Raw genomic sequence first — 57,671 nt, 5'->3', positions numbered from 1 at the left:
GCTGAAAGATCAGCTTTATCATCAACTTCACGGAATTCTAACGTTGCTGTCGCACCAAGAATCTCTTTCGCACGAGCTGTGTCTTGAACACCTGGAAGCTCAACAACAATACGGCTTGCGCCTTGACGTTGAACCAGTGGCTCAGCCACACCCAGTTCATTTACACGATTACGTAAAATAGTGATGTTTTGCTCAACAGCATAGTTACGAATTTCAGTTAAACGAGCTTCATTAAACGTAGCAACTAGAGCAAATCGACCATTGCTTTCTGAATCAGAAAAGGTCATATCACGGTGTTTGTCAGCAAGCAGTCGTTTTGCACTTGCTAGCTGTTCTGCATCACGTAAAAGCACTTCCACTGAATCGCTCCCAGAAGGGCGAATTGAGCGGTAGCGAATACGTTCTTCACGCAGTTCACTACGGAATGCTTCTTCTTGTTGACCAACAAGCGTTTTCATTGCTGCGTCCATATCCACTTCCATTAAGAAGTGAACACCACCACGCAAATCAAGACCAAGCTTCATTGGTGCAGCACCAATTGACTCAAGCCAGTTTGGTGTAGCAGGCGCTAGGTTAAGGGCAACAATTTTGTCTTTACCGAGGGCTTCATTGACGATATCACGAGCCGTTAGCTGAGTATCTGTGTCATTGAAACGAACAAGTATTTGTCCATTCTCTAGAGCAATAGACTTATGGGAGAGACCCTGTTTTTCAAGGGCATTGGTGACGGAATCCAGCGTTGACAGATCAACAGAGGCGCCGCGCGCCCCTGTAACTTGAATAGCTGGATCTTCACCGTAAAGGTTTGGAAGCGCGTATAACGCGGCTGTAGCGATGGCAAAAATAACCATCAAATACTTCCATAACGGGTAACGGTTTAGCACAGCAAGATTCCTTTAGCTGTTTTATAGAGACTTCAGTGTACCCTTAGGTAACACAGCAGTAACGAAATCCTTCTTGATTACAACTTCATTGTTCGCGTTAAGCTCAATTGAGATGTAGTCGTTGTCTTCAGCGATTTTAGTGATTTTACCCACAAGACCACCGCTAGTGATAACTTCATCGCCTTTACCCATTGCAGCCATAAGATTCTTATGCTCTTTTACACGCTTAGCTTGCGGGCGGTAAATCATGAAGTAAAAGATTACTGCAAACATACCTAGCATGATAATCATTTCAAAACCACCACCTGCTGGTGCACCTTCTGCTGCTGCGTGAGCTTGAGAAATAAACATTAAGACGTCCTCTATATATTTTTTGTGTTAATTCAATGTAATTGGGGATCACCCCTTCGTTTTCAAGTCCTGAAGCCTTGGTTTACAAGTGCATTCAGGCCGAAAGCAAAAGGGTTTTGTAATTATTCGTTACCGAGTGGCGGCGCAGAGCGATCACGACGAGCGTAAAACTCTTCAACAAAGCTATCAAATCGATCTTCATCAATCGCCAAGCGAATGCTTTCCATTAAACGTTGGTAATAACGCAAGTTATGAATCGTATTTAATCGCGCACCTAGAATTTCGTTACAACGATCTAGGTGATGTAAATATGACTTTGAATAATTCTGGCAAGTGTAACAGTCACAGTGCGGATCTAGTGGTGTTGTATCGGTTTTATGTTTCGCATTACGGATCTTGATCACACCTCCGGTCACAAACAGGTGGCCGTTACGTGCATTTCGCGTAGGCATTACACAATCGAACATATCAATTCCGCGACGAACGCCTTCAACTAAGTCTTCAGGTTTGCCTACACCCATTAGGTAACGAGGCTTATCTTCTGGTAGTTGTGGGCACGTGTGCTCAAGAACGCGGTGCATGTCTTCTTTTGGTTCACCGACTGCTAAACCACCAACCGCATAACCGTCAAAACCAATATCAGTTAGTGCTTTTACAGATACATCACGCAAATCTTCGTAAACACCGCCTTGAACGATACCAAATAGAGAGTTTTGGTTCTCTTGGCGATCAAATTCATTACGGCTACGGTCAGCCCAACGGATAGAACGCTCCATTGAGATACGCGCTTCATCGTGCGTTGCTGGGTATGGCGTACATTCATCAAAAATCATAACAACGTCAGAGCCAAGATCGTATTGGATTTGCATAGATTTTTCTGCATCCATGAAGACCTTGTCGCCATTTACAGGGCTACGGAAGTGAACACCTTCTTCAGTGATTTTACGTGTCTTACCTAGGCTGAATACTTGGAAACCGCCTGAATCAGTCAGGATAGGACCTTTCCAATTCATAAAGTCATGCAAATCACCGTGTAATTTCATGATTTCTTGACCAGGGCGTAGCCATAGGTGGAAGGTGTTACCAAGAAGTATTTCAGCACCCGTGTCTTTTACTTCTTCTGGTGTCATCCCTTTAACCGTACCGTAGGTACCAACAGGCATAAATGCCGGTGTTTCAACCGTGCCACGTTCGAATTGCAGTTGGCCACGACGCGCGTTACCGTTAGTTTTTTTCAGTTCGTACTTTAATCTCACGAGAACTCCAATTTGCCAGAAAAACAGTCTGACTATTATTGATGGGCTTTCACCCTACAAGAGCGGTCGCGATTCCATGCGAAGTAAGAGCGCAGCTCTTTCTCTAGCGTACTGCTAGCACTCGTTAATCTTATTTTTTGTTTAAGCCGTCTTCTTATTGATAAACATAGAGTCGCCATAACTAAAGAAGCGGTAGTTGTTTTCAACAGCATGAGCATACGCTGCCATGGTGTTGTCATACCCTGCAAAAGCACTCACTAACATAATCAGTGTTGACTCGGGCAAGTGGAAATTAGTGACTAGGCAATCCACAAGCTGATACTCATAACCTGGGAAGATGAAGATTTCAGTATCGCCAAAGAAAGGAACAAGGTCAGTGCCTTTTTTCACAGCGTCTTGCGCGGCACTTTCTAGTGAACGAACTGACGTTGTACCGACAGCGATAATACGTCCACCACGAGCTTTCGTTTCAGCAATCGCATCAACCACTTCCTGCGGTACTTCAACATACTCAGCATGCATGTGGTGATCGTTAATATTGTCCACTTTCACAGGTTGGAATGTACCCGCTCCTACGTGCAGCGTGACGTAGGTAAACTCAACGCCTTTCTGTTTAATTTGAGCTAATAACTCATCATCAAAGTGCAGACCCGCTGTTGGCGCAGCAACAGCACCCGGTTTTTGGTTGTAAACCGTTTGGTAGCGCTCTTTATCGGCATCTTCATCAGGACGGTCGATATACGGCGGCAATGGCATGTGACCAACATCGTTTAATATATCGAGTACCGACTTATCATCGCTAAATTTAATTTCAAATAGCGCATCTTGCCTTGCGACCATTTCTGCTTGGTACTCATCATTCTCACCAAGGAACAATTTGGTACCCGGCTTTGGTGATTTAGAGCAGCGAACGTGCGCTAGAATGCTCTTTTCATCAAGCACGCGCTCAACAAGGACTTCTAATTTACCGCCAGACTCTTTACGACCAAAGATACGAGCCGGAATCACTCGGGTATTATTGAATACCATTAAATCCCCTGGCTTAACCAGATCAAGGATATCTTTAAATGAACGATCATTAAGTTCGCCATTCATGCCATCTAAATGCAGAAGGCGGCTTGCTGTACGCTCAGCTGTTGGATAGCGAGCAATCAGTTCGTCAGGGAGTTCAAAGTGAAAATCAGAAACTTGCATGTTAGTCGTCTTATCTAGTGAAAATCCGTGCTCAAAAATAGAGCCGTCAGCGAAAACCGTTACCATCATCGAGAAACACAGCTGTCAATAAAAACAGAACAATAAGCGATGGTTTTTTCGCAGCCGAACAGTATAGATTCCTTAGATTTAATAGCAAGTTTTGTCGCGTCTATAGCGATTTTTTTAGACTATATGCATCAAAAATAACATAGGTCAAAGTTACGTCCGATTCTTAAAAAAATACACGGCAAAACGAACTAGCTCCCAACTAAAATCTGGAAAAAAAACTATAGTCATAAAGTACAGCTAATAAGCAGGAGGCGAATATGATTAAAGTCGAAGACATGATGACCCGTAACCCTCATACACTGTTACGCTCTCATACACTGGCTGATGCAAAAAACATGATGGAGGCGCTTGATATTCGCCATATTCCAGTTGTCGATGCAGAACGAAAACTACTCGGTATCATCACCCAACGAGATGTACTGTCAGCGCAAGAATCAAGCTTACAAAAAGTACCTAGCGATCAGTCTTATACCCTATCCACACCACTGAATGATGTGATGCACACCAGTATCATGACGGTATCACCGTGCGCGGGATTAAAAGAAAGCGCAAAGTATATGCAAAAACATAAAGTGGGCTGTTTACCTATCGTGGAGAATGGCGAACTCGTTGGCATTATTACCGACAGTGATTTTGTTTCCATTGCCATTAACCTTCTTGAACTTCAGGAAGAGATAGAACCCGAAGAGATCGACAGCTAACCCAGTTAAGGATTAAATGTTTAATCTTTAAATGAAAATAGCTAATTCCCAACTACACTTGCTAAAGCAATCTAGGAGGGAATTATGCTGCGTCTAATCTTTATCCAATTATTGTTCATCGCCTCATCGGTATCAGCGGGCCAATCTATAACCTATGACGTTGACGGTCTATCGTATGAAGGTCATTGGTCAAAAGTGTCTGATAATGCGCCGCTCGTCTTACTTATTCATGACTGGGATGGGCTCACAGACTATGAAATAAAACGAGCAGAAATGCTCAATGATCTCGGATATAACGTTTTTGCCGCCGATCTCTTTGGTAAAGGCGTTCGCCCAACCAAAGTGGAAGACAAAAAACAGCACACAGGTGAACTCTATAAAGACCGTGTTAAGTTAAGAACGCTAATGCAAGCTAGCTTAAATCAAGCAGCTACTTTAGGAGGAGATAAAACCAACACGGTTGTGATGGGTTACTGTTTTGGCGGAGCGGCGGTTCTGGAATCAGCAAGGGCAGGAATGGAAGCGAAAGGCTTTGTAACATTTCATGGCGGTTTAGCGACACCCGAAGGGCAATCTTATGAAAACACGTCAGCCCCACTTCTGATACTTCATGGTAGCGCAGACAAAGCAATTTCAATGCAGCAATTTGCTGACTTGGCCGTTGAGCTAGAAAACGCAGGTATCTCTCATGAAATGATCAGTTATGGAGGCGCACCTCACGCCTTCACAGTCTTCGGCTCTGAGCGTTATAGAGAACAGGCAGATAAAGACTCATGGCAAGCCTTCACTCGATTCCTGTCACAAACTACTCTATAAAGGTTCTAGCAACCCATTAAATCAACAAAGGTTCAACGGAAATTGAGCCAGTTTTAAACTATAAAAACAAAAAAGAGCAGCCTAGAATTAGGCTGCTCAAACAGTGTTACATCGTTATTATAATGACGCTTTTGTAGTGGATTGGGGGCTTGTTATTTAAACTGCTCTTCTTCCGTTGACCCTGTTAGTGCCGTTACTGATGAGTTACCGCCTTGAATCGTATTGGTCATACGATCAAAGTAACCAGTACCTACTTCTTGTTGGTGAGCCACGAACGTATAGCCTTTATCTGCCGCTTCAAATTCAGGGCGCTGAACTTTCTCAACATAGTGACGCATCCCTTCACCTTGTGCATAAGAGTGTGCTAGTTCAAACATGTTGTACCACATGTTATGAATGCCCGCTAAAGTAATGAATTGGTACTTGTAGCCCATGTCCGACAGCTCTTGCTGGAACTTAGCAATGGTCTCTGAGTCTAGGTTTTTCTCCCAGTTAAATGATGGAGAACAGTTATACGCTAGCAGCTGATCTGGGTACTTAGCATGGATCGCTTCAGCAAATTTACGCGCTTCTTCTAAACAAGGTGTCGCCGTCTCACACCAGATTAAATCAGCATAAGGAGCATAAGCTAGACCACGAGAAATCGCTTGATTGATGCCCGCATCCACTTTGTAAAAACCTTCAGCTGTACGCTCACCTTGGATGAAGTCGCTATCATAAGGGTCACAGTCAGATGTCAGTAGGTCAGCAGCGTTTGCATCGGTACGCGCAATCACTAGTGTTGTTGTACCAGCTACATCAGCCGCAAGACGAGCAGCTGTGAGCTTTTGTACCGCTTCTTGTGTTGGAACCAGTACCTTACCGCCCATGTGGCCGCATTTTTTCACTGATGCTAGTTGATCTTCAAAGTGAACACCCGCCGCACCAGATTCAATCATGTTTTTCATTAGTTCGTACGCGTTCAAAACACCACCAAAACCAGCTTCCGCATCAGCAACGATTGGTAGAAAATAATCTAGACCAGCTTCATCTTGGGGAGTAATGCCTGCCGACCACTGAATTTGGTCAGCACGTCGGAACGAATTATTAATACGTTTCACAACTGATGGCACTGAGTCCACTGGGTAAAGTGATTGGTCTGGATACATGGTTGACGCGGTATTATTATCCGCCGCCACCTGCCAACCTGAAAGATAAATGGCTTCAATGCCCGCTTTCGCTTGCTGCACCGCTTGACCACCCGTTAGCGCACCCAAACAATTCACGTAACCTTTTTTAGCGTCACCATTGACCAATGACCACAGCTTATCCGCACCACGTTGTGCAAGTGTATTGGCAGGGACAACTGAACCACGAAGATCAACCACCTCTTCTGCTGTATAAGTACGCTTAACATTTTTCCAGCGTGGATTAGTTGCCCAGTCTTTTTCTAGAGCTTCGATTTGTTGGCGTCGAGTTAATGTCATGGTGTTTCCCTCTTAAGTAGTGCGCTATGTGTTTACTCTCTGGTGAACGACACGCGCATTGGTCTTCCATTTCGTAGCAGTGCTAATTATTTACGGTAAGCAGCTCCGCGTCCGAAGGTTGATTTCACGTTATTGGTTTTTCTAGTTAATCTTGTTCAAGTTTTACTTAGTCCAAGTAGTCATAACCTGGAACGGTTAAGAAATCGGTCAGTTCATCACTGGTGGTCAATTTGGCCATCAATTTCGAAGCTTCATCAAAACGTCCGCTGTTGAATCTGTCTTCTCCCACCTCTTGCTTCACAACTTCAATTTCTTCAGCGAGATACTCTTCAAACAAAGCTTTAGTGACGGTTTGTCCGTTATCTAAATCTTTACCGTGTTTAATCCACTGCCAGATGGAAGCGCGAGATATTTCTGCGGTTGCCGCATCTTCCATCATTCCGTAAATAGGTACACAGCCATTGCCAGAGATCCATGCTTCGATGTATTGCAGCGCCACACGGATGTTATGTCGCATGCCTTTTTCGGTTCGTTCACCAGAACAAGGCTCAAGCAGTTCTTTCGCGGTAATAGGCGCATCATCACTTCGAGAGATATCTAATTGGTTGATACGCTCACCAAACTTGGCATCGAATACTTCGAGCGCTGTATCAGCAAGGCCCGGATGCGCCACCCAAGTACCATCGTGTCCATTATTCGCTTCAAGCGATTTATCGTGTTGGATCTTATCGAGTACTTGTTGGTTCGCGACCGGATCTTTTGCTGGGATAAAGGCGGCCATCCCTCCCATTGCAAAAGCGCCTCGCTGATGACAGGTTCTCACTAGCAATCTTGAATAAGCATTTAAGAAAGACTTCTCCATAGTCACAACTTGTCTATCAGGCAGGATGCGGTCAGGGTAGTTCTTAAGTGTTTTAATGTAGCTGAAGATGTAATCCCAGCGGCCACAGTTGAGACCAACGATATGCTCTTTCATCGCGAACAATATTTCATTCATCTCAAACACAGCAGGTAAGGTTTCAATTAGCACCGTGGCTTTGATGGTTCCGGTATCTAAACCGAAGTACTCTTCCGTAAAGTGGAACACGTCGCTCCACCACTTCGCTTCATTATGTGATTGAAGCTTTGGAATATAAAAATAAGGGCCACTGCCTTTAGCTAGTAAGACTTTGTAGTTATTAAAGAAATACAGAGCAAAATCAAATAGCGCTCCAGGAATTACCTCTCCATTAAAGCTAACGTGTTTCTCTGTTAAATGCAGGCCACGTACGCGACAGATTAGTGTTGCGGGATCGTCTGTGAGTTGATAATGCTTGCCATTACTTGGGTTGGTGTAGCTGATACTTCCATTAATCGCATCACGCAAATTAACTTGTCCATCAAGCACCTTGCCCCAAGCCGGTGACATGGAATCTTCAAAGTCAGCCATGAATACTTTTACGTTGGCATTCAGAGCATTAATCACCATCTTACGATCAGTTGGTCCAGTAATTTCAACACGGCGATCTTGAAGATCACTAGGAATACCTAATATCTTCCAGCTGCCTTCTCGGATATCTTGCGTATCCTCTTGAAAGTCGGGCAGTTCGCCTTGATCGATTTTTTGCTGACGCTGTTGGCGAGCAACAAGCAAACTATCAACTCTCTTGGCGAACTTCCCACACAACTCAGATAAAAGGGTTTGGGCTTCAACAGGGAAAATAGATTGATGCTCAGGTAGAACTTCACTCAACACTTCAAGCAGGCCTTCTTGGGTTTCAGTATTCGTATTCTGTTTCTGTCTTTTTTCTGAAACTGGAGCAAGCATATTTCTCTTCCTTAAAACTTTTATTATTCGATGTCAGTTAATCCATCAATCCAAAACTCAAACCACCTTTTGTAACTTTAAAACCACAAAATAACATTACTTATATTTTTGGTTTTCTCTCGTTTCTTGGGCTTCCTTGTCTATACCTTCACTTAGAAAGAACTGTTTTTCAAGGCTTAACAAACTAGACATAAGTCTTATAAACCCTTACCAAGCTGTTATTTAACTTACATCAAACCAACATGGAGCAACAGCTCTAAAGTTAACAAAAAGTTAAATTCGAAGTTTTATCCCGTTTGAAACAAGTGATTGATTTTTGCACTCAACGTGTAAGTTATTACGTAATTTAATTACAACCAAATTTACAGGAAAATACGTTTAAAACGGGTGTATGAAATCGCCTAACCCGAAGGAAAGCCTTGTTACATAAGTGCGGAGAGGGGATGACGAGGAACAATTAAACGTTGCCATTAGTTTGATATGTAAAATTAACATTGTGAAGTTTCACAATGTTATGAAAGGTTCAGAAATAAAAGCCTGTAAAATTTTACAAGTTAAAGTTAACTATCAGAATAATATTCTGCAAATAACACAAAACACAGTGCGCATTTAGGTAGGATAAAGAAAAAAAAGAGCTACGACCAAACTCTATGGTAGTAGCTACATTTTTTTTCCTTTAGAGGATTGCGTTGAAAAACTACTGACAAGCGACTTTTTCGATATTAGGTAGCACCCAACTCTTATCGTACCAAGCGTCTGTTGGGCCGTAGATTCTAAAGTATGGGAAAAAACCCTCATTGTCATTGGTTTGAATAGAGTTGGTATCCGTGCCTGCATTCATCCCCCAATGGAGAGTGTAAGAGCCATCTTGGTTTTGCACCAGATCTTCCATGTAGCTATTTACTCCCCACTGAAACTGCTCATTCTGTATCATTGAACGCTCTGTAGCATTATAGGTGACCAATGACCAGAAGTTGCTATAAGGTACGTTTGCTGGAACATTAAGCTCGTAACAGTTAGACCCGTTTAAATAATTTCCATCGCTATCTTTATACGCAGCCACATATATCGCACCTGCTCCTTTTGGTGGGCGAGTCATGGCAGCAGAAGTAAAGGTGGCTTGATGAGACCAAACCATTTGCGCGACAGGGTCAATCATATCAAACGACGCATGAGTCCAATTCTCATCGATTGTTGTATTTGGTAAAGCCCAGTTGCTGTCCTGCCATCGATAAGCAGTCGCCTCTCGATTGTTAAATGACATAGTAAGCACTCGTTGCCATGCCGTATCAATCGCTTGCTCTAGAAGTTTTGGGTCAACGGTGCCATCGAAAAAACCTGCATGATATAAATGTGCTGTATTATAGTGATGCTTCTCTTCATTGTAGCCATTAAGCTCATAATAGGATTTAATCAATTTAGGGATATCACTATCCTGAAATAACATATCTTGAAAGCCACCGTCATCATAAACAGGCGCGGATGTGTTATAAAACGTCGTTTCAGGTGGGTTGTCTATATCGTTCAACGAATAGGTACGAATACCCTGTTGAAGATCTTTTACTGCTCCTGCCATGCCGTCTTCTTTTTGAAAGCCTCGAATCAGCCAGACAATAGTGTTACTAGGTGACGGTGAGTGAATCATGCCCTCCGGAACTTCCCCTTCCCAGCTTGGACTGGTCAGCAAATACGTTGCACCCACACCTTGATCTGGACCGGTTAAGCCAAAATCAGCGAACGAAGTCCAACCGGGGCCATTCGCCATGCCCATCACACCTGCTGGGACCTCCAATACGACAGCGCCCCCTTGAGCATCAAGATTAACAGGGTGAACCGCATAGATAGTTTCAGAATTAGCAGTAAGTACAATCTGCCTTGGATCAACGGACGTCTCCATTATCCCTATATTTTGCTCGGTAGACCCAGAATCTAAATAGGAATGGTAAAGTGACATAAACGCCGCTTCAGGTTGCAAATCTGTAAATGCTCGAGTCAAATTTTCTAGATCCATCTGTGCATAAACAGCATTTGTGTCTTGAGTTGGATAGCCAGCCGGAGCTTCTGCCGCCATAACATTGACTGATAACGCTGCTATCGCCGCTGCAAGTAGTGTCTTTTTCATAATATTACCTTTTGATAACTTAACAATTTACTCGACGACAGCTCGCTAGGTTCTTGCTGTTATGTCGAAAACAGAGCTATGATAATTTGAATTACTGGATAGTGAGGAAATACAGACTTGAACAAAAGGAAACTAGATGTTGATTTAAACCTACTGCGAATAGTTGTTTTGATGTATGAATTGAAGTCTTTGAAAGCTGTAGGAAGAAAACTTGGCCGGACCGATAGCGCGATCAGTAAATCACTTGCTAAAGCCAGCGAAGCTCTGGGAAAGACACTCTTTGTTCGTTCTTCAGAGGGTTTAATACCTACCCACTACACACGAAGTATTTACCCTAAGCTAAAGGGCGCACTAGCACTGGTTCATGAAGCCCTAGAATTTGACGACTTTGAACCGTCCAGTTACACCGCACCAATACATATCTCAATGCTAGCGCAACCGATGGCTAAGTATGGCGCAGAAATATTGGCGCGAATGCGAAGTCTCTTCCCAAGTTCCCAAGTTGAAATGAGTACTTGGAACAACCAAACTCCGAAAAACCTAATAGAAGATGAGATAGATATTGGCTTATATGCTATGTCATCAAACCTATCTGCAGACGTATACCAACGGACAATTATTGATGACACACTAACGGTTGTGATTGGAAGTAAACACAAAAGTGCTCACTGGAAAGCAATAAGACACTGGCCATTTATTTTTACTCGAACACCCGGTTGGAATGATGAGAAGTTCAAATTCAGTAGCCAGTTTGATTCATTAAAAATCGATGTGTTTACTCCTTTCATTGTCGATGACATCAGCACATGTATTAACTTACTTCAGCAAGGTAAATTTGCAGCGCCGTATTCAAGGCAGTGCATGCTTGAAAACATGCAAGAAGTGGATGTTCCCAACAGTGCTCTGATCCCTATAAAGTTGGTTAGTTGCTGCAAATTAGGCAAACGAGACGCCCCTTTGCAGCAAATTCTCCACCAAGAGATTGCATCGATAGTGAAAGAGAGCGCACTCTAAATAAATGGTTAAAGTAACTCAGAAACCACATCGGCTAACTGATTAAATGTCTTCGTTCGAGATGAACTAGGACGCCATACAAGTCCAATATTGCGATAGGCTTGTTGCCCGGGAGGATCAATAACAACGAGATTCTGGTTTTCTAACAAGCCGTGTTCAATCGCCATTTGAGGAATAAAGGTCGTTCCGAGCCCGTTTGCCACCATTTGTACTAAGGTATGCAAGCTCGTTGCACTAAACGGATTGATCTTCTCTTTATCTGTTAACTTACAGGCTGAAACGGCGTGCTCAGTTAAGCAGTGCTCTTTCTCTAGTAGGAAGACCGATTCATTGGGTAAATCATCGTAGCGAATAGGCACGCGAATCGCATCAGCTTGATTGCGACTTATGACCATTCTAAATGGATCTTGCCCTACTATTTTACTGTGCATGCCATCAATATCGACCGGCAACGCGAGAATAAGAACATCAAGCTCACCATGACGAAGCGCCGCTAAAAGGTTTGTTGTGGTGTCTTCTCTTAATAGCAAATTCAGGTGCGGGAAGCTTCTATTAACCTCTTGAACCAAATCACATAGCAAGAATGGCGCAATAGTAGGAATACAGCCTACTTTTAATTGCCCCTGCATTTTATCTCCATGACACAAATGACCTAGCTCAACGAGATCTTGCCCTTTGGCGAGTAGCTCACGTCCCTGCTCGACAACCATCTCCCCCGCCAGAGTAAAGACGAGTGGACTCTTTTTGTCTTTCTTCTCATATAAAGGGCACCCAATTAGCTCTTCAAGGTTTTGAATGCCTTTACTCAGTGTAGATTGACTGACAAAACACTTCTCAGCCGCATCACTAAAGTGACGAGTTTCATGTAGTGTGACGAGATAATGAAGCTGCTTCAAACTTGGCCATTTATTCATAATGCAATCAATAGTTTCTCTGTTAACATTGACGACGATGATTGCTTATTAATCATCGTTTTTTTCGATTAAGTTAATCTATTTAATTCGCTTTTTTCTATAGTAACTTTTGTACTATAGTTTGTCGCGTAGAAACGAAAGCCCAAGCAACGATGTTTGGAACTCAAATTTTAGGAGAATCAAAATGGTACTAGTAGGACGTCAAGCCCCTGACTTTACAGCTGCAGCAGTTCTAGGTAACGGTGAGATCGTAGATAACTTCAACTTTGCTGAATTTACTAAAGGTAAAAAAGCAGTTGTATTCTTCTACCCACTAGACTTCACATTCGTTTGTCCTTCAGAGCTTATCGCTTTTGATAACCGTCTAGCTGATTTCCAAGCTAAAGGCGTTGAAGTAATCGGCGTTTCAATCGATTCTCAATTCTCACACAACGCATGGCGTAACACTGCTATCGAAGATGGCGGTATCGGTCAAGTTAAGTACCCACTAGTTGCTGATGTTAAGCACGAAATCTGTAAAGCATATGATGTTGAGCACCCAGAAGCAGGCGTTGCTTTCCGTGGTTCTTTCCTAATCGATGCTGACGGTCTTGTACGTCACCAAGTAGTTAACGATCTTCCACTAGGTCGTAACATCGACGAAATGCTACGCATGGTAGACGCACTAAACTTCCACGAGAAGAACGGTGAAGTTTGTCCTGCACAATGGGAAGAAGGCAAAGCAGGTATGGACGCTTCACCAACAGGTGTTGCAGCGTTCCTATCTGAGCACGCTGAAGACCTAAGCAAGTAGTTGGCTCGGTCTCTCTAACTGCCTAGATATGAATTTAGGCTGTTAGAAAAACACCTGCGCTCAAACAGGTGAATGGTTGGACTCTCTATAAAGAGAACATATAAAGCTAAAAGCTATAGCGCAAAGCGCACGCCAATCAGTTATAAGTAAAGTCTTAATCAAAACCCAAAGCATTGCTTTGGGTTTTCTTTTATCTGCAAACAAACTTAACCCACATCTATACCCGAAGTAATTGGGACGATTAAATGCAGTTAACAAAGCTGCACCTTCAGTATGATGGGTATATTTCTTATTGGACGAACATATCTCTAATAAGACAAGACATATCGGTTTACAGACTTTCTCTTCTTTAGGGCTTTTAACTCTGTAACCCACTCACTATGATGGACTACATCAAATTTAGAGCTAAGGCTGATTCTTGGTTCAAACAATTAAACGCATGGAGAACACTATGGCTAACTTTGCAATTGCCTTTGGTACAGCAACAAAAAATCGTGACGGAAAAATCATTGAAGCATTTTTCCCAAGCCCTGTACTTAACCCAAGTGACGCACTAATCAACGCGGTTACTGCTGTCTCTGACTACGAGCAAGGCAATCAAGCTGTTGAAGTTTCTTCTGAGCAGTGTGTTGAACTTGCAACAGCATTCGCAGCAGCAGGCGATATCGCTAACGCCTCTTTTGCGGAAAAAGCGGTTTCTTCAGAGCAACCTCTGGTTCTTGTTGTTCTCGCTACTGACGAGAAACCTCAGTCAGTTGCTGAAGGTTTCCTAAAACTGCAACTTATCTCTAACCGCCTAGTTCAACCACACGGTACAGTACTAGACGGAATCTTTGGCCTACTGCACAACATCGCGTGGACAAATGAAGGCCCTATCGATCTTCCAGAGCTGGCTGAGCGTCAAATTGAAGCTCGCCTAGCGGGTCGCGCACTAAGCGTTGATTGCGTAGACAAGTTCCCTAAAATGGTAGACTACGTGGTACCAACAGGTATTCGTATTGCTGATACATCTCGTGTACGTCTTGGCGCTCATGTGGGTGAAGGCACAACCGTTATGCACGAAGGTTTCATCAACTTCAATGCAGGTACAACTGGCGTAAGCATGGTTGAAGGTCGTATCTCAGCAGGTGTTGTTGTCGGTAACGGTTCAGACATCGGTGGTGGCGCTTCAATCATGGGTACACTGTCTGGTGGCGGTACTATGGTTATCTCTATCGGGGAGAACTGCCTACTTGGTGCAAACGCTGGTCTTGGTTTCCCAATGGGCAATCGTTGTACGATTGAGTCTGGTCTATACGTGACTGCGGGTACGAAAGTTCGCATGCTTGATAAAGAAGGCAACGAAGTAGAAATCATTAAAGCTCGCGACCTAGCTGGTGTTTCTGATCTTCTATTCCGTCGCAACTCAGTGACTGGTCAAATTGAATGTCTTGCAAACAAATCAGCAGTTGAGCTTAACTCTGAGCTTCACAGCAACAACTAATTAGTACTTAACTAATTTGAATGATAAAGCAGCCTCTTTAGTTATCTAGAAACTGAGCGGCTGTTTTTGTTTTCAACATCCTTTACATTCCATCGCTTACTTTCACTATTATCACAAGCAACGATCGAGCACTATTTCCTCACACCTGCACACCTTCACATATTTTCACGATTACTCCTCTTACCAGTTGATGCCCTTTCTAGTTCAGCGTTAATGTCTGCACTCTTAATAGATTCACCTTACTAACTACGTTATACGATCGAGTAAATGTTCGTTTAACATTCAAACGATCATTCCTTTTCATTCAAATCACCCTGACCAGCTTGGTAATTACAAAATTATGCGCTATTTAACAAATAATTTGCGCATTATTAACAAAACCACGTTCAAACGCTCACTTATGATGAGTGTTTGTTTTCGAATTGTTTTATACATGTAAGATAACCACCTGAACACGGACATAGGACAATAAGGAGTCTTTAAATGACAAATAACAAACATCCATCCCTGCTTGGTGAATGCATTGCTGAGTTCATTGGTACAGGTCTACTGATTTTTTTTGGTGTAGGCTGTGTTGCTGCGTTGGTTCTCACAGGTGCTGAATTTGGTCAGTGGGAAATTAGTATCATGTGGGGTCTTGGCGTTGCCATTGCGATCTATTGTACGGCAGGCGTTTCTGGTGCACATATTAATCCAGCCGTTACCATTGCGCTTGCTGCATTTCATGGCTTTGATAAGGCGAAGGTTATCCCTTATATCATCGCTCAAATGCTAGGGGCATTTTGTTCAGCCGCTCTGGTATATAGCCTCTACAGCAATCTATTCACAGACTATGAAATTGCTCATAACTTTGTACGTAGTAGCCAAGATGCGCTTGCTACGGCTGGAATATTTTCGACATACCCACACGCTTCACTCTCTTTTCTTGGTGCTTTTTCTGTGGAGTTTGTCATTACTGCGGTACTAATGTTTGTTATTTTGGCACTAGGTGATGAAAATAACGGAGCGTCTCGCGGCGCGATGAATCCTCTGCTGATTGGTATTCTCATCGCAGTGATTGGTGGCTCTCTGGGTCCACTAACTGGCTTTGCTATGAATCCTGCACGAGACTTTGGGCCTAAGCTATTCGCCTACTTTGCAGGATGGGATTATGCATTAACAGGGGCGAAGGATATTCCTTACTTCATCGTACCCATTCTTGCCCCAATCGCAGGTGCCTGTTTTGGTGGCTGGCTATACCCGAAAGTCATCGCCAACCACCTACCCGTTGAAGGGCAAGGTTGCACGATTCCAAACCAATGCGACAACGAAGACGATGCCAAAGAAGCTCGAGCTTAAGAACAAAAAAACCTCTACATTAACTAAAATAAATATAACGAAACAAAAGGATTCTTATTATGACCGAACAGTACATTGTTGCCCTAGACCAAGGTACAACAAGCTCTCGCGCCGTAATTCTCGATCATGATGCAAATATTGTCAGCGTATCGCAGCGTGAATTTACCCAAATCTACCCACAAGCAGGATGGGTTGAGCACGACCCTCTCGAAATTTGGGCAACTCAGAGCTCTACTTTGGTTGAAGTATTAGGAAAATCCGGTATTCGTAGCGACCAAATTGCGGGCATCGGTATTACTAACCAACGTGAAACCACCATAGTTTGGAATAAAGAGACCGGCAAGCCAGTTTACAACGCCATCGTATGGCAATGTCGCCGTACCGCTGAGATCTGTGAAGATCTTAAACAACGAGGCTTAGAAGAGTACGTTCGCGAAAATACCGGCTTAGTTCTAGACCCATACTTCTCAGGCACCAAAGTAAAATGGATTCTAGATAACGTTGAAGGTGCTAGTGAAGATGCAGAAGCTGGAAAACTGCTATTTGGTACGGTTGATACCTGGCTCGTGTGGAAAATGACTCAAGGACGCGTACACGTTACCGACTACACCAATGCTTCAAGAACAATGTTATTTAACATCAACAAATTAGAGTGGGATAAAAAAATGCTCGAAGAGCTAACTATCCCTGAGTCTATGATGCCAGAAGTACGACGTTCATCAGAAGTCTACGGCGAAACCAACATTGGTGGTAAAGGCGGAACACGTATCCCAATTGCTGGTATTGCGGGCGATCAACAAGCGGCGCTGTACGGGCAAATGTGTGTTGAAGCAGGCCAAGCCAAGAACACTTACGGCACTGGCTGTTTCTTATTAATGAATACAGGCCAAGAAAAAGTAACCTCAAGAAATGGCCTACTTACCACTCTGGCATGTGGACCAAAAGGCGAACCCGCATACGCGTTAGAAGGCGCTGTATTCATGGGTGGTGCATCAATTCAATGGCTCCGCGACGAAATGAAGCTGCTTGCTGATGCTAAAGACTCTGAGTACTTTGCAACAAAAGTGGACTCCTCAAATGGCGTTTACGTGGTGCCAGCCTTTACTGGTTTGGGCGCGCCTTACTGGGATGCTTACGCTCGCGGTACCATTGTTGGGCTGACTCGTGGTGTAAACTCTAATCACATCATTCGCGCTACTTTAGAAGGTATTGCCTACCAAACACGTGACGTACTCGATGCAATGCAAGCCGACTCGGGTATTAATCTATCAGCATTAAAAGTAGATGGTGGTGCGGTCGCCAATAACTTCCTGATGCAGTTCCAATCAGATGTACTGGATACAGAAGTTCATCGCCCAGAAGTGACCGAAGTCACTGCACTTGGCGCTGCTTATCTCGCTGGCTTAGCCGTTGGTTTTTGGGACAGTGTTGACGAGCTAGCGGATAAAGCGGTGCTGGATCGTAGCTTTGTTCCTCACCATGATGAAGAGAAACGAGCGCGACGCTATAAAGGTTGGAAACGTGCAGTAAAATGTGCTCAAACCTGGGCAGAGTTGCGCGATAACGAAGATTAAATATTCGTTTGGATCAAAAAGAGTGCGTTCTTCGCGCTCTTTTTTGTGCCTTGCGCCCGACTCCCACCAATACAGCCTTCTCAGCACGCTCACTTTAACGCACAATAGCCCTAATTAGATTCTCGATTGCGTTTTCGAACGCGTATTCAGGGTATTAGGGAGTAATAGGTGAAGCAAATACCAAGACATCAACAAATTATTGAGCTGGTCTTAAAGCAGGGGTATGTGAGTACAGACGAGCTAGTAGAACAATTTAATGTAAGCCCTCAAACCATCAGACGTGATCTCAATGAACTGGCTGATGAGAATAAAATCAGACGCTATCATGGTGGAGCAACCGTACCTCTGAGCTCTGAAAACACCTCTTATGACACGCGTAAAGAGACTAACTTCAACGAAAAAGATGTGATTGCCGATGAGCTCGTCAAACATATCCCTGATGGAGCCACGCTGTTTATCGATATTGGCACCACCCCTGAATCTGTCGCCAAAGCACTCAATAAAAATCATAAGCAGCTTCGTGTTGTCACAAACAACATAAATGTGGCCAGCATTTTACTGCCAAACCCAGAGTTTCGAGTCATCCTTGCAGGCGGTGAAGTTCGCAACCGCGATGGCGGAATAGTGGGTGAAGCGACCCTGGATTTCGTGAAACAGTTTCGCTTAGACTTTGGCATATTAGGCATCAGTGGTATCGACTACGATGGCTCACTGCTTGATTTTGACTACCATGAAGTGCGTGTAAAACAAGCGATCATTGATAACAGCCGTAGTGTTTTCTTAGCCGTTGACCATACTAAGTTCGGTCGAAATGCGATGGTGAAACTGGGGAATATCTCCCAGCTCGATATGATCTTTACCGATAAGCAGCCGCCTAAAGAGATCACAGCAATACTCAAAGAAAATGCCATTCCTGTCGAAGTCGTTAATAAAGAGCTTGCTACAATCTAATTTCGAACCCGCTCATAAATCGCCTTTCCAAGCCTCTAGTTCGGTAACTAGAGGCTTTTTTATGCTCAAATCACAAAAAACACGCATAAACGAAAATAATAAGTGACCACATACGAAACCTAAGTTACGCTTAAATCATGTTCTAATATGTTCGTTCGCGCACAAGGGAAAATGATTTATGGGTATTCAACACACATCGGCTAGTACAGAGTCCACGCTAGATATGATTATTATTGGTGGCGGAATCAATGGTGCTGGCATTGCAGCGGATGCTGCTGGGCGCGGTTTATCCGTTGGTATTTACGAAGCCAATGACTTTGCATCTGCCACCTCTTCGGCTAGCTCAAAGTTAATCCACGGTGGTTTACGATACCTTGAACACTATGAGTTTCGATTAGTGTCTGAAGCATTAGCGGAACGAGAAGTGATCTTAAGAAAAGCCCCCCATGTTGCCTTACCTATGCGTTTTCGCCTTCCACACCGCCCATTTTTACGACCAGCCTGGATGATTCGCTGTGGGCTGTTTCTCTACGACAACTTGGGAAAACGAACCACATTGCCAGCAAGTAAAGGGGTTGATCTGAAAAAATCGGGACTACTAAAACCAGAAATCACCAAAGGTTTTGAATACTCTGACTGTTGGGTTGATGATGCGCGTTTGGTGCTGCTCAATATTCTGGCTGCGAAAGAGAACAACGCTGAGGTTCGCAATTATTGCAAAGTGGAATCCGCAGAGCGAAAAGATGGGATCTGGCACGTTACTGTTTTAGATATCACTACAAATACCCGTTTTGAGCGTAAAGCCAAAACACTCATTAATGCCGCAGGACCATGGGTAAAACAGTTCTTTGACGATGGGTTAGAGCAAGCCTCTCCGAGAAATATTCGTTTGATTAAAGGATCGCATATTGTCGTTCCACGCATTCACAACGAGCCCCAAGCGTACATTTTGCAAAACCAAGATAACCGTATTGTATTTGCTATTCCGTACCTAGATAAGTTCTCCATCATTGGTACGACCGATATGGAATATCAAGGAGATCCTCGTAACGTAGAGATCTCAGACCAAGAAGTGGACTACCTGATCGATATTGTTAATCAGCACTTTGTCCACCAGCTATCAAAAGAGGACGTGGTATGGACCTACAGCGGAGTGAGACCTCTTTGCGATGACGAATCAGACTCACCGCAAGCGATCACTCGTGACTATACGCTAGAACTCGATGCTAAAGGCGGGCAAGCGCCGCTGTTATCCATCTTTGGTGGCAAGCTCACGACCTATCGAAAACTCGGTGAAGCAGCGCTCGATAAGCTAAAACCTTACTTAAACGGTATGGGAGAAAAATGGACAGCAACACATGCCCTACCCGGCGGTAATTTCAGTTGCAGCCGAGAGCAGCTAGCTAAAACTATTCACGCTCAGTATCCGTGGTTAGCTGAAGCACTGATTTTACGTTACGTGACGCAGTTCGGAACCTATACGTGGCAACTACTGGAAGGCAAGCACGACCAACAAAGTCTCGGCGCTAAGTTTTCTGAAGGTGGGCATGGCGTCTATCAGTGTGAGATAGAGTACCTGATTGAGCAAGAGCTCGCCTGTACCTCTGAAGATATCCTATGGCGTCGCACCAAATTAGGCCTCTACCTCGATGAAGAGGAAAAACACGCTATCGAACATTTCGTCGAAGAGCGCGCCAACCAAGAAATTGTGCAGCTATCACAAGTGGGCTAAAGCCATAAACGGAACTTAAAAAAAAAGGCTTCACATAGCGATGATGTGAAGCCTTTTTTAATATTCGAGTAATCAGTCGTCAACCTCTAGCCTGGATGGCCATCGACTCGCGCTGTAACAAGCATTTTGCCAAAATAGGCGATATACATAACAAAAGCCAGAATCCATAAACCGCCACTGATGTTTACAATCGTAAACAGATGCGCAGGGAAAAAGGTCACCCCGATTCCACGAATCAATGCCGCCAATACCAAAGCAATAAAAGCAATGCTCATATTTGGTCCTTTATAAATGGCTCGGCCAGTATGCCCCATCGTCACTCGAGATATCATCGCCAAAATTAGTCCTGATAATGCCCCAATTGCAAACAGATGAATTAAATTATGGTTGGCAAATGGGTTTTGTAACACCCCACGAAGAATTAAACTCAACGGTAAACACAAATACGCGGCATGAAGAGACCATACCAACGGTTCACTCAACGTTAGCCATGGTTTCCAACGGATAAATCTCGCCAACTGAGCCAAGCCACAAAACAGCATTAAAGGTTGGCCGAGCTGAGCAAACGTTACAGGGAAGAAGCTCAATATGAATAGAAAAACTAAAGGCAGGTTTGCCATCCAATCTAACCAGACCAGTGGCTGCGCTTTTTCAAAATTAAAACGCCTTGCAGTAAAGAATGGAATGACTCGTCCACCCATTACCGAAAGCAGAATCGCAAACCACCACAACATAGCTTGCCACACGGCAGAAGAAGGGAATGGAGGCATGCCTTTTATCGTCGCATAGCTGGCGAAGTTAGCCACAATCGCCAAAACAAACAGTGGTACGAAGAATAGGTTTTTCCACCCTTTAGCTTTAACCACACGAGTGGCAATTTCAAAGGCTGAAAATGCAAGGAACAGAGCTTCAATACTAGAGACTAACCAAAGAGGAGCAGGAGTCCAAAATAGCACTCTTGGTAATAACCAAAGCAGCACTAATACCGCTAAACGATGGTGTTTAGTGCCATTTATTCCTGTCCAGTTCTGTACCGCGGTTAAAACGAATCCAACAACAATCGCCATCGCAAAACCAAATAACATCTCATGCACGTGCCACCACAACGATGGGACACTAAGCGCTTCTGGCTGTCCGGTTTGGAACATCCATACCCACAATGCAATGGCTACGACCGCGTAAACACTTCCTAGCAAAAAAAATGGGCGGAAACCTAAACGCAAAACTGCGGGGATCGCTTCTTCAACTTTCTTATCGGTAATATTGAGCAAATCAACTCCTAACCACTTTTGAGTCTCAAAGAGAATTAAAGTGTGAATAATAGTAACTGAATTTTATTTTGCACTTTTCGAGCCAACTAATTAACCCATAAAATTCAATAGTATAATAAAAATCAGATGTCATATTGACAACACCAATATGAGTCATAATGACTCAAATAATAACTAGTGACACTGGTTAACATATAGTCTTATAAGAAAAGAAGTGATAGTTTCATATGTCTCGAAGAAGAAATGTATGACAAAGGGAAGTGTATGTATATTTTTGGCTATGGCAGTTTAATGAACTCGGCATCAAGGCGATTAACGGGTCAAACAGGAACAACGATTCCTGTTAATGTCCGAGGTTTGGTTCGATACTGGGGAAAAATCGATGACAGTTACGTTCTTTCTCCGTTAGTCGTTAACGAAGGTGAAGGACAAGTTAATGGTGTACTACTCAAGATTGATGAGCACACATTAGAGGATTTTGATCGTCGCGAGCGCGGCTATCACCGAATTAAGATCAATGCGCTACAAGTAGAGGTAGATTATTCACGTGCTAATGGAACCATACTCAAAGATGACGCCGTCATTTGGGTTTACGTGAAAAACGAGCCTGAGCCACCCTGCACATTGAGCCCAATCATGCAGTCTTACGTCGACACCGTATTAGCAGGTTGCCTCGAAGTATCAGAAAGCTTTGCCGAGAACTTCATTGAAAATACCGTAGGTTGGAATTTTCCATTCGAAAACGATCGTGATGCACCTAAGTATGGCAATGTAGCCGGGGTTGAGCCAGAGCACCACACTGCAATTGATTCCTTGCTAGCAACCGTTCGTTAATATGTACCGTAGAAGGTAAGTATTAAGCACGCTCTCAATTTAATGTCCGCAAATCAGTGCGGACATCTCTTTTCATAATCAGACTAAACGATTCTAACGCCCGCTGACATGGCACGCTCAGGCGTCAGTAATACACTCTCAGATTCATCGTCAGTTTCAGCACAAAGCAGCATACATTCCGAGGTTTCGCCGCGCATTTTTGCTTTAGCAAGATTACAGAGAACCACGACTTGTTTACCCAGTAACTCTTCTACTGTGTAATACGGCACAAGACTTGTCACCGTTTGAAGGCTCTTCTCTCCAACGTCAATTTGTACGATGTAGAGCTTATCTGCGTTCTCATGACGAACAACTTCGGTTATTTTTCCTACTCTAATTTCCAGTTTGGCGAAGTCACCATAAGCGATAGTTTCCACAATAAACACCTTTAGTAAAATTTAGTAAAACAATAACGTTTACACTAACAGTAATCATCCTATTTTCAAGTGGTAAAGATCCCATTTATACAAGTGAATTGATTCACCGTTTGCCTTATTTACACTCACAGTGTTAAATACGGGAAGGATAAGTATGAGGTAAACCATGGCCACTATTAAGGATGTAGCAAAAGAAGCAGGCGTTTCGATTGCCACTGTTTCAAGGGTAATTAACAAGTCACCTAAAGCAAGTAAAAAGTCCATCGAGTCAGTGAATGCTGCTATGCAGAAACTGGGCTATCGACCAAATGCAGCGGCAAAAGCACTCGTAAGCCAAAGTACCAATACGGTCGGCGTATTAGTCGGTGATGTTTCTGATCCCTTCTTTGGAACATTAGTGAAAGCTGTGGATACCGAAGCGCATAAAGATAATAAGCACATACTTGTGGGCAATGGTTACCATAACGAAGACGAAGAGCGCCGCGCAATTGAATTGCTGATAAATAACCGCTGTGATGCACTGGTTGTTCACTCTAAAGCCTTACCCGACCAAGAGCTGGTTGATTACGCTAAAGAAGTTAAAGGTCTCGTGATCATCAATCGCCATATTCCGGAAATCGCATCGCGTTGTATCTCTCTTGATAACCATAAAGGTGCTTACCTAGCGACGGAATATCTGATTCGTCACGGTCATAAAAAAATCGCCTGTATCGCTTCAAACCATGAAATTGAAGATGCCGACGAGCGCGTTGAAGGCTACCTTGCAGCCCTCAAAGACAACAACATAAGCTTGCCAAAAAGTTACGTTGAACATAGCGAACCAAGCAGTGATGGCGGTGAGGCCGCAATGACCAACTTATTGACTAAGTCTTTGGATATTGATGCAGTCGTAGCCTATAACGACTACATGGCGGCTGGCGCTTTGTCTATCGCAATGGAAAATGGTATCCAAGTGCCTGAGAAAATGTCGATCATCGGTTTCGATGATGGGTTAATCGCCCGCTACACGCACCCAAGCCTCACAACAGTACGTTACCCGATACAAATGATGGCTGAAAAAGCGACACGTTTAGCGCTGTCATTAGCAAAAAGTGAACCTGTAGAAAATGAACCGGTGATGTTCTCACCCACCTTGGTTCGCCGAGATTCTGTCAGTAAGTTAGCAGGATAAGACAGCCCCTTTCTCGCCCAGCTCCTTATCAAAAACAAAAAAAGCCTTATTGATACTTACTTGGACTAATTGTAAGTTTCAATAAGGCCTGAGCTCCAAACAGGGCGTGTTAATTATCTGCCCCCCGACATTTAATTAACCTAGAGCTTTAAACTGATAGCAAGTCGTTGATAGATACTCTTGCTCTGGATGTAAAATTGAACTTGGATGTTCCCACTCAGGATGATTAGGCGCATCAGGTAAAAACTGTGTTTCTAACGCTAAGCCTGCGTAATCTTCATACTCTCCACCACGTCGATTGGGTGTGCCTGCCAAGTAATTTCCGCTATAAAGCTGCATGGCCGGTTTATCGGTCCATACATCAAGCTGAATCTTCTCATCTGGCGAAATCACACTGGCAACCAAAGCAACACCTTGTGACTTGCTATTAAACACAAAGCTGTGATCGTAGCCTTTGGCACTCACTTGCTGTTCGCCTTTAAAAAGATCTTGAGCAATTGTTTTTGGCTGACGAAAATCAAAGCTAGTGTCACTTACTGAAACAGGCTTATCCAAAGGGATCCCTGTGTCAGTCGTCGGCAGGTATTGATCAGCAAGAATCTGTACAGCATGCTGCTTACAATCCTCGCCTGATTCAGCGCCCAGCAAGTTAAAGTAACTGTGGTTCGTTAGGTTAACTGGCGTTGCTTTGTCCGTTGTTGCTCGATAGTTGATAGAGACTTGGTTTTCATCATTCAATTGATACGTCACCAGTACCGATAAGTTCCCAGGAAAGCCCTGATCACCATCGACAGAATGTAATCTCATCACGACGCATCGTTCACTCTGTTCGACGATCGCCCAGCGACGTTTATCAAAACCATTCTCACCACCATGCAAACAGTTACCCGCTTGATTGGTGTTAACTTGATAGCTCTGACCATCAATTTCAAACTGACCATTCGCGATACGGTTAGCATAGCGCCCAACGGTAGCTCCGAGATAAGTTCCATGCTTTTGAAAGTCTTCCATAGTCGAGACACCTAGTATCACTTCTCTAGAAGGTTCTCCATGAACCGGAACCTGGCAGCTCAGCCAAGTGGCGCCTATATCCATCACAACGATTGAAAAGCCATTGCGGTTAGTTAGCTCAGCCAAATTAGCTGGGTGACCATCATAGGCTACCGCTTTTTTCATTGTGGTTAACAGTGATTGAGTCATCTTCTGTTACTTAACCTCAACCAAGCCTGCACCTGGTTTAGCTTGGCATACATAAATAGACTCTTTTAAGCCTGTTGCTGCTTGGTATTTTGCTTCAACCGCCGCTTTAACATCATCAACAAGCGCTGGTGGTACCAATGCGACAATACAACCACCAAAGCCACCACCTGTCATGCGAACGCCGCCTTGAGTGCTAATGACGTCTTTAACGATCTCAACCAACGCATCTACTTCTTTCACTGTGATTTCAAAATCATCACGCATTGAAGCATGAGACTGAGCCATCAGCTCGCCCATACGAATCATATCGCCTTTACGAAGTGCTTCCGCCGCTTCAACCGTGCGGTCGTTTTCAGTGATCACATGACGAGCACGCTTAGCAACCATCTCATCAAGTTCACTCGCTTTGGCATTGAACTGTTCAATCGTCACATCACGAAGTGCTTTCACGCCAAAGATGCGCGCGGCTTCTTCACATTGCTCACGGCGAGTGTTGTATTCGCTGTCTACCAAACCACGTTTTTTGTTTGAGTTGATGATGACAACAGACATGTCTTCAGGCATCGAGACCGCTTGTGTTTCTAGGCTACGACAATCCAATAACATGGCATGGTTCTCACGACCTTCTGCCGAAATCATCTGATCCATAATGCCGCAGTTACAACCAACAAATTCGTTCTCTGCTTGTTGGCCGTTAAGTGCAATTTCAGCTTGGCTGATTTCTAGATTAAACAGCACCTTAAAGGTTTGGCCGATCACGACTTCAAGAGCAGCTGATGAACTAAGCCCTGCTCCTTGTGGTACGTTGCCAGTAACAGAAAGATCAGCACCACCGAGCTCATAGCCACGAGCCAGTAAGCACTTCACAACACCGCGAATGTAGTTCGCCCACATTTTGTCTTGTTGGAAAGTAATCTCTTCATCAATCGAGAACTCATCAACCGCGTTGTCATAATCAACAGAAATCACACGAACAATATTGTCATCACGCTTAGCCGCAGCAACAACCGTTTGGTAGTTAATGGCGCACGGAAGCACAAAGCCGTCGTTATAATCGGTGTGTTCGCCAATCAAATTCACGCGACCTGGCGCTTGAATGATATGGCTTGGCTTGTAACTAAGTACCTGCTCAAAGGAGGCTTTTGCATTTTGGATTAGTTCTGACATTGGGGTTCTCACTAAAATTCTAAATTGTTATTGGGCAACGATGAATTAACATCACTGCCCTAAGTTTTCTTTATTTACCGAGCTATTTTTGCTCTTTGTAATGCACGTCGCTTAGATCTCGTAGTCGCTGAGCGGCTTGCTCTGCCGTCAGGTCTCTCTGAGTTTCAGCAAGCATTTCGTAGCCCACCATGAACTTACGAACGGAAGCGCTACGTAGTAGAGGCGGATAGAACACCGCGTGTAGCTGCCAGTGATCAATGCTCGCGCCTTCTTCGAAGAATGGTGCGTAGTGCCAGCCCATGCAGTACGGGAACGTACACTGGAATAAGTTATCGTAACGGCTCGTCAGCTTTTTCAGCGCTAGCGCTAAGTCATCTCTTTGCTCATCCGTTAATTCACTCATGCGGCGAATGTGAGCTTTTGGCAACAGCATGGTTTCAAACGGCCAGGCTGCCCAGTAAGGGACAACCGCAATCCAATGTTCTGTTTCAACGACAGTGCGAGAGCCGTCTTCCATTTCCGCTTCAACATAATCAACCAACAAAGGACGACCATATTTTTGGAAATACTCTTCTTGGTTGCGGTTTTTACGTTCAATTTCATTAGGTAAAAAACTGTTCGCCCAGATTTGACCATGAGGGTGCGGCTGTGAGCAGCCCATGGTTTCACCCTTATTCTCAAACGCTTGAACCCAAACATAATCTTTACCAAGCTCTTCGATTTGGTCATTCCAGGTATCAACCACATCACGTAGAGCAGGTACTGATAGCTCCGGTAAGGTTTTACTGTGATCAGGAGAGAAACAGATAACACGGCTCAAGCCGCGTGCACCTTTGGTCTGAAATAGGGGGTTATCAGACTCCGGAGCTTCAGGTGAATCCGTCATTAATGCCGCAAAATCATTACCGAATACGTAGGTGCCTTGATAGTCCGGGTTTTTATCGCCGGAAATACGCTCGTTCGTCGGGCAAAGGAAACACTTCTCTTCGTAAGTCGCTAGCTGTTCATAGCTCGGCTTCTCATCTTGACCACTCCAAGGGCGCTTTGCACGATGCGGCGAAACCAGTAGCCACTCACCCGTTAGTGGGTTGTAGCGGCGATGTGGGTGATCAACGGGATTAAATTCAATATTCGACATGTTACTTACTCACTCTAAAATTCATTCTTAAATTCGGTGGCGCGGATGACCAAACGGCCTTTACTCTGCTGAGTAGCCTTGTGGATTATTGGACTGCCAATTCCAGGTATCAGATGTCATGTCTGAAATAGAACGGTTTGCCTTCCAGTTAAGCTCTCGCTCCGCTTTCGTCGTGCTTGCCCAACACTCGGCAATATCACCAGGGCGACGAGGACAAAGCTCATACGCTATCGGGTGACCACACGCTGTACCAAAGGCTTCAACCATCTCTAATACACTTGAACCTTTGCCTGTTCCTAGGTTGTAGATATGCAAACCCGCTGTCTCACCCACTGACTTTAACGCTGCAATATGGCCATCTGCTAAATCCATAACGTGGATGTAATCACGCACACCGGTACCATCAGGAGTTGAATAGTCGTTACCAAATACCGCAAGCTTTTCACGACGGCCTACTGCTACTTGTGCAATAAAAGGCATGAGATTATTTGGAATGCCTTGTGGGTCTTCGCCCATGGTGCCAGATGGGTGCGCGCCAACAGGGTTAAAGTAACGCAGCAGCGTAATGCTCCAGTCACTTTCAGCTTCAAACAGATCAGCAAAGCACTGCTCTACCATGTACTTACTGCGACCGTATGGGTTGGTTGTTGCCCCTGTCGGAGAGCTTTCAGTAATTGGCACGATTTCAGGATCGCCATACACGGTTGCTGATGAACTAAAGACGATACTCTTCACGCCTGCTTTTCGCATTGAACGTGCTAATACCAGAGATCCATTAACGTTGTTGTCGTAGTATTCAAGCGGCTTAGCAACAGACTCACCAACGGCTTTTAAGCCTGCAAAATGGATAACAGATTGAATGTCATGATCACGGAAGACAGAATCTAGGAAAGCCTCATCTCGAATGTCACCTAGGTAGAAGGTAGGTCTTACGCCTGTTAACGCTTTAATTCGGCTCAACACTTCGACATTGGCGTTACATAAGTTATCAACAATAATTGGCTCAAGCCCTGCTTCAATCATTTGTACACAGGTGTGGCTACCTATATATCCCATACCGCCAGTGATAAGTACTTTCACTTCTGCCTCTCTTTAATGCTTCTGTCCGTGCTGCTTTTGCGCAACGACTTTTGTATGCCTCGAAGTCTACCAACCAAACCCGATCGTGTTCTGTGATCAAATTCGCATTGTGTAAACGTTTCCACAAGTAATTTAAAGTAATGGTCTTACAATGAGCGATTAAGCTATACACAGTTCAAACAAAAATAACTAAATAACAATAATTTAATTGAAAATTAATGGGGGTTTATAATAGACACATACGATGGGATCTCTACTAAAGTTTTACTAAAGCCTCAGCTAAGGAAGGTTTATCATAGGTCGTCACAAAGATTAGTGTTTACTCAAGCTGAGGTGGACAATAGCTTGATTATACTTTTTATAGATTAGTCAAAATATAATAGCTCTTAACTATTATTGGCCAATATCATATTTACTATATGCAACAAGTAAACATGATACTAACCAATAGAAGTAATCACGCCAATTTTCCATGGCAACATTTCTTAAATTTATTACCACTTCCACATAGACAACGTTCATTTCTAAGTGGCGGTGACAATCTCATCTCTTCAAGAGAATTTCTAATATGTAACATTAACTCAACGGGAGAGCGTTTTTGATTTAATAGCTTACTCATTATTCTAAAATGTAGTTCTGTGTGTGAAAAAAACATTTTATATGATTCACAAAAGTAGTTATGGTTATTTTCATTACTTGGAGATTTCGAAAACTGATGTTTTGGACAGCCGCCATTACATAATTTCAGGTAGGCACACTTCTTACAATCACTTGATAACGCTGTCATCTTATTCTCACCAAAAGATACCGCTTTTGGCGTATTATTTAGTTCACGAATTGATGTGTCATTTATATTTCCAACCTTGTATTCTGGGTATACAAAATGATCACAGTTATATAAGTCTCCGTTGGATTCCAGTGCAAATGCATGGCCACATGTCTCTGAAAATGTACACAGTTCCGTTTTACCCGTATGGTGTGCAGAAAGGGTCGCATCAAACATCTGAACAAAAACTTTACTTACGTCAGAAACTATCCATTTATCATAAATTTGACAAAGAAAATTACCATACTTACGTGGTTCTACAGACCAAGGTGTTACAGTCCCCTTATATCCACTACCAGGATAAATTAAAGTTAATCCATCTTCAGTTATTTCACTAGCTTCTTGCTCCACTAAAGGAATAAACTGCATATATTTTACACCCAAAGATTTTAAGTGCTCATAAACTTCTATAGGGTATTCACAATTGATGTTGTTAACCACAGTTAGTGAATTAAACTCTACACCATGTTCATTCAACAACCTAATACACTGCATGACTTTATCATGTGTCCCCCTACCACTACGACTCACACGATATTTATCGTGTAAAGTATTAGGTCCATCAATAGATACGCCAACTAGGAAATTATTTTCTTTGAAAAATTCACACCATTCACTATCAATTAATATCCCGTTTGTCTGGAAGGTATTAAGTATTACCTTATTACCTTTGTGTTTTCTTTGAAGACCCATTGCTTTTTTAAAGAAATCGATCCCCATTAATGTTGGCTCTCCCCCCTGCCAGGAAAATGAAACATGATTAGTTTCCTGAGCATCTATATATTGCTTTATATAGTTATTGAGTGTGTGGTCATCCATGACTTTAATTTTACTTGAATATAGTTTTTCTTTTTCCAAATAGAAACAATAATCACAGTCTAAATTACAAAGTGAACTGCTTGGTTTAGCCATGACTTGACAATTATTTACTTGAGAGTTCATATTTTTCCGACAAATGTAAGAAGCCTAGAGACCCAAAGATTACTAGGCTAACTAATTACTATTTTCTAGCTACAACTTTATCAATCATAGCCTGCATTTTCTTAACACGTTCAGGTTTCTCACTTGCCAAGTTGTTTTGCTCTTGAAGATCAACTTTTAGATTAAACAGCTGAGGGTGAGGGAATAACCCACTATCTATATGCTTGTCTTGTTCAATCCAAATATTGTTGTTTACTTGTGGTTGTACATATTTCCAATTACCATCACGAACTGAAAGTGTAAATGACTCTTGAATCATCTGCTTCCTTGCTGGCATGCTACTATCAAGAAGTGCGTCAAGTACATCCTGACTATCGATGGCTTCACCATCTTCAAGGTCGACTGAAAGTAAATTTGCAAAAGAACGATAGAAGTCAATATGACTGAATAGTGCATCACTTTCGCCTCCTTTCTTAATACCATTAGGATAAGAGATTATTGTAGGAACGCGGGTACTCGCCTCATATGCTGAATACTTACCACCATACCCATATAGCTCTCCCCATGGCGTATGCCCATTGAGTAATCTAGGTGCTCCATCTAAATAACCATCATTTAATACAGGGCCATTATCGGATGTAAATATTATGATTGTATTATCATAAATATCTCTATCTTTTAACTCTTGAATAATTTGACCAGTGACATAATCTAACTGAAGAATTGAATCTCCACGTGGGCCTTGTCCTGACTTTCCTTCGAACATTGCATGCGGGACTCTTGGTACATGAGGCTCTGTAAAACCAAAGAATAAGAAGAATGGCTTCTCTTCTGCTAATGACGAATCAATGAAATCATAAGCTTTCTTTGCAAATTCAAATGATACTTCTTCGTCGACAAACTCAGCAGAAACGCCCCCCTGCTGCCAACCAATACGACTGATTCCGTTAATAACAGAGCCTGAATGCTGAAGATCTGCTTTCTGACGCATCGAGTCTCGATCAATCATTCCATTAGGGCGATCGCCAATAGGCTCATCATAGTTGACATAAATTGGATCATTTGGATCTAATCCAAGTACGACATCATTCTCAGTAAAAACCGTTGGTACACGATCATTTGTTACTGGTAAAAGAAAACTATATTCAAAGCCGACATCATTAGCACCACGTGTAAATGGTTGATTCCAATCAACATCTCCTTTTCCATCACCTATGCCAAGATGCCACTTGCCAACGTATGCTGTCTTGTAACCTTCTTCAAGCATCATTTTTGCAATCGTTGGCTGATCCGGTCGAATAATTAACGGGTCATTGCCTTCTAAAATATCAGTGTTAATTCGAAATGCATGCTCACCAGTCATTAATGAATACCTAGAAGGTGTACATGTAGCGGCAGGACTATGAGCATCAGTAAAACGAATTCCACTTTCCGCAAGAGCATCAATATTTGGAGTGTCTATCTTCCCACCATATGAACTCGGATCTCCATACCCTAAATCATCAGCATATAAGATAAGAATATTAGGGTTTGAAGCTTCATACTGCTCAGATAAAGCCTGACCAGAAACAAATGATAGTGCAATTGCCGCACATAATGCACCAGTTTTAAATCTATTATTCATACATCCCTCTTTAAAAATTAATAACTTATTTATAGGTTGACTAACAGAATCACCTGGTAAATTTTTACTAGATATTAACTAAAACAAACAAGCTAAAACTGTTTAATTTTTGAGCTTTGTCATATAAATAGAATACTAACAACCCTAAAATGTAAGCACATGTGTAATACCAATTAAGACATACAACATCGCATTGGTAACTTATAAAACCAAGTGCAATAAAAACAAAAAACAGAATAAAAACAACATAATAAATAGACAATTCAACACTCAAGACACATATCACATTGGATATAAGCCAATCTCACATGGGTTAAGTTTTTAATTTCATTCTGACAAGTAACAATTGTGAAAACGTCTCAATTTGTACCAAAAATATAAAACATTGGATATTTACTAAAAAACCTTATGCACTTGCTTGAGCTTTAATTACAATAGTTAACAGGAAATTTTATTCTCACTAGGATGTGAGTTAAGCCGACTGGAAGTGAAGAATGGCAACATTAAAAGATATCGCAACCGAAGCCAGTGTGTCATTGGCAACGGTCTCTCGAGTTTTAAATGACGATCCAACACTTAGCGTAAAAGAAGAAACTAAGCGCCGTATTTTTGAGATCGCAGAAAAACTGGAATACAAAACCAGTAGTTCAAAGAAAGCAACATTGAGTAACAAGCAAAAGCATCACTTTCTTGCTTTGTACAACTACAAACAAGAAGCAGAAGTGAACGACCCGTATTACTTATCCATTCGTCATGGTATTGAGACCCAATGTGACAAGCTAGGTATCGATCTAACTAATTGTTACGACAGTAATATTGAAGTAGAAAGTAAAAAGATCACCGGTGTCCTTTTAGTTGGCCACTGCAAGCCTGCCACTCTGAAAAAACTACAAAAATTGACTGACAACATCTGTCACGTGGATTTCAATGACCTTGATTCACCTTATGATTCAGTTGATATTGACCTTGCTAAAATCAGTAAAGAAATTACCGATTTCTTTATTAACCAAGGTTACCAACGCTTAGGGTTCATTGGTGGTCAAGACCAACCGAATACCCCAGATATACGTGAAGTCGCCTTTTCAGAGTATGGCCAGCTTAAAGGTGTGGTCTCTACTGATGATATCTATCGTGGTGATTTCTCTAGCTCGTCAGGCTATAAACTGATGAAAGAGATGCTCGCAAAGCCAGATTACCCTAAAGCACTTTTCATCGCGTCTGACTCTATAGCCATTGGTGTGTTGCGTGCCGTACATGAACACGGCTTGTCGATACCTAAGGATATTTCTCTCATCAGTGTCAACGACATTCCAACAGCTAAGTTTACCTTCCCTTCTCTCTCCACGGTTAGAATCCACTCAGAAATGATGGGAATTCAAGGGGTTAACTTGTTGGTTGAGCGAGTTAGAGACGGGCGTGCATTGCCACTTCAAGTCTATGTGCCAAGTAAACTCAAGCTGCGTGACACAACCAACTAGCCAGCCAAACCGCTTCTTTACATCCAGTTAAAACTTAAAGCGCTGATTTATCGGCGCTTTAACTCATTTCCCTGTATTTTTTACTTCAATCGACACTATCTTCCCGTTCAAACCAATCCTTAACTTGTTGCATATTTAGCATCGATTCGCTCCGATACTCACCCAAAACCTTTGCTTTTAAGTCGATCACATCTCTCTAGGCAGCCACTGATAAAAACGTGATCCAGTTAAAGTAAAACGTTATCACTAATTTATTTTAGTAAAAGTTTTACTAATATGTTTCCCAGATGCTTATTTTTACAATTAGAACGTCGGCACGACCATTGTGATCGCCATAGCCGAGGGGAGAATCAACGTGAACAACTGGGAAAACTTTCTTCACCTGCATGAGAATAGATTAGCGCCCCGCGCTTACTTCTTCTCATACGACTCAGTTCAAAACGCAACAACGTTTCAGCGCGAGCTAAGTAGCCACTTTCAATTGCTCAGCGGTCAATGGACTTTCAACTACTTCACCAACCCTTTGTTGGTTCCAGAAGAGTTTTACAACCAGAAAATGACCGATTGGGGCAACATTACCGTTCCAAATATGTGGCAAATGGAAGGTCACGGCGATCTTCAGTACACCGATGAAGGCTTTCCATTTCCTATTGATGTGCCGTTCGTACCTTCTGATAACCCGACTGGCGCATACCAACGAACCTTTACTTTGGGTGATAGCTGGGCAGACAAGCAGACCATCATTAAGTTTGATGGCGTAGAAACCTACTTCGAAGTTTATCTAAACGGCGAGTACGTTGGGTTCAGTAAAGGCAGCCGCTTAACGGCTGAGTTCGATATTTCGGCGCATGCTAAGTCAGGTGAAAACCTACTTTCCATTCGCGTCATGCAGTGGGCAGACTCTACCTACATTGAAGATCAAGACATGTGGTGGACAGGCGGTATCTTCCGTGACGTTTACCTTGTCGGCAAAGAGCAGCTCCACGTACAAGATTTAACGGTTCGCACTGATTTTGATGATGCATACCAAAGCGCAACCCTTTCATGCAACGTTGCCCTAGAAAACCTAGCGGCAGCGACCAATGCAACGCTTGAGTACGCTTTGCTCGACGGCAATCAAGTTATCTCGCAAGGCTCAGTAGATAATATTCTTGTCGACAGCAAGGCGAACACTCAGTTTGCCATTGATGTGGTTAACCCAATCCAATGGAACGCAGAAAACCCATACCTATTCCAATTAATTCTTACCCTAAAAGACTCAAACGGTAATGTTCTGGAAGTGATTCCACAGCGTGTTGGTTTTCGTGACATCAAAGTACGTGACGGCCTTTTCTACATCAACAACAAGTACGTGATGCTGCACGGTGTTAACCGCCACGATAACGACCACTTAAAAGGTCGCGCGGTAGGCATGGACAGAGTGGAAAAAGACCTCGTATTGATGAAGCAACACAACATCAACTCAGTACGTACGGCGCACTACCCTAATGATCCTCGCTTCTACGAGCTGTGTGACATTTACGGCCTATTCGTTATGGGTGAAACCGATGTGGAAACTCACGGGTTTGCCAACGTAGGCGACTTAAGCCGCATTACTAATGATTCAGCTTGGGAAGCGGTGTTCGTTGAGCGTATCGAAAGACACATTCACGCACAAAAAAACCACCCTTCTATCATCATGTGGTCTCTGGGTAACGAATCCGGTTATGGCTGTAACATCCGCTCAATGTATGACGCAGCAAAAGCGATTGATGACACACGCTTGGTTCACTACGAAGAAGATCGTGACGGTGAAGTAGTCGATATAATCTCAACCATGTATTCACGCGCCCAGCTAATGAACGCGTTTGGTGAATACCCACACGAAAAACCGCGCATCATTTGCGAGTATGCACACGCAATGGGTAACGGCCCAGGTGGCTTAACGGAATACCAGAACGTGTTCTACAAGCATGATTCGATTCAAGGCCACTACGTATGGGAATGGTGTGACCACGGTATTCTAGCCCGTGATGAAAAAGGCACCGAGTTCTACAAATACGGCGGAGACTACGGCGATTACCCTAACAACTACAACTTCTGTATGGACGGTCTTGTCTACCCAGATCAAACACCGGGTCCAGGCTTAAAAGAGTACAAGCAAGTGATTGCGCCAGTGAAACTACGCGACTTCAACGCTGAAGACGGCACGCTCACAGTTGATAACAAGCTTTGGTTCTCAAATATCGATGACTACACCATAACAGCGGAAATTCGTGCTGAAGGTGAAACTCTCGCGGTTCAAAATATCAAAGTGTCTGGTTTAGCAGAGAACTCAAGCCGTGAAATCACACTTGAAATGCCAGCGTCACTGCAAGGTGAAAACGCAGACCCTCGCGAAGTGTTTGTTAACTTTACGGTTCGTAAAGACTCTCGCACTTCGTACAGCGAAGCGAACCACGACATTGCGATTTACCAATTCCAAGTAAAAGAGAACACCGCCGTTCTACCGACCTTTACCACCAACAATGCAACGGCACTGGATGTGATTGAGTCTCGCCTTGACTACGTAGTGAAAGGCCACAACTTTGCGCTTAACTTCTCGAAAGTGAGCGGCAAGCTGACGTCATGGATAGTCAACGGTGAAGAATTAATTAAGTCAGAACCTAAGCTTAACTTCTTCAAACCGATGATCGATAACCATAAGCAAGAGCACGATGGTTACTGGGAACCTGCGCACCTGCAAATCATGCAAGAGCATTTCCGTAGCATTAATCTTGAGTGCGTAAACGTAGAACACGTTGACGGCAAAGTAGAGATCACCACCTCCAGCATCATCGCGCCACCTGTCTTCGATTTCGGTATGCGATGTGAATATCGCTACCAAATCAATGCACAAGGTCAGTTGAATGTTGAGTTAAGCGGTGAACGCTATGGCGATTACCCTCATGTCATCCCTGTGATTGGTTTTGACCTTGGCATTAATGGCGACTTCGACCAAGTGCAGTACTACGGTCGCGGCCCTGAAGAGAACTACCAAGACAGCAAACAAGCCAACATGATTGACGTATACCAATCGACCGTTGACGACATGTTCGAAAACTACCCATTCCCACAAAACAATGGCAACCGCCAACATGTTCGTTGGGCTGCACTTTCAAATCGTGCGGGTAATGGTATTGCAGTGAAACCTCAGCAAGAGATTAACTTCAGTGCGTGGTTCTACACCAATCAAAACATGCATCAAGCACAACACACGATTGAGCTAGAAAAGAGCGGTTACATCACTCTGAACCTAGATCACCAAGTGATGGGGCTTGGCTCTAACTCTTGGGGCAGTGAAGTGCTCGACTCTTACCGCGTTTACATGGATGAGTTCCGCTACGGCCTAACTCTGATCCCATTCCAAGCGGGAGATTGCAGCGCACAGGCTCTGATGAATCATTCATTTGAACAAGACTTTTTCACCACCAACGCAGCTTGCACCAAGCCTGCAACTAACGAGGCGTAACCGATGATCGTTTTAGAAAACTTAGAGCAATTTAAAGTCGTCTACCGTGACGGTCGCAAGTGGAATCGTTGTGTGGAAGCGATTGAAAACATCGGCAACATCAAAGATGGCGTTATGTACTCCATCGGCGACTCTCTGACCTACATGATTGAAGACGGCGTTGCTCGTAACACTGAAACCTTTACCGGAAACCGCCGTTACTTCGATGTGCACTACTACCTCGATGGGCATGAAACGGTTGAGTTTGCAGATAAAAATCAACTTAACACTGTAGAGGCTTACAGCGATGAAACCGACCGTGAACATTTAACAGGAAGCGGAGAAGTTCGTCAGTTATCACAAGGTCAAGTGACCATCTTTGATAACAGCAAAGCTTACCGCTTCCACGGTGACAGCCACGTACGCAAAGTCGTACTGAAGGTCACGATTGAAGATGGCTGCTTTTTAAACAAATAAATAGAACCTTTCACTGGCTATGACTGAGCCTTGCCGTTCAAGGCTCAACTTAGTCTCTAGCGAGTTAGGTTCACTATAAAAGTACTCTTAGCATTCACCCTACATTGAAAGCTTAGAGAAATAACGACAATACATAACGTGATTCAATGGAGGACATTATGTCTGGATCTATGCGTGGCACGATTGGCAAGTTTGCCTTGCTATCGATGACGCTTGCGGCGGTATTTAACGTTCGCAACATCGTAAACAACAATATCGAATTGGGCTTGAGCTCGGCACCTATCTTTTTACTCGCCACTATCGTCTACTTCATCCCTTTCGTATTCATCATTGCTGAATTCGTTTCTGCAAACAAAGATTCTGAATCGGGCATGTATGATTGGCTTAAAAAGCCATTAGGGACAAAGTCTGCGTATTTAGGCTCTTTCCTGTATTGGTTTGTTAACCTATTTTGGTTTGTATCCCTACTGCCTAACGTTATCGCCTACGCCTCATACGCAATGCTAGGTTATGAGTATGCGTTCTCCCCTCTCGTCACTTCATTAATTTCGATTGTGTTGTTTGCACTTGCAACTCACATCTCGACGAAAGGCGCGTCTTGGTTAGGTAAGATCTCTGAATTTGTTGCTTACGGTGTGTTTGCCTTGTTTGGTATTTACGTACTGGGTGCCGTTATGGCGCTCGGTGGCGACCACGTTCCAGCAGAGCCAATCACGTTAGAAGCGATGACACCAACCATTAACTGGGCAACGCTGGGTATTATGTGTTGGATCTTCCAAGCGGCAGGTGGTGCAGAAACGGCAGCGGCTTACCTAAAAGATGTAAAAGGCGGTCAAAAGACCTTCATTAAAGTCATCATTGCAGCGGGTGTTCTTATTGGTGCAATGTACGCCATTGGTTCACTGCTGGTTAACGTATTCGTTCCTCGTGAAAGCTTAACTTACGCAGGTGGTATGGTTGAGATCTTTACCGGTATGGCTCAGTACTTCAGTGTATCTGAAACGTTAGTCGGTCGCTTCGTGGGTATCGTACTCTTCATCGCCATGTTTGGTTCTATGATGATGTGGACTGCAGCGCCAGTAAAAATTCACTTCTCTGAAATCCCTCAAGGTGTTTACGGCGAGAAAACAACAGAGCTAAACGAACATGGTGTTCCAGTTCGCGCCGCTTGGTGGCAGTTCGCTTTCGTTGTATTCATGCTTCTAGTGAGTGGATTTGGTTCAGAATCAGTCCAAGATATGATGAACGTTGCAATCAACCTAACGGCTGGTACTGCAATGCTTCCACCAATCTTCATCATGGCGGCTTACTTTGTATTCCGTTGGAAATATGACGATACACCACGAGATTTCCGCATGGGTTCACGTAAAGTCGGCATGGGTGTCGTACTGGTGCTAATTACCATCTTCATTGTAAGTATGACGGCATCAGCCTTCCCAACAGGCGTGAACTTCATGAGAGCCTTCTTCATTAACGTCTTCATGACTGCGGTATTCTCTGCAATTGCATGGTGGTGGATCTCTCGCTTTGAAAAAAAGCAGGCGGAAGGTGAGCAACTAGAAACTGCTAAGCAGTCTTAAATCATAGCGTTAGAGGTCTCTACAAGCTGAATGATGTTTAAATAAGAGTACCTTTACAAACACTTATACCCCCTAAATAACCGAGGTGTCAGCAATGATGCTTCGGTTATTTCACTTCATCACTATTAGCATCAACATCACCATCAAGCTCACACTAGAAACACCAAGATAAAATTTAAGTAAAACATTTACTCAAAGTCACAAAAACGATCAATATTGTTTAACTTTCATCCCTTAAATCTTTACTCTCTGTGGTGAAGAAACCGCCCATTATTATTGTTTTAGAAGAGCCTAAATTTATCTTACCTAAAGGCCAAATATCTCAAAAATCTTGGTCGAACTTCACGGTACGGTTTATGAGATGAGCGGGATAAATGTTGGTATTTTTACTAAATTAACCCCTTGCGCTCAATACACGTACTCCCCATAAACAAGCTGTGAAGATACACAGCAAATGCTAACACCGTAATAACTCGATGGGTGTTTGCCAAACCAACATAACAATAAAGCACGGCCTATAAACACCCTAGGACCATGCACCTACTATAATTAACGTGAAACACCGGAGAACATCATGTCCGAAACTGCTCGTGGCACGATAGGCAAATTTGCCTTACTATCTATGACCTTTGCTGCTGTCTATAGCTTTAACAATATCATTAACAATAACATTGAGATCGGACTCTCTTCCGCTCCGATGTTCTTACTCGCAACCGTTTTTTACTTCGTCCCTTTTTGCTTAATTGTGGCGGAATTTGTTTCGCTCAATAAGAACTCAGAAGCCGGCGTATACGCGTGGGTAAAAAGTTCACTCGGTGGACGCTGGGCCTTTATATCGGCGTACACCTATTGGTTTGTAAACCTGTTCTTTTTCACCTCACTACTGCCAAGAATCATCGCCTACGCATCCTATGCGTTCTTAGGCTTTGAATACATATTTACACCATTGACCACCGCGGTATTGAGTATGATTCTGTTTGCCATCGCCACTCATATTTCCAATAACGGTGCGAAGCTTCTAGGGCCAATTACCTCAATCACCTCATCACTGATGCTGCTCCTGACACTGTCCTACATCGTACTCTCAGGTGGTGCATTAATCGGTGGTATTGAACCTGCAGACCCAATCACGATTGAAGCGATGACTCCTACTTTTAACTGGGCATTCCTGGGAGTTCTCACCTGGATCTTTATGGCTGCAGGTGGCGCTGAGTCTGTCGCGGTATACGTGAACGACATTAAAGGTGGTCATAAGTCATTTGTTAAAGTCATCATCATTGCCGGCGTGTTTATTGGTGCGCTCTATTTCATTGGTTCTATTCTTGCCAATGTCTTTGTTTCGCGCGAAGAGTTGAAATTTACTGGAGGCTCCGTTCAGGTATTTGAAGGGATGGCGAGACATTTTGGCTTATCTGAATTACTGATGAATCGATTCGTTGGCGTGGTCTCGTTTACTGCCATGCTTGGATCGCTACTTATGTGGACAGCAACGCCGGTTAAAATCTTCTTCTCTGAAATCCCTAAAGGCATCTTTGGTGAGAAAACTGTCGCACTGAACAAACAAGGTGTGCCAGTTCGCGCGGCTTGGATCCAGTTCTTAATTGTTATTCCACTGATGTTCATTCCGACACTGGCCTCTGACACCGTGCAAGATCTGATGAGTACTATTATCAACATGACGGCTGCAGCGTCTATGTTGCCGCCACTGTTTATTATGATCGCCTACTTAAACTTGCGCATGAAACTGGATCACCTACCTCGTGATTTCAGAATGGGCTCACGCGTTACGGGCATAGCGATTGTCTCTGTGCTTATTGCTATTTTCACCGTGGGTTTCTTTGCCTCAACCTTCCCAACAGGTGGCGACATCATGACCATTATCTTCTATAACGTAGGCGGTATTGTCATCTTCCTTGGCTATGCGTGGTGGAAATACGGTAAATATGAAAAAGGGTTAACGGCTGAAGAAAAGAAGGCTGAAGCTACCCCCATCAGCGCGTAATTCACGCGATTAAAATGAATCACCTTTAAGCACTGACGATGAGTCGGTGCTTTTATCTATCTGCTTTTAAATATGCGCTTTATTTAGCATGCAAATTATATAGGTTATTGATATTTTCTTTGATAGTTTTTCCGCGACAAAAATTAAGTAAAGTTTTACTAAAATAGATCACACTTTTCGACCAAAGTTATTTTTCGACCCCTAAAATAACGCTAATATCGCTCCTGAAATCGCAAGTCAATTGGTCAGTACGCCGAATAGAGCGTCATCAAACTAGAAGCCAAATGTCCTTGCGGCTACTCGCGGATTAACCCTTATATAGAAGATAATCAAATGAAAAGTAGTTTTACTAAAAAGACCTTAATCGCTAGCTGTATTTTCACTGCTTTGTCTGTCAATGCAGCCGAGACTGAAGCTAACCACAGCACCACGCAGGTGCCACAATCTGAATCTAAGACTTCATACAACTTTTATGGAGAGCTTGGCATAGGTGGACACACTGCACTTGAAGGCGACAGCAAAGGCCGTTACAGCGACGGTACTTACATTGAAGCTGGTCTCGCAATCGAGCACGGTAACTGGTTCGGCTTGGCGTACATGGAAGGCTGGACAGTTCAAGCAGACGACGAAGGAAATGCTTGGGCTACTGGTCACGGCTGGGGCGGCTTTGAAGGCGGCTTTAATCGTTTCTACGCAGGTTACCGCACCGATGGTAAAACTGAGTTCATTGTTGGTCGAAACGACTCTTCATTAGATGACATTCAATGGTGGGGCGATGCCACGGTTGAGTACGGTTACGCGATTTCCAATACACGCGATGTCAACTTCGGTCTTAAAATCCAAAACCTTGACGGTAAATTCCGCTACAGCGTGACAGCTGCACCAAAGTCTGATTTCTCTGAAGATGATGCGTGGATTAACTTCGGTAAGTACGACAAATTTGCAGACCAATGGATCGATAAAAATGCCATGGTCAATGGTTACGTTCAGTACGACATTATTGACGATCTAACACTATTAGCTGGTGCTGAAGCACGTGATAACAGCGGTGGCGAACTGGTTATCTTAGGGGCGGAATACAAAAACGTCGCAGCACGTGTATGGCACGACACCGACAAAGGCAATCAAGAGTCATTTGGTAGCGAAACGGGTTTCCAAACCAGTGGTTGGTATGAAGCAGCTCCAGGTGTTTATCTGTCAGCAGCGTACAACTACGCTAAGTTTGATTCGGACATCGAGCCAAATGAGACTCGCTCTTACATCAACGCAGGTGTTTGGTACGAATACGGTAATGGCACTTACGCAACCGCATTCGACACTAAGTTTGCAGTCGGTGATGACAACATGAATGACGATGCGCAACTGTTCATTATGCAATATTTCTACTGGTAATTCGAGGATATATACATGATTTTACGTAAAACTTTGACAGCTATCGCTGTTGGTTCAGTCATTACTCTGGCTGGCTGCTCTAACTCAACCGAAGAAGCAACATCAGTAGAACAACTGCAAGCCAATAATTTCCAAAACGTTATCGACCGTACTGGCTCACCAGAATATATGCGCGATTACGACTTTGATGACCACCAACGTTTTAACCCATTCTTCGATTTGGGCGCATGGCACGGCCACCTACTTCCTGATTCAGATGAAGGCATGGGCGGCTTCCCGGGTACTGCGCTACTCACGGAAGAATACATCAACTTCATGGCAAACGACTTTGACCGTTTAAGCGTGTTCAAAGATGGCAAGAAAGTTGAATTCACCATGGAAGCGTACAGCTTACCAGGCGCATTAGTTCAAACGTTAACCTCTGATGACGTAACGGTTGAAATGACACTGAGATTCGCTTCTGACCGTACATCGCTGCTAGAAACTAAGATCACAACTGACGAACCAGTAGAGCTAGTTTGGGATGGTGAGTTACTAGAGAAAACTCACGCGAAAGAAGGTGAAGCGCAAACGGATAAAACCATTGCTGAAACGTACCCAGATTATAACCGCCAAATCGTCGCTACTGATGACGGCCTAAAAGTTACCTTTGGCGAAGTACGCTCGACATGGGATCTTTTGACCTCAGGCGAATCTGAGTACCAAGTTCACAAGTCGATTGAAACGCAAACCAATGTTGAAGGCCTAAGCTTCACATCAACGGCAAGCATTGCTGAATCAACCACTTTCTACACCACTTACTCTCACGTTCTAACAGCAGAAGAAAGCCAAGCTGAACAGGCTGAGATCAAAAAGATCATGGCAACCCCTACCGACTATTTAGATGCTTCAGAAGCTCGTTGGGAAGGCTACCTAGAGATGGGGTTAACCAACCCGAACGCAACGCCTGAACAAGAGCGTGTTGCTGTTAAAGCGATGGAAACCCTAAACGGTAACTGGCGTGGGGCAGCAGGTGTAATGGAATTTGATTCGGTTACTCCTTCTGTAACGGCTCGTTGGTTCTCTGGTAACCAAACATGGCCGTGGGATACGTGGAAACAAGCGTACGCAATGGCGCACTTCAACCCAGAAGTAGCAAAAGATAATATTCGCGCGATGTTTGCTTTCCAAATCCAAGCCGATGATGAGCTTCGTCCTTGGGACGAAGGCTTTGTACCTGACCTACTGTCATACAATAAAAGCCCCGAACGTGGCGGTGACGGTGGCAACTGGAACGAACGTAATACTAAGCCAAGCCTAGCGGCATGGGCTGTAATGGAAGTGTACAAAACCACTGGCGACAAAGAATGGATAGAAGAGATGTACCCAATGCTTGTGGCCTACCACGACTGGTGGCTACGCAACCGTGACAATAATGGTAATGGCATCCCTGAATACGGCGCATCTTTAGACAAAGCGCACAACACACCTGAAGGCGACATGTTCTTCACTGTGGTTCGTGGCGACGAGCATGAAACCATCGTTGGTCAAGCAGCGCTTGATAAAGTTGTCGCTGAAGGCGGATACGACTTCATTGAAAGCCCAGCTCAAATCGCAGCGTCTTGGGAATCAGGTCGTGATGATGCTGCCGCATTTGGCTTCATCGATATCGATCAGCTAAACGAATACGTCGCTAACGGCGGCAAGCGTTCTGATTGGGACGTAGAGTTTGCTCAAAACCGTGCGGAAGACGGCACGCTACTTGGCTACTCACTGCTGCAAGAGTCCGTTGACCAAGCAAGCTACATGTACAGCGATAACAAGTACCTAGCTGAAATGGCAGACATTCTTGGTAAAGAGTCTGACGCGAAAGAGTTCCGCGAAAAAGCAGAGCACCTATCAAACTACATCAACACCTGTATGTTCGATGAGAGCACTAACTTCTACTACGACATTCGTATTGAAGACAAGCCACTGGCTAACGGCTGTGCGGGTAAGCCAATCGTAGAACGCGGCAAAGGCCCTGAAGGCTGGTCACCACTGTTTAACGGTGCAGCAACGCAAGCGCATGCTGACGCGGTTGTTTCAGTCATGAAAGACACGGAAGAGTTCAACACGCACGTACCACTAGGTACCGCGGCGCTGTCTAACCCTGCATTTGGCCCTGACATTTACTGGCGTGGACGTGTATGGGTGGATCAGTTCTACTTTGGCTTAAAAGGCATGGAGAGCTACGGCTACCGTGACGACGCTATCGAAATGGCAGGCGCGTTCTTTGATAACGCTGACGGCCTAATTCAAGATGGCCCGATTCGTGAGAACTACAACCCGCTAACGGGCGAACAGCAAGGTGCACCGAACTTCTCTTGGAGTGCTGCTCACCTGTACATGCTGTACAACGATTTCTTTACTGACGCAGAGTAATCTGAAAGTAAAGCGTAACGTCAGTTAATAAGTATGCCTAATTATTAACTGACAACGAAAGCGCCAGAGTTTGGGGACTCTGGCGCTTTATATTTACTAGAATATTGATATTTTTTCTAAAAGCTTTGGTTATTTAGCGCTTTTTACTAAGAAGGTTTTCTAAGGTAAAAGTGTTTACCAGCCGCTCTGATTGCACAACGTTTCCACAACACCGGTAACCCACGCTTTTAGCCCAGTATAAGTTTAATTGAAATCAACACATCGCAATATAAAAGAGCAATCAGTGGCATATTTATTGATATACGATTTCACTCGGTGTCTAATGACCAACTCAAAATCACGAGGTAAACCATGGCAACGATCAAAGATGTAGCAAAAGAAGCAGGAGTCTCCGTTGCTACCGTTTCTCGCGTATTAAATAAATCCTCCAAAGCGAGTCAAGCCGCCACCGCCTCGGTGAATAAAGCAATGAAGCAGCTCGGTTACCGCCCTAATGCAGCAGCCCAAGCACTGGTCAATCAAACTACCAATACCATTGGTATCGTCGTCTGTGATGTGTCTGAACCTTTTTATGGCACTATGGTTAAAGCGATTGACAAAATTGCCCACCAAAACAACAAACACGTTCTCATTGGCAATGGTTACCACACGGCCGAACAAGAAAAAAAAGCCATTGAACTGTTGATCAACAGTCGCTGTGAAGCATTGATCGTTCACTCCAAAGCGCTTTCTGATAAAGAGCTTGTCGCCTACGCCAAGGAAGTCAAAGGGCTGGTGATCATTAACCGACATATTCCAGAGCTGGCTTCACGTTGTATTTCTCTGGATAACTTTCGCGGCGCATATCTTGCCACTGAACTGCTGATTAAGAATGGTCACCACAAAATAGCTTGTATCGCTTCGGCTCATGAAATTGACGACGCAAAAGACCGAGTGGATGGCTATTTAGCCGCTCTTAAAGCTCACAATATTGAGTTACCAAACGGCTATATAGAATACGCAGAACCCACCAGCGAAGGTGGTGAAGATGCGATGACTAATCTACTAACCAAGTCGACCGATATGAGCGCCGTGGTTTCTTATAATGACTACATGGCTGCAGGCGCACTCTCTATTGCCAAAGAGAACAGTCTTCATACACCTAATAAGCTATCGGTGATTGGGTTTGATGATGGCATCATTGCCAAATACGTCTCTCCTCGCCTCACCACCGTTCGATACCCTATTGAACTGATGGCGCAAAAAGCCGCCGAGCTTGCATTGATGCTATCTCAAGGGCAAGAGTACAGTGAACAAGCTTTTTGCTACTCACCAACATTGGTACAAAGAGAATCGGTGATGCGACATCAAGCGGCATAGCTTATTAACACCGACCCTGCATTCTGATATTCAGGCTGTCCGATAAAATAAAAAATCCCCGGTTATTACACTGGGGATTTTAGTATTAAATGTATCGGACTTTAGTATTGATTAAGCCACTTAAGCAAACAGCGTAAAGCCATATTGGTATTGCTCCGCTTCTAGTAAGTACTCGCTATGAACACTTGGGCTCCAAGAATCATCACCGCCAATCCCCATGTGGAAACCATCCACACGCACATAGATGCAATCGTCTTTAACAAGCTCATTGGTGTGCTTCGCTAGCGCCAATGAATCGATTGAGTAACGGCTTACCGAGAAGTGGAAATCGCCTTCAATATTCACATCACCCACTTGCGCCTGTTTCACATCGCAGCGCAGACCATTCTCACTTGGGAAGATGTAATCAACATGCATTTCATCAACGCTAGATTGGTAGTGACCAACACGCGCTGCCATGATGCGATCTGGGTAGTTCTCGTAAGGACCACGGCCAAACCAATCCACCATTTCCCCCTTGCTGCCCTCACTCAGTGGAATGGCAAACTCAGCGCCAACACGTGGTAACGATGGTAACCCCTTCGCCGCTTGAACGCTCACCTGACACTCAACCTTGCCAGAAGATTGCACCTTGTACTGCCAATCTGAGATAAATACAGTGCGCCCATCCACTTCGTGCTTATGACGAGAAGAAACAACCACAAACTGCCCAACTGTATTCACTTCAAAGCGCACACAGCTTGATTCGATGCGGTTAAGACCTGCAGCAGCCCAACGAGCGGCCCATGTATTCGGGTCTACTCGGTCAACTTCACTGGTACCAATATCGTTATCAATTGGCGCACGGTAGAAGTTATCTTTGATAGCGCGAGCCAACAGAGCTTTACCTTCTTGTAGCGCATTCTCTAAGTGACCCGTTTGCTTGTTGAAAGTTAGCGTTAATGCCGAAGTCACCACTTCAACGTTATCGCCAGAGTCGTTAACACTCATGTTCGATGCCACAGATGTTTCTTCCGTCAGTAACAACTCATTGCTGCCTGGAAGATTAAACTGTTCAATGGCCGTTAGATGGCCTGCATCAGCCCATGCCGTATCAGACTGAAGCGATACATCAACGTTCAGATGATAAGTCTTACCCGCTTTCGGCGCAGGAAGATCGCTAATAAGTTCAAATTCTTGCTTAGATTCAGGCAGTAGCGCTAATTCAATCTCACCGTGTTGAATGGTGATGCCATCTTCAACCAGCTGCCACGCTAACGTTTCATTCAAGCCTTGAGTAAATAGGTACTCACTCGCAACGGTCAATTTCAACGCGTTGCTTAGACCTAGGTTTAGCTCTTTCTCATTGATCTTAAATTGGTAGAACTGCTGTGCTTTCTTCACTTCCCAAAGGTGTGGGTGCGGCGTGCGATCAGGGAATACCAAGCCATTGATACAGAACTGACGGTCATTGATCGTGTCGCCAAAATCACCACCGTAAGCCCAGTACTCAGTACCTTGCTCGTCGGTCTTAGTGATGCCTTGGTCAACCCAATCCCAGATAAAGCCACCTTGCAGGCGTGGGAACTTACGGAAAGCATCCCAGTACTTATCAAAGCTGCCTAGGCTGTTACCCATTGCGTGTGCGTATTCACACAGAATAAATGGACGATCTTCACCTGGCTGACTGATTTCATTCTTAATTGACCAACGCTTGATACCATCGCCATCGTTCTCTTCGTCAACGCGAGCGTACATAGGACATAAAATATCAGTCGCTGCAGTGCGTGAGCCGCCACCTTCATACTGAACCACACGTGTGTTATCACGCTGCTTGGTCCATTGGTACATTGCATGGTGGTTTAAGCCAATGCCCGACTCGTTACCCAGAGACCAGATGATCACAGATGGGTGGTTCTTATCGCGCTCAACCATGCCAATCATGCGGCGCATGTAAGCAGTTAACCAGCTAGGTTCTTCAGACAGGTTACGCATTGGGAACTGGCCGTGTGTCTCAATGTTCGCTTCATCAACCACATACAAACCGTACTCATCACACAGTTGATACCAACGTGGATCGTTCGGGTAGTGCGCGGTACGTACTGCGTTGAAGTTGAATTTCTTCATCATTCTAACGTCTTCAACCATGCTCTCATAACTCACAGCATGACCAAGCTCAGGGTGATGTTCGTGACGGTTAGCACCACGGATCAACACCGCTTTGCCGTTCACTTTTAACAAACCGTCAGTGATCTCTACCGAGCGGAATCCAATCGAATACGCTTCACACTCGATGAGCTGTTGCTGTTCATCTTCAAGACTCACCACAACACGGTACAGATACGGAGATTCTGCGCTCCACTTGTTCGGATTAGCCACCTCAATCGCATGGATGACTTTGTTGTTCCAGCCGCCTTTTTCATCGATATCAAGGTTGTTTGTCGACTCGGCTTTGTGACTGGCAACTAGCTCGCCTTCAGCATCAAAGAGCTTAATGCTGACCGCGTGTTTATCACTGTTTTGGCTGAGTGTGGTTGTCACGTTTAGCGTGGCGTCTTGGTACACGTCATCTAACGTCGTCACAACATCGACATCTGCGATGTGTACTTCAGGCTTGCTGATTAAAGAGACCTCACGAAATATACCGCTAAGCCACCACATGTCTTGATCTTCTAGGTATGAGCCATCAGACCAGCGGATCACCATCACCGCTAGGTGGTTTTCACCCTCTTTAACGAAATCACTCAGGTCAAACTCTGCAGGCAAACGGCTGTCTTGTGAGTAACCGACCCACTTGCCATTACACCAAATATGAAAAGCAGAATTCACGCCAGCAAATTGAATGCGTAGCTGACGTTGGCACCAATCGCTGTCTAGCTCAAAAGACGTTCGGTAACAGCCGGTTGGGTTGTCACTTGGCACGTAAGGAGGCGTATCATCAAATGGGTATTTTACGTTGGTATAAATAGGTTTATCGTGGCCTTCCATCTGCCAGTTGCTTGGAACGGTAATCTCGTTCCAATTCGCAACATCAAACGCTTCATCCATGAAGTTATGCGGCACGGATTCAGGTTGGTCAAACAACTCAAATTTCCACTGACCATTCAGTGATACATTTTTATCTGAAACCTCACCACTTATTGCCTGCTGCTCGTTAGTGAATGCGTTCAATGCAGCATGTGGATTAAGGGTATTTGCATGAGTCACATGTTGGTTTTCCCAATCACGTGCTCGTAGGATGTCATCAAAACTTCTCATTATTATTCATGCCTAGTGATGTTAAACAGTGGAGACCTATGTAAACGTTTCCACTCTATCGAAGAGAAACGGCCCTTGTCAAAAAAAGTACGACTGGCTGTGATTTAGATCGCCCCATTTTTTTAATATATGCTCGTATAATTCTAGTGGATTACTGAGACTCGATTAAAAAAGGCAGTAGATCGTGAGATTTACTGCCTTTATAAGGTTTGTTATCGATACTACTTAACAGCCGATACGATCGTTACCGTTGTCATTGGCTCAATAATATAGCCTTGCTCAAATTGACCTAGGTTCTCTAAATTGTGATTTTTATTGGTGACGTACACTTCAGAGTCAGCCAGTTCAATTTTCGCTGTGTTTAGCTCAAGAGGCATCGCTTGTGTTTCAGAAGCATTGACTACAACAGTCACAAGTTGACCTTCTTCTTCACTGTAGTAAGAAGACGCCATTAAACCGTTAAGATCATCGTAGCCATCTAGCGATACACGCTCAAAGCCAGGGCGGATGAAGCGGCTGTAGTTACCCATTGTCCAGAACAACTTGGTCTCTTCTAAGGTATTCGCATCTAATGACGAATCAATTTTCAGTAGGCCATCTTTATAGTTGTATGGTGTAACCGCTAACCACCAGTGCCAAGCCGAAGCGTTAAGGCGAGTTAAATCACGGTGCATGACTTTTGCTACGTGGATAGCAAGGTCCATATCATCAGCTTCATAGCCATGGCCGCTAAAGCTACGTACATCGCCTTCACCGCCTAGGATACAAATTTCACTCATCCAGATTTCTGCGCCAGGAGAGACTGAATCTACATTCTGACGCAGTAAATCACGCAAGTCGCCCATACGGTCTGATACGTGATCTGACCAATAACCGTGTACCGAAATCTTATTGTGTAGAACGTCTCTCATCTGCTCATCTCCAAGCAGCTCATCAATGTAGTTCTTATAGAGACCTTGGTTTCGGCTGTTCATCGCACCTGTGTACGCGCCGTGATCAAATTGAATTTTGTATTCATCACTTAGTGCCGCTGTGTATTCCACGACTTCTGCGCCATCAACAGCCACCGGTGTAGGAAGGTTTGCTTGCTTTAATGCATCATCAAGTTTGAAGTAAAGGGACTTTAGTTCATCCATGTTGTAGCGGTTTGCTTCTTGAGGCGTGCCGCCTTCCCAATCCCATGTTGGTTCGTTGATTGGACTAATGTGGTTAACTGGAACACCTACTTCAGTTTGCAGGTAATCTAGTACGGAAACCATGAAGTTAACAAAGTTCTCTTCTTGCTCAGGATCTAGGTTGGTAGAGCCAACGCCACCGAAATCGGTAAAGTTTGCTGGATAAGTTAAACCGTTCTTCGTCGCCCAGTGCGGAGGGCTATTAAGGAATGCCACAAACTCATCCACACCTAATGCTTGTGCTTCTTGCATCATTCGGATTTGGCCAAGTTGCTTTGTGGTATCAATTTCACCGTTTGGCTCTGCCATTAATAGCTCTGCGCGGCGGAATTCATCAGAAATTTGACTCGCACGGCCTTGCTCAGCACTGCCCGCACCAATGTTTACACGCCATGCCGATAATCCAATACCGTTTTCAGTGGAGAAAAGGAGTTCAGCTAACTTCTCTACATGATCTTCTTGACCGTTCTCAATCCAGTGATTAATCAGAGGGTTAATTGTCCATGCATCTGAGGCACCAAAACTGTGCATTGTTTGGTAAGTCGTTGAAGTATCAACAGCCAGCTGTGACGCATTTTCACTCACAACTCGATTTTCAGATTGGTCATTGGACACACCACTACAACCAGCAAGTAGTAATGATCCAACAAGAGCAGCAGTAATAGGTTTCAGGTTAAAGTTAGGTAACATAGTTTCTACTTCTTATCGTTATCTGTAGGGAAATGGATATAGAACCCAAAGCAATGTAAACGATACCATTCTAATTGATCGACGTTGCCATATACGTGATCTAAGGCTCAATTATGGTGGGATTCAATTAGTTCCGTTTCACAGCTACTTTCTCAACCCAACAGAATCCCCTTTCCACTCAATACCTTATGCAGCACACGAAACACCTTGTTACAGTTGTCTTATTTTGGATGTGTGAGCCGTATCATTTTTCATCAAAAGCCAGGTTGCAAACGTTTACACCAAATCATAATCTCTGCATCGAACATCTATCCCTCTTACAAAAATAGTCGGAAATAATAATGAAAAAAACACTTACCTCTATCGCCGTTGCTTGCTCTTTAGCTACTGCAGTACCAGCTACAGTAAGCGCTCACGAAGTTTATCGTGATGGTGCGCGTTCTCTACACTTAGGCGGTCGCCTATTTACCCTTTATCAAGGCTACGATGAAACAAAACTTAATTCAGATGGCACGATAAACGACACATACGAAGGCAATTGGAGCAATATGAATGCGCGTATTAATGTGTACGGTGAGCGTCAGTTAAGTGCTGACCTTAAATTTGCTGGTTTCTTTGAGCGTGAATTTTCAGCTGATGAAAACGATGAACAGCGCGCTTTGTGGATTGGTGTAGAAAGCCAAGAGTACGGCCGTTTGACCTTTGGTCGAGAAGAAAACGTTTTATGGAACGTACGTCCAATGGCTGACATCGTTACTGAGTCTATTTTTGATGGCCGCCGTATCGTTGGCGCTCAAGATGGCGAAAACTGGTGGAATGACAACACCATCGCCTACAAAGTGTGGAAAGAGAAGTTCGACTTCTCAGCTGCCTACGTGCTGCCTGATGGAAATAGTAAAGAAGGCGTCACCAGTTTCAATATGTCGGGTAAGTACAAAACTGACTTCGGTTTAGACATCGGTTTAGGCTATGTATATGGCCGTGAGAAAAGTGGTTATAGCTGGGACGACAGCAACAGCTACAATATGAATGAAACACAGCACCAATACTGGGCTGGCTTACAATACCGCATTGGTAGCTGGACTCTTGGTGGTGTGGCATCTATAGCAGATATTGAAGACAAATCAGGTCATAGACAGGATGAATGGTTTGATTTCGAAGTTGCCGCAACTTACGACATCAACCAATGGACAATCGGTGCAGTATACGCTCAGCGTAATACCGAGGAAAAAGGAACAACTACTGACTTTAAACAAGGTAAGTACTCTGAGACGGACGCCATCAACTACGGTGCAACCTACCACGTGACTGACCACTTTAAAATCTTCGGTGTTCTAGCATTCAACGATGCAGACAAGAGCGAAGATACCAAATGGCACTTAGGTATTGAGTACTACTTGTAATCTTCAATATTTATAAAATTTTACTGTCCTTAATTAAAGCGATGCATTAGCATCGCTTTCTTTTTTGAACCGCGTCACAGTTTTCGAGAGGCCATTACATGCCAAACACAGCCAAACGCATGAGTATTATTGCACTAACATGGCCGATATTTATCGAGATCCTGTTGCGAACTGCGTTGAACACCAGCGATGTGTTCATGCTCAGCAGTTACTCTGATAAAGCGGTTTCCGCCATTGGCGTGGTTACTCAAATCTCTTTCTTTCTATTGATTGTATCGAGCATGGTCAGTAGTGGTTGCAGTATTTTAATCGCCCAGTACCTAGGTGCAGGGAATAAAGAAAAATCACACCAAGTGAATGTGGCAAGTTTCGTTTTAGCCTTAGCTGTTGGCTTTCTACTTAGCCTATTTGCCTACTTTGCTGCCTTTAATCTGTTGCCATTTTTCCAATTAGAGCCTGAAGTACTTGGTTATGCCACTGAATATCTTGCGATCAGCGGTAGCTTTACATTTGTTGTGACGTTCGGTGTGGTGATTTCCACCATTATGCGCTGCTATGGCTACTCTAAATCGCCAATGATCATTAACCTCATTGCCGGCGTAATTAACCTATTGGGTAACTACATAGCCCTATACCAACCTTTTGGTCTTCCTGTTTTTGGTGTATCAGGTGTTGCAACAGCGACCGTCGTCAGTCAAATCATCAGTACTTGTCTGCTGTTCTATATGCTTAGACAACGCTCTATCCCTTTAAAGCTTGCTCAATATCGCTCTGTTCCACGCGCGATTTACAAAAAAATCGTTAAGATTGGTGCGCTAAACGCAGGGGAAGTGCTTTCATATAATCTTGCTCAAATGACAATTATGGTTTTGGTTATTTCTATGGGAACCGCTTCTGTCGCCGCATTCACCTATGCTCAGAATATCGCGCGCCTTGCGTTCGCTTTCTCTCTAGCGTTAGGGCAAGCCACACAAATTCAAGCGGGTTACTATATTGGTAAGCAGTACATCGACGAGATTTGGCAACGCGTCCAGTGGTACTTTGTGGCAGGCTTTGCCGTATCCGTAACGTTCACGACTCTCTTCTACCTATTCAGATACGAAATTGTTGGAATTTTTACCCACGACCCAATGGTGACCCAACTTACCGTCGCATTGATTGGCGCTTCTATTATTTTAGAGGCAGGACGTGCCTTTAACCTGGTGTTTATCTCTGCGCTAAAAGCGAGTGGAGACATAAAATTCCCAGTCAAAATGGGCATTCTTAGTATGTGGGGAATCGGTGTTGTGATGAGCTACATTCTAGGAATTCACTGGAGCATGGGAGTTCTCGGTGCATGGATTGCCATAGCCATGGATGAGTGGTTTAGAGGACTGATAATGGCAAGGCGTTGGCGCAGCAAAGTGTGGCTGCAGTTCAAGCTGTAGCGCCACTCAGACAGTTAAGTATTTCATTAATCTTTATACCTCTACGGGGCGAATGAGATGGATTTTACATTCGAATAGTAAACCATTTTCATTTGATATTTACTTCAATTCTAAGCCTGATTAGAAAATTGTAACAAGAGAATAACCCCAAGCCGAAAATCATTTTTCCCTCCCTGTTAACCGATATAATTCTGCCTTGAAAATCTTAAAAAACTTGAACATCTTAAAGAAATAGAGGATTAACATGGACCTTAATGTAGCTTCAGTTCTAATCATGGGATCAGCTAGTGTTATCGCTATTGTCGTAGGTTTATACCTAGGGCTATCTCGACCAGCACGCTAATCGCACAAAAAAGTCGCTTAACTATTAACTCAATAGCAGCGACTTTTTTTCTTCTATTTCTGCTTTTCTTCTATTTCACACAGCTGATTACGACTAGCGTTAATGACTCTTTTCAATATGTATCAACATCGCCGATTCTGGATCAAGAATAGGTAAACTTAGCCCCACATTTTTAAGCCAGCAGCCCTTCACAACAATTGTCTGCTCTTGAGTCCAATCCGGTTGTCGCTTCATCAAGCCACGACTTGAATGTGGAAAGTGAACCATCGATACCCGATAATCCCCATCACTCTCTAGCATCCCAAGTTTTAGGGGCTCCATGAGCATGTACTCAGGCATAGCTAACTGGGCAATAGCAACCAAGGTTTGCTGCTTGTCGAACACACCATAAGCGTGTCGTGAATGATCACGACTGTCTAGAAAGAAACTCTGACCACTATGTAGCAGCGGTCTAAATTGTTTATGCAATTCAATATAGTGCTTAAAAGCTTGCTTCTCTGATTCACTCTCCGCCACAGGATCAAGTTCAACCCCCATGTGACCAAACAATGCGGTTATGCCACGAAAGTGAATATCGTGCCTTCTCCGCGTCGTGTGGCTCTTTTCTGGGCCTATATGAGCACCCATCAACTCTGGCGGGAAGAATATGCTCATATTACGCTGAATGGTTTGCCTCTCTAGTGCATCATTACAATCTGACGTCCAAAAGCGGCAGGCATAGCGTAAAATCTCGAAATCCATTCGCCCTCCTCCCGATGAGCAAGATTCAATCTCCACCTCTGGATGTGATTGATTAAGCTTTGAGAGAAATTTGTAAAGTGCCTGTGTTTGGCCGTTCACCGCAGCTCGACCTAAGTGGCTAGCTTGCACGATTTCTCTATTCATATCCCACTTTAGATAGCCGATATGATGGTCACTTAAAATCTGATTGAGTGCTGAATAAAGGTAATCAAAACACTCGCTATTTTGCAGATCCAATACGTATTGATTTCGGCCTGTTACCGCAGAGTAACCCTCACTTGCTAACAGCCACTCAGGATGAGTACGGAACAAATCAGAATCGGGGTTGAACATTTCTGGTTCAACCCACAAACCAAACTCCATACCCAATTCATTCACTTGTTTAATCAGTGGGGTTAACCCTTGTGGGTATTTATTTTTGTCCACTAGCCAATCACCCAGCGCTGCTTTATCGTTATTTCGCCCTTTAAACCAGCCATCATCAATAATAAATCTTTCGACACCTATTTTGGCCGCTTCAGAAATCATCTCACTGAGGTAACTCGGGTTGTGATCAAAGTAGATCCCCTCCCAAGTATTAAGGTGAACAGGGCGTACTTTATGGCGATCGAACCGAATTAGATGTTGTCGAATGAAAGGGTGGAATTTCGTTCGTAGTCCATTAATTCCGCTGCGACTGTGAGCAATGTAAAGCGTTGGCGTTTGATAGCTTTCATTCTGCTTGAGGATCACTTCACCCGGCAGTAGTAGCTCCCCTGCTTGCATCAGACGACGGCCATCACTTTTCACTTCTGCTTTCCATGCATGGTTGCCACTCCACGCTAAATGAAAGCCCCATACGTCGCCTTTTTCTTCGGAGAAGTTCTCCTCACCAATCAAGCAACTAGGGAAGTACTCGTGAGATGTTCGCCCGCGGCGATTCTCTTGAATAAACTGACCATGATCCAATCTCACGCGTTGCGATTGAAGCTCCCGACTCCAACGTCCATGAAACGACATCACCTGATTCGCTTGATATGGCAAAGGAAAGGTTAGCGCTAGTTTATTCACGGTTAACGGCGTGGAATCGCGATTAATTACTTTAATTGATTTAGCGAGAACACTTGAATCATCATCTAGCGTCAGAGCTATTTGAAGCTCAATGGATGCCACAATATCTTGACACTTGATTGAGAGAGTTTGGGCATTGATTTGATGTGAATCGTAGATAAATTGTGGTGCCCAGCTTTTACCTTCTCGATGCGCCTCAAGGCCCGGAGAGCCGAAATTGGCTCGACCTAGTTCTGGGCATAAAGAGAGTGGCACATCTTCATCAATACGAGCTTGCATTAAGCCTCGTTCCGTCATTAGTTGAAATTGAACTAACTCTTGTTCATTGAGTGGCTCTAACCTTTCTCCCCAGTAGAGAATTTCAGGCATGGGATTCAGGCAAACAATTAAAGTGGATTGCTGGCTGTTTAGTTGGACTGTTTTATTCATGATCATCACTCGCCGCTGAAAATGAAAAAAGCAGCGCTCTTTCAAGCACTGCTTTAATTAATAAATAGAGACTCTACGTGTATTACAGTGATGGAATACGTAAGCCATCTTTAAATAGATGAGTATTCTCTAGCGCAAAGCTAAAGGTCATCACATCACCGCGTTGTGCTTCCATATCACCCGATACGTGGATCTTGTAGTTATGGTGGCCACCAACTTCACCAAACAGGTAGGTACTGTTACCAAGGCGTTCGATGTCTGTGGTGGTAAACTTCAGGTGGTTCGGCAGTTCTGTTCCAGCGGCATGATGCTCTGGACGTAATCCAAATGTCACTTTATCACCCACACTTAAACGCGCGGCTTCGCAAGCCAGTGTAAAGGATTGCTGATCCGGAAGAATAATCGTGACATCGTTACCTTCAATAGTAGCAACGGTTGCTGGCAACATGTTCATCTTTGGAGAGCCAATAAAGCCAGCCACGAACTCGTTTGCAGGATAATTATATAGCTCCAACGGAGATCCGACTTGCTCAACTTGACCATCACGCAGTACCACAATCTTATCGGCTAATGTCATCGCTTCAACCTGATCGTGCGTTACATAGATCATCGTTGTATCGAGTTCACGGTGCAGGTTTGAAATTTGTAGGCGCATATCAACACGCAGTTCTGCATCAAGGTTTGATAATGGCTCATCAAATAGAAACACTTTAGGATCACGTACAATGGCACGACCAATAGCAACACGTTGGCGTTGACCACCAGAAAGATCTTTAGGCTTACGCTCCATTAACTTATCAAGTTGCAGTGCTTTTGCTGCTCTGTCTACGCGGCTTGCAATCTCGTCTTTAGGGAAACCGTTCATCTTCATGCCAAAGCCCATGTTCTCTTCCACCGTCATGT

Annotated in this window: 41 protein-coding genes (2 of these 41 only partly in view); 21 read left to right on the top strand and 20 right to left on the bottom strand. The window is 43.9% G+C overall.

Annotation, left to right across the window (positions count from 1 at the left end; translation table 11 throughout):
- The 4 genes from secD to queA form a co-directional block, all read right to left on the bottom strand.
- Nucleotides 1–884 carry the 5' end (the start) of a protein translocase subunit SecD gene (gene secD / locus KP803_RS04435; protein ID WP_345791543.1) on the bottom strand. The gene continues 973 nt to the left of window position 1, outside the view, so the window shows 884 of its 1,857 coding nt (coding positions 1–884); it begins with the start codon at nucleotides 882–884; its stop codon lies off the left edge, out of view.
- 21 nt (nucleotides 885–905) lie between these two features.
- Nucleotides 906–1,235: a preprotein translocase subunit YajC gene (yajC, locus tag KP803_RS04430; RefSeq protein WP_248007625.1), complete on the bottom strand. Its 330-nt coding sequence runs from the start codon at nucleotides 1,233–1,235 to the stop codon at nucleotides 906–908.
- Between the two features lie 122 nt (nucleotides 1,236–1,357).
- A complete protein-coding gene (tgt, locus tag KP803_RS04425) occupies nucleotides 1,358–2,491 on the bottom strand; it encodes a tRNA guanosine(34) transglycosylase Tgt (protein WP_248007624.1) in 1,134 nt (377 codons plus the stop codon).
- 141 nt (nucleotides 2,492–2,632) lie between these two features.
- Nucleotides 2,633–3,685: a tRNA preQ1(34) S-adenosylmethionine ribosyltransferase-isomerase QueA gene (queA, locus tag KP803_RS04420; protein WP_248007764.1), complete on the bottom strand. Its 1,053-nt coding sequence runs from the start codon at nucleotides 3,683–3,685 to the stop codon at nucleotides 2,633–2,635.
- 326 nt (nucleotides 3,686–4,011) lie between these two features.
- Here queA and KP803_RS04415 point away from each other — a divergent pair, with 326 nt between their 5' ends.
- Both KP803_RS04415 and KP803_RS04410 read left to right on the top strand, forming a co-directional pair.
- Entirely contained in the window at nucleotides 4,012–4,455 is a 444-nt protein-coding gene (locus tag KP803_RS04415) for a CBS domain-containing protein (protein WP_248007623.1), read from the top strand.
- Between the two features lie 84 nt (nucleotides 4,456–4,539).
- Nucleotides 4,540–5,271 carry a dienelactone hydrolase family protein gene (locus KP803_RS04410; RefSeq protein WP_248007622.1) on the top strand — a complete coding sequence of 244 codons (732 nt, stop codon included), beginning with the start codon at nucleotides 4,540–4,542 and terminating at the stop codon, nucleotides 5,269–5,271.
- Between the two features lie 152 nt (nucleotides 5,272–5,423).
- Here KP803_RS04410 and aceA read toward each other — a convergent pair whose 3' ends face one another.
- The 3 genes from aceA to KP803_RS04395 form a co-directional block, all read right to left on the bottom strand.
- Nucleotides 5,424–6,737, bottom strand: coding sequence for an isocitrate lyase (gene aceA, locus KP803_RS04405; RefSeq protein ID WP_248007621.1), 1,314 nt, complete (start codon nucleotides 6,735–6,737; stop codon nucleotides 5,424–5,426).
- Between the two features lie 166 nt (nucleotides 6,738–6,903).
- The gene (gene aceB / locus KP803_RS04400; protein WP_248007620.1) at nucleotides 6,904–8,544 is read right to left on the bottom strand and encodes a malate synthase A; all 1,641 of its coding nucleotides are present in this window, start codon (nucleotides 8,542–8,544) and stop codon (nucleotides 6,904–6,906) included.
- Nucleotides 8,545–9,241: 697 nt separating this feature from the next.
- The gene (locus KP803_RS04395; RefSeq protein ID WP_248007619.1) at nucleotides 9,242–10,666 is read right to left on the bottom strand and encodes a DUF1214 domain-containing protein; all 1,425 of its coding nucleotides are present in this window, start codon (nucleotides 10,664–10,666) and stop codon (nucleotides 9,242–9,244) included.
- A 117-nt stretch (nucleotides 10,667–10,783) separates the two neighbouring features.
- Here KP803_RS04395 and KP803_RS04390 point away from each other — a divergent pair, with 117 nt between their 5' ends.
- Nucleotides 10,784–11,680 carry a LysR family transcriptional regulator gene (locus KP803_RS04390; protein WP_248007618.1) on the top strand — a complete coding sequence of 299 codons (897 nt, stop codon included), beginning with the start codon at nucleotides 10,784–10,786 and terminating at the stop codon, nucleotides 11,678–11,680.
- Nucleotides 11,681–11,688: 8 nt separating this feature from the next.
- On the opposite strand, the gene KP803_RS04385 is transcribed toward KP803_RS04390, so the two are convergent.
- Entirely contained in the window at nucleotides 11,689–12,594 is a 906-nt protein-coding gene (locus KP803_RS04385; RefSeq protein WP_248007617.1) for a hydrogen peroxide-inducible genes activator, read from the bottom strand.
- Nucleotides 12,595–12,778: 184 nt separating this feature from the next.
- Here KP803_RS04385 and KP803_RS04380 point away from each other — a divergent pair, with 184 nt between their 5' ends.
- The 6 genes from KP803_RS04380 to glpD all read left to right on the top strand — a co-directional run bounded on the left by KP803_RS04380 (nucleotide 12,779) and on the right by glpD (nucleotide 20,465).
- The gene (locus KP803_RS04380) at nucleotides 12,779–13,387 is read left to right on the top strand and encodes a peroxiredoxin C (protein WP_248007616.1); all 609 of its coding nucleotides are present in this window, start codon (nucleotides 12,779–12,781) and stop codon (nucleotides 13,385–13,387) included.
- Between the two features lie 451 nt (nucleotides 13,388–13,838).
- Nucleotides 13,839–14,870, top strand: coding sequence for a 2,3,4,5-tetrahydropyridine-2,6-dicarboxylate N-succinyltransferase (dapD, locus tag KP803_RS04375; RefSeq protein WP_248007615.1), 1,032 nt, complete (start codon nucleotides 13,839–13,841; stop codon nucleotides 14,868–14,870).
- A 483-nt stretch (nucleotides 14,871–15,353) separates the two neighbouring features.
- Nucleotides 15,354–16,208, top strand: coding sequence for an MIP/aquaporin family protein (locus KP803_RS04370; protein WP_248007614.1), 855 nt, complete (start codon nucleotides 15,354–15,356; stop codon nucleotides 16,206–16,208).
- Between the two features lie 59 nt (nucleotides 16,209–16,267).
- Nucleotides 16,268–17,782: a glycerol kinase GlpK gene (gene glpK, locus KP803_RS04365; protein ID WP_248007613.1), complete on the top strand. Its 1,515-nt coding sequence runs from the start codon at nucleotides 16,268–16,270 to the stop codon at nucleotides 17,780–17,782.
- 168 nt (nucleotides 17,783–17,950) lie between these two features.
- A complete protein-coding gene (locus KP803_RS04360) occupies nucleotides 17,951–18,733 on the top strand; it encodes a DeoR/GlpR family transcriptional regulator (RefSeq protein ID WP_248007612.1) in 783 nt (260 codons plus the stop codon).
- 178 nt (nucleotides 18,734–18,911) lie between these two features.
- The gene (gene glpD / locus KP803_RS04355; protein ID WP_248007611.1) at nucleotides 18,912–20,465 is read left to right on the top strand and encodes a glycerol-3-phosphate dehydrogenase; all 1,554 of its coding nucleotides are present in this window, start codon (nucleotides 18,912–18,914) and stop codon (nucleotides 20,463–20,465) included.
- Between the two features lie 86 nt (nucleotides 20,466–20,551).
- On the opposite strand, the gene KP803_RS04350 is transcribed toward glpD, so the two are convergent.
- Nucleotides 20,552–21,736, bottom strand: a complete 1,185-nt coding sequence (locus KP803_RS04350; protein WP_248007610.1) for an NnrS family protein — start codon at nucleotides 21,734–21,736, stop codon at nucleotides 20,552–20,554.
- A gap of 264 nt (nucleotides 21,737–22,000) precedes the next feature.
- On the opposite strand from KP803_RS04350, the gene KP803_RS04345 reads away from it, so the two are divergent.
- Nucleotides 22,001–22,570 carry a gamma-glutamylcyclotransferase family protein gene (locus KP803_RS04345; RefSeq protein WP_248007609.1) on the top strand — a complete coding sequence of 190 codons (570 nt, stop codon included), beginning with the start codon at nucleotides 22,001–22,003 and terminating at the stop codon, nucleotides 22,568–22,570.
- Nucleotides 22,571–22,653: 83 nt separating this feature from the next.
- On the opposite strand, the gene KP803_RS04340 is transcribed toward KP803_RS04345, so the two are convergent.
- Nucleotides 22,654–22,986: a tRNA-binding protein gene (locus KP803_RS04340; RefSeq protein ID WP_248007608.1), complete on the bottom strand. Its 333-nt coding sequence runs from the start codon at nucleotides 22,984–22,986 to the stop codon at nucleotides 22,654–22,656.
- 166 nt (nucleotides 22,987–23,152) lie between these two features.
- Between KP803_RS04340 and KP803_RS04335 the strand changes: the two genes are divergently transcribed.
- Nucleotides 23,153–24,157, top strand: a complete 1,005-nt coding sequence (locus KP803_RS04335; protein ID WP_248007607.1) for a substrate-binding domain-containing protein — start codon at nucleotides 23,153–23,155, stop codon at nucleotides 24,155–24,157.
- Nucleotides 24,158–24,292: 135 nt separating this feature from the next.
- Here the strand turns inward: KP803_RS04335 and galM are convergent, their stop codons facing one another.
- The 6 genes from galM to KP803_RS04305 all read right to left on the bottom strand — a co-directional run bounded on the left by galM (nucleotide 24,293) and on the right by KP803_RS04305 (nucleotide 32,113).
- A complete protein-coding gene (gene galM / locus KP803_RS04330) occupies nucleotides 24,293–25,357 on the bottom strand; it encodes a galactose-1-epimerase (RefSeq protein WP_248007606.1) in 1,065 nt (354 codons plus the stop codon).
- A gap of 6 nt (nucleotides 25,358–25,363) precedes the next feature.
- Complete coding sequence (galK, locus tag KP803_RS04325; protein ID WP_248007605.1) at nucleotides 25,364–26,524, bottom strand: galactokinase; 1,161 nt, start codon at nucleotides 26,522–26,524, stop codon at nucleotides 25,364–25,366.
- An 82-nt stretch (nucleotides 26,525–26,606) separates the two neighbouring features.
- Entirely contained in the window at nucleotides 26,607–27,662 is a 1,056-nt protein-coding gene (locus tag KP803_RS04320; protein ID WP_248007604.1) for a UDP-glucose--hexose-1-phosphate uridylyltransferase, read from the bottom strand.
- A 60-nt stretch (nucleotides 27,663–27,722) separates the two neighbouring features.
- On the bottom strand, nucleotides 27,723–28,742 hold the full coding sequence (gene galE / locus KP803_RS04315) for a UDP-glucose 4-epimerase GalE (protein WP_248007603.1): 1,020 nt from the start codon (nucleotides 28,740–28,742) through the stop codon (nucleotides 27,723–27,725).
- Nucleotides 28,743–29,199: 457 nt separating this feature from the next.
- The gene (locus KP803_RS04310; protein ID WP_248007602.1) at nucleotides 29,200–30,510 is read right to left on the bottom strand and encodes an anaerobic sulfatase maturase; all 1,311 of its coding nucleotides are present in this window, start codon (nucleotides 30,508–30,510) and stop codon (nucleotides 29,200–29,202) included.
- A gap of 58 nt (nucleotides 30,511–30,568) precedes the next feature.
- Entirely contained in the window at nucleotides 30,569–32,113 is a 1,545-nt protein-coding gene (locus KP803_RS04305) for a sulfatase family protein (protein WP_248007601.1), read from the bottom strand.
- Nucleotides 32,114–32,607: 494 nt separating this feature from the next.
- Between KP803_RS04305 and ebgR the strand changes: the two genes are divergently transcribed.
- The 8 genes from ebgR to KP803_RS04265 all read left to right on the top strand — a co-directional run bounded on the left by ebgR (nucleotide 32,608) and on the right by KP803_RS04265 (nucleotide 46,273).
- Nucleotides 32,608–33,591 carry a transcriptional regulator EbgR gene (ebgR, locus tag KP803_RS04300; protein WP_248007600.1) on the top strand — a complete coding sequence of 328 codons (984 nt, stop codon included), beginning with the start codon at nucleotides 32,608–32,610 and terminating at the stop codon, nucleotides 33,589–33,591.
- A gap of 355 nt (nucleotides 33,592–33,946) precedes the next feature.
- Nucleotides 33,947–37,081: a beta-galactosidase subunit alpha gene (gene ebgA, locus KP803_RS04295; protein WP_248007599.1), complete on the top strand. Its 3,135-nt coding sequence runs from the start codon at nucleotides 33,947–33,949 to the stop codon at nucleotides 37,079–37,081.
- A 3-nt stretch (nucleotides 37,082–37,084) separates the two neighbouring features.
- Entirely contained in the window at nucleotides 37,085–37,537 is a 453-nt protein-coding gene (locus KP803_RS04290; protein WP_248007598.1) for a beta-galactosidase subunit beta, read from the top strand.
- Between the two features lie 158 nt (nucleotides 37,538–37,695).
- Nucleotides 37,696–39,117, top strand: coding sequence for an amino acid permease (locus KP803_RS04285; protein ID WP_248007597.1), 1,422 nt, complete (start codon nucleotides 37,696–37,698; stop codon nucleotides 39,115–39,117).
- Nucleotides 39,118–39,691: 574 nt separating this feature from the next.
- Nucleotides 39,692–41,119: an amino acid permease gene (locus KP803_RS04280; protein WP_248007596.1), complete on the top strand. Its 1,428-nt coding sequence runs from the start codon at nucleotides 39,692–39,694 to the stop codon at nucleotides 41,117–41,119.
- A gap of 333 nt (nucleotides 41,120–41,452) precedes the next feature.
- Nucleotides 41,453–42,511 (top strand): protein YgjJ, encoded by a 1,059-nt coding sequence (gene ygjJ, locus KP803_RS04275; RefSeq protein WP_248007595.1) that lies wholly within the window; start codon nucleotides 41,453–41,455, stop codon nucleotides 42,509–42,511.
- Nucleotides 42,512–42,526: 15 nt separating this feature from the next.
- Nucleotides 42,527–44,914 carry an alpha-glucosidase gene (gene ygjK, locus KP803_RS04270; RefSeq protein WP_248007594.1) on the top strand — a complete coding sequence of 796 codons (2,388 nt, stop codon included), beginning with the start codon at nucleotides 42,527–42,529 and terminating at the stop codon, nucleotides 44,912–44,914.
- 351 nt (nucleotides 44,915–45,265) lie between these two features.
- Nucleotides 45,266–46,273: a substrate-binding domain-containing protein gene (locus tag KP803_RS04265; RefSeq protein WP_248007593.1), complete on the top strand. Its 1,008-nt coding sequence runs from the start codon at nucleotides 45,266–45,268 to the stop codon at nucleotides 46,271–46,273.
- Between the two features lie 120 nt (nucleotides 46,274–46,393).
- On the opposite strand, the gene lacZ is transcribed toward KP803_RS04265, so the two are convergent.
- Complete coding sequence (gene lacZ, locus KP803_RS04260; protein ID WP_248007592.1) at nucleotides 46,394–49,510, bottom strand: beta-galactosidase, LacZ type; 3,117 nt, start codon at nucleotides 49,508–49,510, stop codon at nucleotides 46,394–46,396.
- Nucleotides 49,511–49,731: 221 nt separating this feature from the next.
- Nucleotides 49,732–51,375, bottom strand: a complete 1,644-nt coding sequence (locus KP803_RS04255) for a glycoside hydrolase (protein ID WP_248007591.1) — start codon at nucleotides 51,373–51,375, stop codon at nucleotides 49,732–49,734.
- Nucleotides 51,376–51,716: 341 nt separating this feature from the next.
- Here KP803_RS04255 and KP803_RS04250 point away from each other — a divergent pair, with 341 nt between their 5' ends.
- Both KP803_RS04250 and KP803_RS04245 read left to right on the top strand, forming a co-directional pair.
- A complete protein-coding gene (locus KP803_RS04250; RefSeq protein ID WP_248007590.1) occupies nucleotides 51,717–52,778 on the top strand; it encodes a porin in 1,062 nt (353 codons plus the stop codon).
- A 98-nt stretch (nucleotides 52,779–52,876) separates the two neighbouring features.
- Nucleotides 52,877–54,205, top strand: a complete 1,329-nt coding sequence (locus KP803_RS04245; RefSeq protein WP_248007589.1) for an MATE family efflux transporter — start codon at nucleotides 52,877–52,879, stop codon at nucleotides 54,203–54,205.
- A 442-nt stretch (nucleotides 54,206–54,647) separates the two neighbouring features.
- On the opposite strand, the gene KP803_RS04240 is transcribed toward KP803_RS04245, so the two are convergent.
- On the bottom strand, nucleotides 54,648–56,768 hold the full coding sequence (locus KP803_RS04240; protein WP_248007588.1) for an alpha-galactosidase: 2,121 nt from the start codon (nucleotides 56,766–56,768) through the stop codon (nucleotides 54,648–54,650).
- Between the two features lie 82 nt (nucleotides 56,769–56,850).
- Nucleotides 56,851–57,671: the 3' portion of an ABC transporter ATP-binding protein gene (locus KP803_RS04235; RefSeq protein WP_248007587.1), read on the bottom strand. It continues 265 nt past the right edge of the window; only the last 821 of its 1,086 coding nucleotides appear in the window; the start codon falls outside the window, past its right edge — the gene reads right to left on this strand; its stop codon occupies nucleotides 56,851–56,853.

The sequence above is a fragment of the Vibrio amylolyticus genome (assembly GCF_023145695.1).
Taxonomy (GTDB): domain Bacteria; phylum Pseudomonadota; class Gammaproteobacteria; order Enterobacterales; family Vibrionaceae; genus Vibrio; species Vibrio amylolyticus.
Note: the sequence above shows the minus strand (reverse complement) of the source record. Positions and strands in the feature narration are given on the sequence as shown.

What these genes read in the sequence shown, in the direction of transcription:
- yajC (WP_248007625.1), bottom strand. Translation starts at nt 1,235, where the DNA reads ATGTTTATTTCTCAAGCTCACGCAGCAGCAGAAGGTGCACCAGCAGGT.
- queA (WP_248007764.1), bottom strand. Translation starts at nt 3,685, where the DNA reads ATGCAAGTTTCTGATTTTCACTTTGAACTCCCTGACGAACTGATTGCT.
- KP803_RS04415 (WP_248007623.1), top strand. Translation starts at nt 4,012, where the DNA reads ATGATTAAAGTCGAAGACATGATGACCCGTAACCCTCATACACTGTTA.
- KP803_RS04410 (WP_248007622.1), top strand. Translation starts at nt 4,540, where the DNA reads ATGCTGCGTCTAATCTTTATCCAATTATTGTTCATCGCCTCATCGGTA.
- aceA (WP_248007621.1), bottom strand. Translation starts at nt 6,737, where the DNA reads ATGACATTAACTCGACGCCAACAAATCGAAGCTCTAGAAAAAGACTGG.
- aceB (WP_248007620.1), bottom strand. Translation starts at nt 8,544, where the DNA reads ATGCTTGCTCCAGTTTCAGAAAAAAGACAGAAACAGAATACGAATACT.
- KP803_RS04395 (WP_248007619.1), bottom strand. Translation starts at nt 10,666, where the DNA reads ATGAAAAAGACACTACTTGCAGCGGCGATAGCAGCGTTATCAGTCAAT.
- KP803_RS04385 (WP_248007617.1), bottom strand. Translation starts at nt 12,594, where the DNA reads ATGAATAAATGGCCAAGTTTGAAGCAGCTTCATTATCTCGTCACACTA.
- KP803_RS04380 (WP_248007616.1), top strand. Translation starts at nt 12,779, where the DNA reads ATGGTACTAGTAGGACGTCAAGCCCCTGACTTTACAGCTGCAGCAGTT.
- dapD (WP_248007615.1), top strand. Translation starts at nt 13,839, where the DNA reads ATGGCTAACTTTGCAATTGCCTTTGGTACAGCAACAAAAAATCGTGAC.
- KP803_RS04370 (WP_248007614.1), top strand. Translation starts at nt 15,354, where the DNA reads ATGACAAATAACAAACATCCATCCCTGCTTGGTGAATGCATTGCTGAG.
- glpK (WP_248007613.1), top strand. Translation starts at nt 16,268, where the DNA reads ATGACCGAACAGTACATTGTTGCCCTAGACCAAGGTACAACAAGCTCT.
- glpD (WP_248007611.1), top strand. Translation starts at nt 18,912, where the DNA reads ATGGGTATTCAACACACATCGGCTAGTACAGAGTCCACGCTAGATATG.
- KP803_RS04345 (WP_248007609.1), top strand. Translation starts at nt 22,001, where the DNA reads ATGTATATTTTTGGCTATGGCAGTTTAATGAACTCGGCATCAAGGCGA.
- KP803_RS04335 (WP_248007607.1), top strand. Translation starts at nt 23,153, where the DNA reads ATGGCCACTATTAAGGATGTAGCAAAAGAAGCAGGCGTTTCGATTGCC.
- galM (WP_248007606.1), bottom strand. Translation starts at nt 25,357, where the DNA reads ATGACTCAATCACTGTTAACCACAATGAAAAAAGCGGTAGCCTATGAT.
- galK (WP_248007605.1), bottom strand. Translation starts at nt 26,524, where the DNA reads ATGTCAGAACTAATCCAAAATGCAAAAGCCTCCTTTGAGCAGGTACTT.
- KP803_RS04320 (WP_248007604.1), bottom strand. Translation starts at nt 27,662, where the DNA reads ATGTCGAATATTGAATTTAATCCCGTTGATCACCCACATCGCCGCTAC.
- KP803_RS04310 (WP_248007602.1), bottom strand. Translation starts at nt 30,510, where the DNA reads ATGAACTCTCAAGTAAATAATTGTCAAGTCATGGCTAAACCAAGCAGT.
- KP803_RS04305 (WP_248007601.1), bottom strand. Translation starts at nt 32,113, where the DNA reads ATGAATAATAGATTTAAAACTGGTGCATTATGTGCGGCAATTGCACTA.
- ebgR (WP_248007600.1), top strand. Translation starts at nt 32,608, where the DNA reads ATGGCAACATTAAAAGATATCGCAACCGAAGCCAGTGTGTCATTGGCA.
- KP803_RS04290 (WP_248007598.1), top strand. Translation starts at nt 37,085, where the DNA reads ATGATCGTTTTAGAAAACTTAGAGCAATTTAAAGTCGTCTACCGTGAC.
- KP803_RS04285 (WP_248007597.1), top strand. Translation starts at nt 37,696, where the DNA reads ATGTCTGGATCTATGCGTGGCACGATTGGCAAGTTTGCCTTGCTATCG.
- KP803_RS04280 (WP_248007596.1), top strand. Translation starts at nt 39,692, where the DNA reads ATGTCCGAAACTGCTCGTGGCACGATAGGCAAATTTGCCTTACTATCT.
- ygjJ (WP_248007595.1), top strand. Translation starts at nt 41,453, where the DNA reads ATGAAAAGTAGTTTTACTAAAAAGACCTTAATCGCTAGCTGTATTTTC.
- ygjK (WP_248007594.1), top strand. Translation starts at nt 42,527, where the DNA reads ATGATTTTACGTAAAACTTTGACAGCTATCGCTGTTGGTTCAGTCATT.
- KP803_RS04265 (WP_248007593.1), top strand. Translation starts at nt 45,266, where the DNA reads ATGGCAACGATCAAAGATGTAGCAAAAGAAGCAGGAGTCTCCGTTGCT.
- lacZ (WP_248007592.1), bottom strand. Translation starts at nt 49,510, where the DNA reads ATGAGAAGTTTTGATGACATCCTACGAGCACGTGATTGGGAAAACCAA.
- KP803_RS04255 (WP_248007591.1), bottom strand. Translation starts at nt 51,375, where the DNA reads ATGTTACCTAACTTTAACCTGAAACCTATTACTGCTGCTCTTGTTGGA.
- KP803_RS04250 (WP_248007590.1), top strand. Translation starts at nt 51,717, where the DNA reads ATGAAAAAAACACTTACCTCTATCGCCGTTGCTTGCTCTTTAGCTACT.
- KP803_RS04245 (WP_248007589.1), top strand. Translation starts at nt 52,877, where the DNA reads ATGCCAAACACAGCCAAACGCATGAGTATTATTGCACTAACATGGCCG.
- KP803_RS04240 (WP_248007588.1), bottom strand. Translation starts at nt 56,768, where the DNA reads ATGAATAAAACAGTCCAACTAAACAGCCAGCAATCCACTTTAATTGTT.